The organism is Streptomyces thermoviolaceus (assembly GCF_045209695.1).
GTDB classification, from domain to species: domain Bacteria; phylum Actinomycetota; class Actinomycetes; order Streptomycetales; family Streptomycetaceae; genus Streptomyces; species Streptomyces thermoviolaceus.
Genome location: NZ_CP109280.1, coordinates 5,486,759 through 5,544,429 on the forward strand (window position 1 = coordinate 5,486,759; position 57,671 = coordinate 5,544,429).

47 protein-coding genes, 1 tRNA gene and 2 pseudogenes (1 of these 50 cut by a window edge) are annotated in these 57,671 nt (G+C 74.3%); 33 read left to right on the forward strand and 17 right to left on the reverse strand.

Annotated features, from left to right (window positions below):
- The first annotated feature begins 147 nt into the window (after positions 1 to 147).
- Both OG899_RS24000 and OG899_RS24005 read left to right on the forward strand, forming a co-directional pair.
- Entirely contained in the window at positions 148 to 837 is a 690-nt protein-coding gene (locus OG899_RS24000; RefSeq protein ID WP_125497375.1) for a TetR/AcrR family transcriptional regulator, read from the forward strand.
- A gap of 336 nt (positions 838 to 1,173) precedes the next feature.
- On the forward strand, positions 1,174 to 2,403 hold the full coding sequence (locus OG899_RS24005; RefSeq protein ID WP_125497376.1) for an MFS transporter: 1,230 nt from the start codon (positions 1,174 to 1,176) through the stop codon (positions 2,401 to 2,403).
- Between the two features lie 156 nt (positions 2,404 to 2,559).
- On the opposite strand, the gene OG899_RS24010 is transcribed toward OG899_RS24005, so the two are convergent.
- The 4 genes from OG899_RS24010 to OG899_RS24025 form a co-directional block, all read right to left on the reverse strand.
- Positions 2,560 to 3,339, reverse strand: coding sequence for a maleylpyruvate isomerase family mycothiol-dependent enzyme (locus OG899_RS24010; protein WP_406311135.1), 780 nt, complete (start codon positions 3,337 to 3,339; stop codon positions 2,560 to 2,562).
- Between the two features lie 60 nt (positions 3,340 to 3,399).
- Positions 3,400 to 4,584 (reverse strand): MFS transporter, encoded by a 1,185-nt coding sequence (locus OG899_RS24015; RefSeq protein WP_251503592.1) that lies wholly within the window; start codon positions 4,582 to 4,584, stop codon positions 3,400 to 3,402.
- A 112-nt stretch (positions 4,585 to 4,696) separates the two neighbouring features.
- On the reverse strand, positions 4,697 to 5,269 hold the full coding sequence (locus OG899_RS24020) for a hypothetical protein (protein ID WP_406311136.1): 573 nt from the start codon (positions 5,267 to 5,269) through the stop codon (positions 4,697 to 4,699).
- Positions 5,270 to 5,571: 302 nt separating this feature from the next.
- Positions 5,572 to 6,351 carry a DeoR/GlpR family DNA-binding transcription regulator gene (locus OG899_RS24025; RefSeq protein ID WP_125497378.1) on the reverse strand — a complete coding sequence of 260 codons (780 nt, stop codon included), beginning with the start codon at positions 6,349 to 6,351 and terminating at the stop codon, positions 5,572 to 5,574.
- Between the two features lie 120 nt (positions 6,352 to 6,471).
- Between OG899_RS24025 and OG899_RS24030 the strand changes: the two genes are divergently transcribed.
- Together OG899_RS24030 and OG899_RS24035 are read left to right on the forward strand one after the other, a co-directional pair.
- Entirely contained in the window at positions 6,472 to 7,353 is an 882-nt protein-coding gene (locus OG899_RS24030) for an SIS domain-containing protein (protein WP_406311137.1), read from the forward strand.
- 44 nt (positions 7,354 to 7,397) lie between these two features.
- On the forward strand, positions 7,398 to 8,273 hold the full coding sequence (locus tag OG899_RS24035) for a class II fructose-bisphosphate aldolase (protein ID WP_168131149.1): 876 nt from the start codon (positions 7,398 to 7,400) through the stop codon (positions 8,271 to 8,273).
- Between the two features lie 33 nt (positions 8,274 to 8,306).
- Here OG899_RS24035 and OG899_RS24040 read toward each other — a convergent pair whose 3' ends face one another.
- Positions 8,307 to 9,440, reverse strand: coding sequence for a methyltransferase (locus OG899_RS24040; RefSeq protein ID WP_125497420.1), 1,134 nt, complete (start codon positions 9,438 to 9,440; stop codon positions 8,307 to 8,309).
- Between the two features lie 88 nt (positions 9,441 to 9,528).
- Here OG899_RS24040 and OG899_RS24045 point away from each other — a divergent pair, with 88 nt between their 5' ends.
- On the forward strand, positions 9,529 to 10,176 hold the full coding sequence (locus tag OG899_RS24045) for an alpha-ketoglutarate-dependent dioxygenase AlkB (protein ID WP_189427610.1): 648 nt from the start codon (positions 9,529 to 9,531) through the stop codon (positions 10,174 to 10,176).
- Positions 10,177 to 10,260: 84 nt separating this feature from the next.
- On the forward strand, positions 10,261 to 11,517 hold the full coding sequence (locus OG899_RS24050) for an ROK family protein (RefSeq protein WP_125497381.1): 1,257 nt from the start codon (positions 10,261 to 10,263) through the stop codon (positions 11,515 to 11,517).
- 370 nt (positions 11,518 to 11,887) lie between these two features.
- Here OG899_RS24050 and OG899_RS24055 read toward each other — a convergent pair whose 3' ends face one another.
- Complete coding sequence (locus tag OG899_RS24055; protein ID WP_356846428.1) at positions 11,888 to 12,436, reverse strand: ATP-binding protein; 549 nt, start codon at positions 12,434 to 12,436, stop codon at positions 11,888 to 11,890.
- A 536-nt stretch (positions 12,437 to 12,972) separates the two neighbouring features.
- Here OG899_RS24055 and OG899_RS24060 point away from each other — a divergent pair.
- Positions 12,973 to 14,097: a PLP-dependent cysteine synthase family protein gene (locus OG899_RS24060; protein WP_125497383.1), complete on the forward strand. Its 1,125-nt coding sequence runs from the start codon at positions 12,973 to 12,975 to the stop codon at positions 14,095 to 14,097.
- 108 nt (positions 14,098 to 14,205) lie between these two features.
- Here OG899_RS24060 and OG899_RS24065 read toward each other — a convergent pair whose 3' ends face one another.
- Positions 14,206 to 15,033: a DeoR/GlpR family DNA-binding transcription regulator gene (locus OG899_RS24065; RefSeq protein ID WP_168131152.1), complete on the reverse strand. Its 828-nt coding sequence runs from the start codon at positions 15,031 to 15,033 to the stop codon at positions 14,206 to 14,208.
- Between the two features lie 380 nt (positions 15,034 to 15,413).
- Here OG899_RS24065 and OG899_RS24070 point away from each other — a divergent pair, with 380 nt between their 5' ends.
- Complete coding sequence (locus OG899_RS24070; protein WP_373296017.1) at positions 15,414 to 17,873, forward strand: hypothetical protein; 2,460 nt, start codon at positions 15,414 to 15,416, stop codon at positions 17,871 to 17,873.
- Here the strand turns inward: OG899_RS24070 and OG899_RS24075 are convergent.
- From OG899_RS24075 to OG899_RS24090, 4 genes are all read right to left on the reverse strand, one after another.
- Entirely contained in the window at positions 17,843 to 20,287 is a 2,445-nt protein-coding gene (locus tag OG899_RS24075; protein WP_168131153.1) for a right-handed parallel beta-helix repeat-containing protein, read from the reverse strand. The genes OG899_RS24070 and OG899_RS24075 overlap by 31 nt on opposite strands.
- 125 nt (positions 20,288 to 20,412) lie before the next feature.
- The gene (locus tag OG899_RS24080; RefSeq protein WP_125497422.1) at positions 20,413 to 21,018 is read right to left on the reverse strand and encodes a hypothetical protein; all 606 of its coding nucleotides are present in this window, start codon (positions 21,016 to 21,018) and stop codon (positions 20,413 to 20,415) included.
- 195 nt (positions 21,019 to 21,213) lie between these two features.
- A complete protein-coding gene (locus OG899_RS24085) occupies positions 21,214 to 22,038 on the reverse strand; it encodes an MOSC domain-containing protein (protein ID WP_125497386.1) in 825 nt (274 codons plus the stop codon).
- Positions 22,039 to 22,079: 41 nt separating this feature from the next.
- Positions 22,080 to 22,508 carry a DUF6643 family protein gene (locus tag OG899_RS24090; RefSeq protein WP_125497387.1) on the reverse strand — a complete coding sequence of 143 codons (429 nt, stop codon included), beginning with the start codon at positions 22,506 to 22,508 and terminating at the stop codon, positions 22,080 to 22,082.
- A 279-nt stretch (positions 22,509 to 22,787) separates the two neighbouring features.
- On the opposite strand from OG899_RS24090, the gene OG899_RS24095 reads away from it, so the two are divergent.
- Positions 22,788 to 24,089: a TerD family protein gene (locus OG899_RS24095; RefSeq protein WP_189427643.1), complete on the forward strand. Its 1,302-nt coding sequence runs from the start codon at positions 22,788 to 22,790 to the stop codon at positions 24,087 to 24,089.
- A 76-nt stretch (positions 24,090 to 24,165) separates the two neighbouring features.
- Here the strand turns inward: OG899_RS24095 and OG899_RS24100 are convergent, their stop codons facing one another.
- Entirely contained in the window at positions 24,166 to 25,347 is a 1,182-nt protein-coding gene (locus tag OG899_RS24100) for a glycosyltransferase (RefSeq protein ID WP_406311138.1), read from the reverse strand.
- Positions 25,348 to 25,416: 69 nt separating this feature from the next.
- Here OG899_RS24100 and OG899_RS24105 point away from each other — a divergent pair, with 69 nt between their 5' ends.
- Positions 25,417 to 26,202: a glutamate racemase gene (locus OG899_RS24105; protein ID WP_168131155.1), complete on the forward strand. Its 786-nt coding sequence runs from the start codon at positions 25,417 to 25,419 to the stop codon at positions 26,200 to 26,202.
- A gap of 148 nt (positions 26,203 to 26,350) precedes the next feature.
- Complete coding sequence (locus OG899_RS24110) at positions 26,351 to 26,893, forward strand: hypothetical protein (protein WP_125497389.1); 543 nt, start codon at positions 26,351 to 26,353, stop codon at positions 26,891 to 26,893.
- A gap of 26 nt (positions 26,894 to 26,919) precedes the next feature.
- On the opposite strand, the gene OG899_RS24115 is transcribed toward OG899_RS24110, so the two are convergent.
- Positions 26,920 to 27,906 carry an O-antigen ligase family protein gene (locus OG899_RS24115; RefSeq protein ID WP_406311139.1) on the reverse strand — a complete coding sequence of 329 codons (987 nt, stop codon included), beginning with the start codon at positions 27,904 to 27,906 and terminating at the stop codon, positions 26,920 to 26,922.
- Between the two features lie 430 nt (positions 27,907 to 28,336).
- Between OG899_RS24115 and lnt the strand changes: the two genes are divergently transcribed.
- The 7 genes and pseudogenes from lnt to OG899_RS24150 all read left to right on the forward strand — a co-directional run bounded on the left by lnt (position 28,337) and on the right by OG899_RS24150 (position 36,580).
- Positions 28,337 to 29,947, forward strand: coding sequence for an apolipoprotein N-acyltransferase (lnt, locus tag OG899_RS24120; RefSeq protein WP_406311140.1), 1,611 nt, complete (start codon positions 28,337 to 28,339; stop codon positions 29,945 to 29,947).
- Between the two features lie 66 nt (positions 29,948 to 30,013).
- Positions 30,014 to 30,493 carry an NUDIX domain-containing protein gene (locus OG899_RS24125; RefSeq protein WP_125497392.1) on the forward strand — a complete coding sequence of 160 codons (480 nt, stop codon included), beginning with the start codon at positions 30,014 to 30,016 and terminating at the stop codon, positions 30,491 to 30,493.
- Positions 30,494 to 30,547: 54 nt separating this feature from the next.
- Positions 30,548 to 31,357, forward strand: coding sequence for a 3-hydroxybutyrate dehydrogenase (locus tag OG899_RS24130; RefSeq protein ID WP_406311141.1), 810 nt, complete (start codon positions 30,548 to 30,550; stop codon positions 31,355 to 31,357).
- A gap of 89 nt (positions 31,358 to 31,446) precedes the next feature.
- Positions 31,447 to 32,559 (forward strand): annotated as a pseudogene (locus OG899_RS24135) (GAF domain-containing protein); the annotation flags it as partial.
- A 752-nt stretch (positions 32,560 to 33,311) separates the two neighbouring features.
- A complete protein-coding gene (locus OG899_RS24140) occupies positions 33,312 to 34,673 on the forward strand; it encodes a sugar transferase (protein ID WP_168131229.1) in 1,362 nt (453 codons plus the stop codon).
- Between the two features lie 117 nt (positions 34,674 to 34,790).
- The gene (locus OG899_RS24145) at positions 34,791 to 35,375 is read left to right on the forward strand and encodes a DapH/DapD/GlmU-related protein (RefSeq protein WP_125497394.1); all 585 of its coding nucleotides are present in this window, start codon (positions 34,791 to 34,793) and stop codon (positions 35,373 to 35,375) included.
- Positions 35,372 to 36,580 (forward strand): glycosyltransferase, encoded by a 1,209-nt coding sequence (locus tag OG899_RS24150; protein WP_125497395.1) that lies wholly within the window; start codon positions 35,372 to 35,374, stop codon positions 36,578 to 36,580. The genes OG899_RS24145 and OG899_RS24150 overlap by 4 nt, the downstream gene beginning before the upstream one ends.
- A 122-nt stretch (positions 36,581 to 36,702) precedes the next feature.
- On the opposite strand, the gene OG899_RS24155 is transcribed toward OG899_RS24150, so the two are convergent.
- Together OG899_RS24155 and OG899_RS24160 are read right to left on the reverse strand one after the other, a co-directional pair.
- A complete protein-coding gene (locus OG899_RS24155) occupies positions 36,703 to 37,914 on the reverse strand; it encodes a glycosyltransferase family 4 protein (protein WP_168131158.1) in 1,212 nt (403 codons plus the stop codon).
- A 32-nt stretch (positions 37,915 to 37,946) separates the two neighbouring features.
- Positions 37,947 to 38,927 carry an NAD-dependent epimerase/dehydratase family protein gene (locus OG899_RS24160; protein WP_125497397.1) on the reverse strand — a complete coding sequence of 327 codons (981 nt, stop codon included), beginning with the start codon at positions 38,925 to 38,927 and terminating at the stop codon, positions 37,947 to 37,949.
- Between the two features lie 196 nt (positions 38,928 to 39,123).
- Between OG899_RS24160 and OG899_RS24165 the strand changes: the two genes are divergently transcribed.
- The 4 genes and pseudogenes from OG899_RS24165 to OG899_RS24180 all read left to right on the forward strand — a co-directional run.
- A complete protein-coding gene (locus OG899_RS24165) occupies positions 39,124 to 42,231 on the forward strand; it encodes a hypothetical protein (protein WP_229814479.1) in 3,108 nt (1,035 codons plus the stop codon).
- On the forward strand, positions 42,228 to 43,769 hold the full coding sequence (locus OG899_RS24170) for a lipopolysaccharide biosynthesis protein (protein ID WP_125497398.1): 1,542 nt from the start codon (positions 42,228 to 42,230) through the stop codon (positions 43,767 to 43,769). The genes OG899_RS24165 and OG899_RS24170 overlap by 4 nt, the downstream gene beginning before the upstream one ends.
- Before the next feature lie 90 nt (positions 43,770 to 43,859).
- The gene (locus OG899_RS24175) at positions 43,860 to 45,398 is read left to right on the forward strand and encodes a fibronectin type III domain-containing protein (protein WP_125497399.1); all 1,539 of its coding nucleotides are present in this window, start codon (positions 43,860 to 43,862) and stop codon (positions 45,396 to 45,398) included.
- A 9-nt stretch (positions 45,399 to 45,407) separates the two neighbouring features.
- Positions 45,408 to 45,845 (forward strand): annotated as a pseudogene (locus OG899_RS24180) (adenylyltransferase/cytidyltransferase family protein); the annotation flags it as partial.
- On the opposite strand, the gene OG899_RS24185 reads toward OG899_RS24180, so the two are convergent.
- Positions 45,789 to 46,568, reverse strand: a complete 780-nt coding sequence (locus OG899_RS24185) for a CDP-alcohol phosphatidyltransferase family protein (RefSeq protein WP_229813704.1) — start codon at positions 46,566 to 46,568, stop codon at positions 45,789 to 45,791. The pseudogene OG899_RS24180 and the gene OG899_RS24185 overlap by 57 nt on opposite strands.
- 587 nt (positions 46,569 to 47,155) lie before the next feature.
- On the opposite strand from OG899_RS24185, the gene OG899_RS24190 reads away from it, so the two are divergent.
- The 10 genes from OG899_RS24190 (at position 47,156) to OG899_RS24235 (ending at position 53,812) form a co-directional block, all read left to right on the forward strand.
- Positions 47,156 to 48,277: a sorbosone dehydrogenase family protein gene (locus tag OG899_RS24190; protein ID WP_125497401.1), complete on the forward strand. Its 1,122-nt coding sequence runs from the start codon at positions 47,156 to 47,158 to the stop codon at positions 48,275 to 48,277.
- Positions 48,278 to 48,345: 68 nt separating this feature from the next.
- Positions 48,346 to 48,486, forward strand: a complete 141-nt coding sequence (pqqA, locus tag OG899_RS24195; RefSeq protein ID WP_125497402.1) for a pyrroloquinoline quinone precursor peptide PqqA — start codon at positions 48,346 to 48,348, stop codon at positions 48,484 to 48,486.
- Positions 48,487 to 48,493: 7 nt separating this feature from the next.
- Complete coding sequence (gene pqqB / locus OG899_RS24200) at positions 48,494 to 49,393, forward strand: pyrroloquinoline quinone biosynthesis protein PqqB (protein WP_168131159.1); 900 nt, start codon at positions 48,494 to 48,496, stop codon at positions 49,391 to 49,393.
- Positions 49,390 to 50,142 carry a pyrroloquinoline-quinone synthase PqqC gene (gene pqqC, locus OG899_RS24205; protein ID WP_125497404.1) on the forward strand — a complete coding sequence of 251 codons (753 nt, stop codon included), beginning with the start codon at positions 49,390 to 49,392 and terminating at the stop codon, positions 50,140 to 50,142. The genes pqqB and pqqC overlap by 4 nt, the downstream gene beginning before the upstream one ends.
- Positions 50,139 to 50,411, forward strand: coding sequence for a pyrroloquinoline quinone biosynthesis peptide chaperone PqqD (gene pqqD / locus OG899_RS24210; RefSeq protein WP_125497405.1), 273 nt, complete (start codon positions 50,139 to 50,141; stop codon positions 50,409 to 50,411). The genes pqqC and pqqD overlap by 4 nt, the downstream gene beginning before the upstream one ends.
- Positions 50,408 to 51,574: a pyrroloquinoline quinone biosynthesis protein PqqE gene (pqqE, locus tag OG899_RS24215; protein WP_406311142.1), complete on the forward strand. Its 1,167-nt coding sequence runs from the start codon at positions 50,408 to 50,410 to the stop codon at positions 51,572 to 51,574. The genes pqqD and pqqE overlap by 4 nt, the downstream gene beginning before the upstream one ends.
- A 7-nt stretch (positions 51,575 to 51,581) precedes the next feature.
- Positions 51,582 to 52,250: a beta-galactosidase domain 3-containing protein gene (locus OG899_RS24220; RefSeq protein WP_268245729.1), complete on the forward strand. Its 669-nt coding sequence runs from the start codon at positions 51,582 to 51,584 to the stop codon at positions 52,248 to 52,250.
- 3 nt (positions 52,251 to 52,253) lie between these two features.
- The gene (locus OG899_RS24225) at positions 52,254 to 53,204 is read left to right on the forward strand and encodes a beta galactosidase jelly roll domain-containing protein (protein WP_406311143.1); all 951 of its coding nucleotides are present in this window, start codon (positions 52,254 to 52,256) and stop codon (positions 53,202 to 53,204) included.
- On the forward strand, positions 53,138 to 53,671 hold the full coding sequence (locus OG899_RS24230) for a MarR family winged helix-turn-helix transcriptional regulator (protein WP_125497409.1): 534 nt from the start codon (positions 53,138 to 53,140) through the stop codon (positions 53,669 to 53,671). Before OG899_RS24225 ends, OG899_RS24230 begins: the two co-directional genes overlap by 67 nt.
- A gap of 67 nt (positions 53,672 to 53,738) precedes the next feature.
- Positions 53,739 to 53,812 (forward strand) — tRNA-Pro (locus OG899_RS24235).
- A 76-nt stretch (positions 53,813 to 53,888) separates the two neighbouring features.
- Here OG899_RS24235 and OG899_RS24240 read toward each other — a convergent pair.
- On the reverse strand, positions 53,889 to 56,360 hold the full coding sequence (locus OG899_RS24240; RefSeq protein WP_406311144.1) for a polysaccharide lyase 8 family protein: 2,472 nt from the start codon (positions 56,358 to 56,360) through the stop codon (positions 53,889 to 53,891).
- Between the two features lie 516 nt (positions 56,361 to 56,876).
- Between OG899_RS24240 and OG899_RS24245 the strand changes: the two genes are divergently transcribed.
- A protein-coding gene (locus OG899_RS24245) for a glutathione S-transferase C-terminal domain-containing protein (RefSeq protein WP_125497411.1) crosses the window boundary here: on the forward strand, positions 56,877 to 57,671 show its 5' portion. The gene runs 90 nt beyond the window's last position; the window shows 795 of its 885 coding nt (coding positions 1–795); the start codon lies at positions 56,877 to 56,879; its stop codon lies off the right edge, out of view.

Consider the following 57,671-nt stretch of genomic DNA (forward strand, 5'->3'; position numbering starts at 1 on the left):
TCCAGGGACGTGGCGATGCATCCGAGAGCAGTGCTCTCTGCATCTCAGTCTGCACCGAGCAGTGCTCCATGACAAGAGCAGTGCTCTCGTTCGTGTGCGGTGCTCTTGACTGTGTGCAGTGCTCCACGGATGTGCGAGACTGCCGTCATGAGCACCGCACAAGGCGCCCGGGCACGGGCCAGGACCGAGATCACCAGGGCGATCAAGGACGAGGCGCGCCGGCAGCTCGCCGCCGAGGGAGCCGCGAAACTCTCCCTGCGCGCCGTGGCCCGCGCGCTCGGCATGGTCTCCTCCGCGATCTACCGGTACTTCCCCAGCCGCGACGAGCTGCTGACCGCGCTCATCATCGACGCCTACGACTCCCTGGGCGCGGCGGCGGAAAAGGCCGAGCAGCAGGTCCGCGACGCGGGACCCCTGCGCCGCTGGACGACCGTGTGCGAGGCGGTCCGCGCCTGGGCCCTGGCTCACCCGCACGAGTACGCGCTGCTGTACGGCACACCCGTCCCCGGCTACACCGCACCGCAGGCCACCGTCCCGGCGGCCTCCCGGGTCGGGCTGCTCCTCGTCGCCATCGCCCGCGACGCCCACCGGGACGGCACCCTGTCCGCCCCCGCGCTCCCCGCCGACCTGCACTCCGAGGCCACGCGGATGGCCGCCGACCTCGCCCCCGACCTCCCGCCCGAGGCGGTCGCCGCGCTCGTCGCCGCCTGGGCGCAGTTGTTCGGACTGATCGGCTTCGAGGTGTTCGGCCAGTTCCACCGCGTGGTGGAGGACCGGGAGCCGTTCTTCCGGCAGGCGGCGGTCCGGCTGGCACAGGGGGTGGGGCTGACCTCCTGACGCCACCCGCGACGACGTTCCGGGCGACGACCGCTCAGGGTGCACACCGCCTGGTGCGTGCTCGGCGCATGCCGACCGGGACAGCTGCGCCGTTCGGCTGCGGTGGCCGACCGGCGCGGCACACATCGGCACATCGGCAACGCGCACCCGCGCGGCTCGCAGTTCGGTGGCGCAGCCGTCAACGGTGCGATCGACACAGGCGTGTTGTGATCGCGGGGGCTGGAGATCGTGCCGAGGGGGACGACGAACCCGTCCGTCCCGCGCCCGCCGGCACAGCTGCTATGCTCACCCCGTCGGCCTTCGGCACCCCAAAGGGAGCGTACGAAGGCTTTTTTCATGCCTTCTGACACGTCTTCGTCCGCCTCCGGCGCACCTCCCACCACCAGCTACCGTGCCCTGCTCCGCAACAGCGAGTTCACCGGGCTGTACGTCGGCTTCACGCTGTCGGTCGCCGCGAGCACCTTGTCGGGTTTCGCGCTCGGCACACTGGTCGACCAGCAGACCAAGTCCCCGTTCCTGACCGCCGTGAGCATGTACGGCGCCACCTTCGCGACGGTGCTCGGCGCGCTGACCCTGATGTCCGTCGCGGACGGGAACCGTCCTCGCCGCACTCTGGTCTCACTCCAGTGCGTGGCACTCGCGGGTGTGGCCGCGCAGGCGATCCCGGGACTGCCGCTCGTGGCGCGGTTCGGTCTCCTCCTGGTGCTGGGGTTCTTCCAGTCCCTGCAGAACGGGACACGGATGGGGCTCCTCGCCGAGGTGGTGCCGGCCTCCGCGTATGCCCTGGCACGGTCGCTGATGAACATCACCTCCGGCGGCATGGCGGTCGTCGGCTACGCCGTCGGCGCCGTGCTGCTGCACCACCTGACCCCGCAGGGAGTCTTCGTCACGGCGACGGCCTTGACCGCGGCCGGACTGCTCGTGGTGGCGGCGACCGTGCGGAACCACTCGATCCGTCCGGTCCGTCGTCCCGGACTGCGTCAGACCTGGACCACGAACGTCGCACTGTTCTCCCGCCCCGGCCCACGTGCGCTGCTGCTGAACCTGTGGGTCCCCAACGGCCTGATCGTCGGCTGCGAGGCGCTGTTCCTCTCCTACGCCCCTGGACACGCGGGCGCGCTGCTGGCCGCCGGAGCGGCGGGCATGCTGCTCGGCGATCTGACGGTCGGGCGGCTGCTCAGCGCCGGGCAGCGGCGCCGTTGGGCGTTCGCGCTGCGTCTGCTGCTCGCCGTGCCGTACCTGCTGTTCGCCGTCCACCCGCCGGTGCCGGTGGCGACCGTCGCGGTGTTCGTCGCCAGTGCCGGGTTCGCCGCCACCCTGCCGCTGCAGGAGCAGCTTCTCGCACTGACCCCGACACCGGTCCAGGGGCAGGTGCAAGGAGTCGAATCCGCCGGCCGGATGGCGTGGCAGGGCATCGGGGCCGCGATCGCCGGCGGCCTCGCCCAGTACACCGGTCCTGCCACGGCCATCACGGCCGCGGCCGTGTGCTCGGTCGCCGTCACCGTGGTGTCCCGGCCCTTCGTGATCCGGGCCCGGGCTGCTTCTGCCGGGACGGCCGGGGTGTGAGCCGGTCGCGCTCGTCCGGGCGGGGGAGCGAGTCCCGCGCCCCGGCGCACACCTGGGCGGGCGGCAGGGCTGCGAGCTGCGGCACCGGGCGCCGGGCACAGGGCGGCAGGCTGTGCACCGGGCGCCGGGCCGTCACCTGTGCCCTTCGCCGGGCGGTCACACGATCGCCGAGGTGTTCCGCCACAGCGCGGCGAGCGAGGCGTCGCCCGTCACCGCCGGCACCGGCACACGGTTCCACAGCGCCAGATACAACCGGCCCGCAGCACCGGCGAGTTCGGCGTCCGCGTCCTCGGACGCGTCCAGCACGGTCACCGGCGGATCCTGCGACAGCCGGATCGTCCACACCGCGAGCGTGGCACCGCCGGTGTCGCCACCCGGGCCGTCCTCGGCGGTGGCACGCACCCGCAGCACACGTGGCTCGGGGGTGCGCACCTTGCTGCGCGACCGCGCGTGGAATCCGCGCAGCAGCTCGTCGATGCCGTCGACGGCGAAACCGGCGTCCACGGCCGTGGCCTCGCCACCGCGTGCCGCCTCCGCGTCGAAGCGGTGGACGGCCGTCTCGTGAGCCTGCCGCCGGACCCAGAAGGCCAGCGGTGACGCGACCGGCGCCCGGTGGAACGTCCAGCACCGCACGTCGTCCGGCGCCGCGGTCAGGGTGTCGACCAGGCGGCGGTGGCCGGCCCGGTACCAGGCGAGCAGGTCGGTGCCGTCGAGGTCCGGCGGATCGCCCATCGGGCGGGGCGAGACGTGGGCGTCGGCGACGAACGCGGTGGCCCACCGGTGCACCACACCGGTGTGGCGCAGCAGGTCCCGCACGCGCCAGCCGGGGCAGGGCGGCACTCGCGCATCGGTGCCGGCCGCCTCGGCCGCCTCGGCCAGCAGTCGTCCCTCCCGGTCGAGCGCGCCGAGCAGCTCGGCAGTGCCCAAGGTCTTCATGACGGGGAGTGTGCCGGACACCGCACGGGACACGGCAGGGCATCGCCGGCTTCCCGGCCGTCACCGGCCGACGACCCGCCGGGTGGTGAACCCGATCGCGGCGGCGACGGCGGCCAGGACGGCGACGCTGGTGAGCGCGGCCGGCAGCGACAGCCAGTCGGCCATGAAGCCGATCGCCGGGGGACCGAGGAGCATGCCGCCGTAGCCGAAGGTGGAAGCGACCGCGACGCCGCTCGGGCCCGCCAGGGCACCGGCGCGTTCGACGGCGAGCGGGAAGAGGTTGGCCAGCCCCAGCCCGGTCACGGCGAACCCGAGCAACGCCGCCCCGGCGGACGGAGTGAGCGAGGCGACAACCATGCCGGCCGCGGCGGTGCAGCCGCCCGCGACGATCGTCCGGGTGCGGCCCAGCCGCTCCAGCAGAGCGGTCCCCGACAGGCGGCCGATCGTCATCGCCAGCGCGAAACAGGCGTACCCGGCCGCCGCCACGCCCGGCGAGGCGCCCAGGTCCTGCTGGAAATGCAGCGCACCCCAGTCGGCCATGGCACCCTCGCCGTACGCCGTGCAGAGGGCGACCAGCCCGAGGACGACCACCACACCACGGCCGCCCGCAGGGCGTGCATCGGCGTCCCCGGCGGGCCGGGGTCCATCCCGGTGGGCCGCCGTGTCGTCGTGTGCCGGTGCCGGGGACTGCTGCCGCAGCAGGGCGCGCCCCGCCACGCCGGTGACGAGCAGGCCGGTCACGGTCAGGGCCAGCAGATGGCGGGCGGGAGACAGGTGCGCGGCCACCAGCCCGCCCAGCCCGGACCCCACCATGCCGCCGAGGCTGAAGGCCGCGTGGAAACTGGGCATGACCGGCCGGCGCAGCGCGGCCACCAGATCCACGGCCGCGCTGTTGAAGGCGACGTTGATGCCGCCGTACGCGGCGCCGAAGACCAGCAGGACGGCGGCCAGGGCCGGAGCCGAGCGGGTCAGCGGAGGCAGGGCCACGCTGAGCGAGAGCAGCACGGCGCACACCACGGTGACCGGGTGGCTGCCCCAGCGGCGGCACAGACGGCCGGTGAAGGCCATCGTGACGACGGCCCCCGCGGACACACCCAGCAGTGCCAGGCCGAGCGAGCCGGCGGAGGCGTGGACCTGCTGTTTGATGTCCGGGATGCGGACGACCCAGCCGGCGAAGACGAACCCGTCGAGGGCGAAGAACGTGGTGAGCACGGCCCGCAGTCGGCTCAGGTCACGGCCCGGCACGGCACTGTGCGAACGGACTTTGTTCAGTGGCGGCACAAAAGGAGGCTACGGGCGCACGGAGGCGGCGGCAAGAGTGCCGGGGCACACAGCCGCCGGCGGAGGAGCGCGGGCGTCAGCCGGTCTTCCGCCGCCACTGCGCGTCCACGCGGGCCCATTCCTCCTCCCACCGGTCGAAGCGGCGCCGGTCGAGACGGGCCTGGACCAGTTTGGCGCCGCCGATCACCAGCCCCGCGCCGGCGGCCGACGCCCACAGGCCGCCCAGGCAAGCCTGGAACGCGGTGTCGGCGGCGGAGGCGGGCGGGTGGGTCAATGTGCCCCGTCCATCGGTCCACACCGTCAGCTGGGTGCCGGGGTTGGCGGAGGCCGGGATGCGGGTCCGTCCGGTGTGGGTCGAGCCGTCCGGGGCGGTCCACCGGACCGTGCCCCACACCAGCGCGCTGCTCGACGGCCGGGCGGAGTCCTCGGGCGGTTCCTGGACGACCACGGCCTGCACGGGCCGGCTCTGCGCGCGGGCCTGCTCCGCGTTGTGCTGGATCGCTCCTGCGGTCAGCAGACCCGCCACCAGACCGCCGGCCACGGCGAGGACCCAGGCCATGAGCAGGATCCATCCCTCGACGACGTCGCACGTCCGCCGCAGCGGATTGCGCCGCCATCGCCACAGCCACACTCCCGCGCGACGTGTCACCGTCGACACCCCCTCGTGAGCACGGACGGCCTACTGCCAGTGTGCCCCCAGGGGCGCGCCCGGGCCTCCGCGACGCCGGAGGCGCCCGTGGCCGCGGGGGTGCGCAGGTGCCGCGGCACACCCGGAGACGCCCGGACGTGCCCGGGGCGTGCCGGCCGTGTCCGCCGGCAGCTGCGGGACGAGGACCGCGCGAGGCCCGGCCGCGCCTCGGCACCCCGCGCGGACATGGCCCGCCGCGCTGCCGCACCCCGCGCGGACACGGCCCGGCCGCCGGCCGCAGCGACGGTGCCGGCAGCGGCCGTTCAGACGGTGACGACCCGGATCCCGGCGTCCTCGAAGCCGCGCACGGCATCCGGCGCCGCCGCCGTGTCCGTCACCAGCGTGTCCACCGACCGGGCCGCGCAGATGCGGGCGAAGGCGCGACGCCCGAGCTTGCCGGAGTCCGCGGCGACCACCACGCGGCCGGCGCGTTCGCACAGCAGCCGGTTGATCGCCGCCTCCGCCTCGTCGTCGGCCGCGGCACCATGAGTGACGTCGAAGGCCACCACGCCCAGCACCGCCACGTCCAGCGTGATCTGCCCCAGCACACCGTCCGCCAGCGGGCCGACCAGCTCGTACGACTGAGGGCGGGCCACGCCCCCGGTCACCACGATCTTGAACTGGGGCCGCACGGCCAGCTCGTTGGCGATGTTGAGCGCGTTGGTCACCACCGTCAGAGCCGGCGACCCCGAGGCGAGGTCCTTGCGCATCGCCAGGGCACGGGCCACCTCCGTGGTGGTCGTCCCGCCGGTCAGGCCCACCGCCTCGCCCGGAGCCACCAGAGAGGCGACCGCCTGGGCGATCCGCTGCTTCTCGGAGGCCCGGCGCGCCGTCTTGTAGCGCAGGGGCAGCTCGTAGGAGACACCGTGCACGACCGCGCCGCCCCGGGTGCGGATCAGCATCTGCTGCTCGGCGAGCCGGTCGAAGTCCCGCCGGATCGTCGCGGCCGACACACCCAGTTCCGCCGCCGCCTCCTCGACGTCCAGCCGGCCCCGCTCGACCAGGAGTTCCAGCAGCGCCTTCCAGCGGGCGTCGCGCGACATGGGTGGCCTCCGTTCTTGCTTCTTCGCGACCCTAACGCACCCGTGCGCCGTCCAGATGCTTGAACCTGCTCGAAAAGCGCGGCTATCGTGCACGAACAATCACCGGGCGAAGGGGCTGCCATGAGCCATGCCGAGGACGAACTGACCAGCCAGCCCGAGTGCTGGGCCCGCGTCGCGGCCGAGGCCGCCGGACACCGCACGGCACTGCCGGCCACGGGGGAGAGGGTGGCGATCGTCGGCTGCGGGACGTCGTACTACATGGCCCAGGCCGCCGCCGCGCTGCGCGAGAGCGCCGGGCAGGGCGAGACCGACGCCTTCGCCGCCTCGGAGTTCCCCCACCACCGCACCTACGACCGCGTCGTCGCCCTCACCCGCTCCGGCACCACCACGGAAGTCCTGGACCTGCTGGAGCGGACGAAGGGACGCGCGCGCACCACCGCCGTCACCGCGGACCCCGCCACACCGGTCGTGGCTGCCGCCGACGACGTGATCGTGCTGGACTGGGCCGACGAACGCTCCGTCGTGCAGACCCGGTTCGCCACCACCGCGCTGACCCTGCTGCGCGCCCACCTCGGCCTGCACACCGACGCCGTCGTCGCCGACGGCCGCACCGCCCTGGCCGATCCGCTGCCCGAGGGGCTGCCCGGCTGCACCCAGTTCACCTTCCTCGGTCGCGGCTGGACCGTCGGGCTCGCCCACGAGGCCGCCCTGAAGATGCGTGAGGCCTCCCTGTCCTGGACCGAGTCCTACCCGGCGATGGAGTACCGGCACGGCCCCATCAGCATCACCACCCGGTCCACCGCCACCTGGATGTTCGGCCCGGCCCCGGACGGCCTGGCGGACCAGGTGCGCGCCACCGGCGGCAGGTGGATCGACAGCCGTCTCGATCCGCTGGCCGAACTGGTCCGCGCCCAGCGCCTCGCCCTCGCCGTCGCCGCGGCACGCGGCCTCGACCCGGACCGGCCCCGCCACCTGACCCGCTCCGTCGTCCTCACCCCCTGACATCCGGCCCCGACCCCTGCCCCCACCCTGAGAAAGGACCGGTCGTGCCGCTCGCAGCCACCGGTGAGCTGGTCGGCGCCGCCGCCGCAGCCCGCTCCGCCGTCGCCGCCTTCAACGTCATCACCCTGGAACACATCGAGGCCGTCGTCGCCGGCGCGGAGCAGGCCGGCGCACCCGTGGTCGTCCAGGTCAGCGAGAACACGGTCGCCTTCCGCTGCGGGCGGCTGCTGCCGCTGGCCCGGGCCGCGGTCACCGCCGCCGAGCACGCCGCCGTCCCGGTCGCCCTGCACCTGGACCACGTCCAGCGCGACGACCTGCTGCGGCAGGCCGCCGACGCCGGTTTCAGCTCCGTCATGTACGACGCCTCCCGGCTGCCGTACGCGGAGAACCTTTCCCGCACCCGGGGTGCCGCCGACTGGGCGCACGCCCACGGGCTGTGGGTGGAGGCCGAGTTGGGCCAGATCGGCGGCAAGGACGGCCGGCCCCCGCTGGACGCCCACGCCCCCGGCGCCCGGACCGACCCCGGGGAGGCGCACGCCTTCGTCACCGCCTCCGGGGTGGACGCCCTCGCCGTGGCCGTGGGCACCACGCACGCCATGACCGAACGGACCGCCACGCTCGACCACGACCTCGTCAAACGGCTCGCCGACACCCTGGACGTCCCGCTCGTCCTGCACGGCTCCTCCGGCGTGCCCGACGGCGAACTCGCCCAGGCCGTCGCCGGCGGCATCGCCAAGGTGAACGTCGGCACCGCCCTCAACGCGGCCCTGACCCGCGCCGTCCGCTCCGCCCTCGCCGCCCGCCCCGAGGCGGTCGACTGCCGGAGCTACCTGAAACAGGGCCGGGAGGCGATGGCCGCCGAGGTGGCCCGTCTCATCGGCGTGATCGGCACCCCGCGCACCACGGCCGCACCTCGCTGACCGGCCGGGTGCGTGACGCGGGGACCGGCCCGGTCACCTCTTGACGGCGCGCAGCACCACGAACTTCGGATCGCTCGCCATCAGCCGGCAGTTGCCGAACACCCGGCGCAGCTTGACGTGATAGCCCAGATGACGGTTGCCCACCACCCACAGCTCGCCGCCGGGGCGCAGCGCCCGCCGCGCCCCGGTGAACATCCGCCAGGCCGTCGCGTCCGTCGTCGCCTGGTGCGAGTGGAACGGCGGGTTGTTCAGCACCAGGTCCACGCTGCCGGCCGCCACCTGCGACAGCCCGTCGCCCACCCGGAACTCGGCGTGCCCCACCACGTCGTTCGCCCGGTACGTCGCCTGCGCCGAGGCGAGGGCCTGGAACGACTCGTCCGTGAACAGCACCTCGGCCTCGGGCGCGGTCAGCGCCATCGCCAGACCGACCACGCCGTTGCCGCAGCCCAGGTCCACCACCCGCCCGGCGCGCGGCGCCTTCGGCAGCTGACGCAGGAAGAAACGTGTGCCGATGTCGAGCCGGTCCGCGCAGAACACCCCCGCGTGATTGACGACCGTCCGGCCCGAGACGGCACCGATGTCCTCGGGCAGCGTGTACGTGTACGGCCACGGATTGCCGGGCCGCCGCAGCGACGGATCCGGGGTGCAGAAGATCAGCCGGGCCTTGCGCCGGGCGAGCGAGGTGCGGGTCGGGCCCAGGATCCGCTCGAACAACGTCAGCGTGGAGGTGTGGATCTCCTTGACCATGCCGGTGCCCACGACGACCGTGCCGGCGTGCACCGCGGGCGCCAGCCGCAGCAGCTGGTCCTCCAGCAGCGCCAGGCTCTTGGGCACCCGCACCAGCAGCACGTCGATCCGCTCCGGCGGGGTGTCCTGGGTGGTGAGCAGACCCACCGTGCCGGGCTCGACGCCGTTGCGGGCCAGGTTGGCGCGGGTCGCCTCCTGCCCGAGCCAGGAGTCGGTGATCTGCACCGGCCGGTGCGCCGCCAGCGCGGTCACCAGGGCGCCCCAGCGGTCCCCGAGGACCACCACGGTCCCCGACAGATCGACCGGCTCCGCCGCCAGATGGTCCAGCAGGTACGCGTCGGAGGCGTCCCAGGCACGCAGCCGGTCGCGCGGGTCCTCGGGGAAACGGGACAGTCTCAGCTCGCCCCAGGGGGTGGTCATCGGGTCGTTCATCGTCCGTCCAGGCTAGCGGAGGCCCGGCTCGGGACCGCCGGGCGGCGGCCGGCCCGCCCGGGGCAGGATGGGAGACATGGACGCCGAGCTGTTCCCCCGCAGCCGCACCGAGCCCGCACCGGGGGCCGTGCACGTGCCGGACTGGCTGGCACCGGACCGGCAGCGGCAGCTGCTGGAGGCCTGTCGGCAGTGGGCGCGTCCGCCGGCCGGACTGCGCACCGTGCGCACCCCCGGCGGCACCATGACCGCCCGGCAGGTGTGCCTCGGGCTCCACTGGTACCCGTACGGCTACGCCCGCACCGTCGTCGACGGCGACGGCGCCCCGGTCAAACCCTTCCCGGCCTGGCTGGGCGAGCTGGGCCGGCAGGCGGTGCGCGAGACGCTCGGCCCCGACGCGGCCCGGGACGCGGCGTACGACATCGCGTTGATCAACTTCTACGGCGCCGACGCGCGCATGGGCATGCACCGCGACAGCGACGAGTGCTCCGACGCCCCCGTGGTGTCCCTCAGCCTCGGCGACACCTGCGTGTTCCGCTTCGGCAACACCCGTACGCGCACCCGGCCCTGGCAGGACATCGAGCTGCGCAGCGGCGACCTGTTCGTCTTCGGCGGACCCGCGCGGTTCGCGTACCACGGGGTGCCCCGGATCCACCCGGGCACCGGGCCACGGGAGTTGGGCCTGGCCGGACGGCTGAACATCACGCTGCGGGTGAGCGGCCTGTAGCGGGCGACTTCCGGGCGTGCCGTCACGTCCCACGGGCACGGGCCGCGGGCCGCCCCGCCCGCGGATCATGACAGACTCGCCCTCATGAGCGGCAAGGCGGACCCCCGGGCAGCGGGGGAAGGAACCACCTCCAGGACGCGGCTGGACCGAGGGCGCGGTGCGCTCGGCCCCGCGTTGCAGCTCGTGCACACCGGACGCGCCCCCACGCGGGCCGTGCTCACCGCCGAGCTGGGGGTGACCCGGGCGACGGCCGGCGCGGTGGCCGCCGAACTGGAGGCGCTGGGCCTGATCCGGGTGGACGCCCGGCCGGGCGCGGCCGCCGGCGCTCAGGGCCGCCCGTCGCACCGGCTGTCGATCGCCGAGGACGGGCCCGTCGCCCTCGCCGCGCAGGTGCACGCCGACGGATTCCGCGCGGCACTGGTCGGTCTCGGCGGCCGGATCGTGGCGACGGCGCCGGGACGCCTGTCCGTGGACGCCGATCCGGCCCAGGTGCTCGGTGCCGTCGTGGAGGCCGGAGCCGGACTGCTGCGCACCACCGGGCGGCGTTGTGTGGGGGCCGCGGTCGCCGTGCCGTCCGCCGTGGCCGAGCCGGAGGGCCTGGCCCTCAATCCGCTGCACGTGGCCTGGCCGGCGGGCGCGCCGGTCCGGCGGATCTTCGAGGAGTGCGTGCGGGCCGCCGGGATCACCGGCCCGGCGTTCGCGGCGAACGACGTCAACCTGGCCGCGCTCGCCGAGCACCGGCACGGCGCCGGGCGGGGCGCCCGCGATCTGCTGTGCGTGGCCACCGGCCATCGCGGCGTGGGCGGTGCGCTGGTCCTGGACGGTCGGCTGCACACCGGAAGCTCCGGGCTCGCCCTGGAGGTCGGCCACCTCACCGTCAACCCCGAGGGCCGTCCCTGCCATTGCGGCAGCCGCGGCTGCCTGGACGTGGAGGCCGACCCGCTGGCCTTCCTGACCGCCGCCGGCCGCGAACCGGGCCCTGAGGTGTCGCTGCTGCGACAGGCCGAGGACCTCGTCCGCAACCACCGCGACGACCCGGCCGTCCGCGAGGCCGTGGCCGCCCTGATCGACCGTCTGGGCCTGGGCCTGGCCGGGCTGGTCAACATCCTCAACCCGGACCGCATCATCCTCGGCGGCCTGCACCGCACCCTGCTGGAGGCCGACCCGGACCGCCTGCGCGCGGTCGTCGCCGGCCGCAGCCTGTGGGGCCGCAGCGGCGCGGTCCCCGTCCTGCCCTGCACACTGAGCCACAACAGCCTGGTCGGCGCCGCCGAACTGGCCTGGCAGCCCGTCCTCGACGACCCCCTGGCGGCGCTCGCCCGAGAAGCCGGACACGGGTGACCGGGAACGTCCGCCCGCAGGCCGCACGGGGACCGTGCTGTGGTGCCGGTCCGCTGCGGCCGGCCTGCACCGGGCACCCCTTGCCCGCGTCACCCTGCGGACACACGTCACCCCACGGCTCTCGGCCGGACGTGGGCGCTCTCCGTGCCGGCATGCACGCAGTGGCCGACGCGGGACCGGTTCGCGCACTTGCCGCCCGTGAACGCGATCTCGCGGATGCTGCGTGACAGGTGTTCAGGAACGGATCTCATGGAGCCTGGGCCGACGGGGTGAGCTGACCGGCGTCGCCGCCGGTGGGACGCGCGTGCAGCATGCCACCGCCCTGCGGCCCGCCGGGCCGTGAGACCCGGCGGACCCGGTCACCGCCCGGTCAGCCGGGAACGGCGGACCGGGCGGGAGCACGGGTGGGACGGGAGCCGTCGAGCGCGGTGTCCGCCCCCACGCCGGCCAAGCCGGGCACCGGCTGCCCCCCGGCCGCCGGCCGGCGCACCCGGCCCGGCACCGTGACCGGACCGCCCGAGGCCGGCAGCGTGAACCACACGACCTTGCCGCGGTCCCCCTCCGGGCGGGCGCCCCAGCTCTCGCTCATCGCGGCCACCATCGCCAGCCCCCGGCCCTCGGTGGCCAGCGGAGCGACGTGCCCCAGGTCCTCCAGCACCGGCAGCCGCGGATCGTGGTCGTGCACGGAGACGGTGAGCCGGTCCATGGAGTGCTCGAGCTGGACGGTGCAGAGCTTGTCCGGCTGGGCGTGCAGGTGGACGTTGGTGAGCAACTCCGTCACACCGAGCGCGGCCCGGTCGATCAGAGTGTCCAGATTCCAGTAGCGCAAGTGCGCCGATACGATTCTGCGGACCTGGCCGATCCGCGACGGCAGGGCTTGGAGCTCCACCGTGCAGTGCCTGCTTGGGTGACTGGTCACGGCTGCGACTCCCCGACTTGAGGTCCGGAAGAACACGACGTTTCGGATGCAGCAGGACGCCTGCGTGACACTGCCGCCTGCTGTCGTGGCCGGCGGGCTGGTTCGCAGCGTTATCGCCGGTAAACCCAGAGTGACGTGAGACCAGAGTGACGCAAGGGGTTCGGCACCGCAACTCCTCGGCGTCTTGCGTCGTGCGGTCGTTCGTGATCCCGCACGGTCTGCTGCCCGGCCCGTCCGGCGTGCCCGTCGTGCGGTCGTGTGCGGAGTCGTTCCGCGCGGTGCGGTCTGCCGCCCCCGGCCACCCGGACACCGCCGCGTGCCGACGCGCCCGGAGCGGCGTCCGGGCGCACGCGCACCAATGCGCTCCCGTCCGTGCACGCCGTGCGCCGCCCGCGCGCCCGGCAGGCGCCCCCAGGGTCGCCTTTGACCTGCCCAAAGAGCTGTTTATGCAGGTGAGAAGCGTGTTTCCGGTGTCTATCATCGGGGGCGCCCGGCCGCGGACACGCCGTCGGCGCCCACCCTTGAGGAGTCCTGCCGTGAGCACCACCGACCAGCGCCGGACCGGCGACACCCTCGACGTCGACCGCACGGACCTCGCCTACCGGACCTGGTTGAAGGAGGCGGTCCGCAAGGTCCAGGCCGACGCCAACCGCTCGGCCGACACCCACTTGCTGCGTTTCCCGCTGCCCGAGGACTGGGGCATCGACCTGTACCTCAAGGACGAGTCGACCCATCCCACCGGAAGTCTCAAGCACCGCCTGGCCCGTTCGCTGTTCCTGTACGGCCTGTGCAACGGCTGGATCCGGCCCGGCCGCCCCGTGATCGAGGCCTCCAGCGGCTCGACCGCCGTCTCCGAGGCGTACTTCGCCCAACTGATCGGGGTGCCGTTCATCGCGGTGATGCCCCGCACGACGAGCGCCGAGAAGTGCCGCCTGATCGAGTTCCACGGCGGCCGCTGCCACTTCGTGGACGACCCGCGGACGATGTACGAGGAGTCCGCCCGGCTCGCGGCGGAGACCGGTGGCCACTACATGGACCAGTTCACCTACGCCGAGCGCGCCACCGACTGGCGCGGCAACAACAACATCGCCGAGTCGATCTTCCGCCAGCTGCGGCTGGAGCGCTTCCCCGAACCGGCGTGGATCGTCGCCACCGCCGGCACCGGCGGCACCTCCGCGACGCTCGCGCGCTACGTCCACTACATGCAGTACGACACCCGCATCTGCGTCGCCGACCCGGACAACTCCTGCTTCTTCGAGGGCTGGGTCACCGGTGACCCGGACGTCTCCTGCGACCGCGGCTCCCGCATCGAGGGCATCGGCCGGCCGCGCATGGAACCCAGCTTCCTGCCCGGCGCCATCGACCGGATGATGAAGGTGCCGGACGCCGCCGCCGTCGCCGCCGTGCGCGCCCTGGAACACGTCATCGGCCGCAAGGCGGGCGGCTCCACGGGCACCGGCCTGTGGAGCGCCCTGCGGATCGTCGCCGAGATGCGCGCCCAGGGCCGCCAGGGCAGTGTGGTGACCCTGCTGTGCGACCCGGGGGACCGCTACCTCGACAAGTACTACTCGGACGCCTGGCTCGCCGGGCAGGGCCTGGACATCACCCCGTACGCCGCGGCGATCGAGACCTTCCTGGCCGGCGGCAGCTGGCCCGACTGAGCCCGGCCCCCGCGCAGCGGGGCACGGCCGGATCAGCGCGGCGCCGTGCCGCCCCCGCCGCGACGGACCGCACACGGCTCCCGGAACGGCGCCGGGGCTGACGGCGCCTCAGTCCGGCGCGTCCTGCTCGGACTCGCCGGCCACCACCAGCCGCAGGTACTCGGAGACCTCCGCACGCGCCTCGGGCGGCAGCCCCGCGTCCGTCACCAGCGTGTCGACCCGGTCCAGAGAAGCGAAGGAACTCAGCCCGATCACACCCCACTTGGTGTGGTCGGCGACCACGACCACCCGGCGCGCGGACTGCACCAGCCGCCGGTTGGTCTCGGCCTCGGCGAGGTTCGGTGTCGACAGGCCGGCCTCCACCGATATCCCGTGCACCCCGAGGAACAGCATGTCGAAGTGGAGCGTGGCGATGGCCTGGTCCGCCACCGGCCCCACCAGCGAGTCGGACGGGGTGCGCACCCCGCCGGTCAGCACCACCGTGGCCGCACCCTGCCGCGGCCCGGAGGTGCGCTGGGCGGCGTGGAAGACGTCGGCGACCCGCACCGAGTTGGTGACCACGGTCAGCTCCGGCACGTCCACCAGACGATGGGCCAGCGCATACGTCGTCGTGCCGCCGGACAGGGCGATCGCCGACCCCGGCGCCACCAACTGCGCGGCCGCCCGGGCGATGTCCTCCTTGGCGGTCGGTTCCAGGCCCGACTTCGCCTCGAAGCCCGGCTCGTGCGTGCTGGCCTCCACCACCGGCACCGCACCGCCGTGCACCTTCTCCAGCACGCCCTGCCGGGCCAGCGCGTCCAGGTCGCGGCGGACGGTCATGTCCGACACACCCAGCTTCCGGGTCAGCTCGTTGACCCGGACCCCGCCGCGGCGCCGGACCTCGTCCAGGATCAGGGCGCGCCGCTGCTCCGCGAGCAGGTTCTGATTCTCGCTCACGTGGCTCAGGTTCCTTTCGCCTCCGCCGGTGTCCGACACGCCCGGGACCGATCCGCGGGTGGTGAGCGGAATCACCAGGGCACCGGTGCGCGGACACCCAATCCTTTCATGGCGCGCCGCCCGTCACGCCATCGCCCGCCCGCGGCACGCGGCTTCCGGGGACCGGCCGCCGTCCGCGCGGCAGCCCTCGAGACGCCGCCACTGCGTGGTCGCGGCGCCACACCGGACGTCCGCCGCCGTCGGTGCACGGGGTGCTCGTCACACGGATCGGGGAGATTCCGTGAGAACAGGTGTGTCCTTCCCCCGCGGCGGAGATCCTGACCCCACACGATCACACGCACACGGAGACGAGGCGGCGCATCACGGGGGAGGCGCAGACGGTGGAATCTCCGCAGCGGCGACCGGACGCACAGCCGGTGCCGGACACGGCCGACACGCCGGCCGGGCCCGCGGGGCCCGCCGTGGAACTGCTCGTCCACGGCGTCGGCGGCACCACACCCCAGGAGATGCTCGACGACCCCTGCCCGGTGCGGATCACCGGCGACGGCACCGCCGCCGTCTACCGGCGATCCGACGACGTCGACGCCGAGACACGCCCGGGCGGCCACCGCGACGCCCCGGTGCCCGAGGCCTACGTCTGGTCCAACCTCACCTCCGGCAACAGCAGCCGCGCCCTGTGGCTGCTGCTGCTGCCGTTCATGGTGGTCAACCTCGCCCACTGGATGCGGCCCTCGGCCCGCGGACACCGCCGCACCGTCCGCCTGTACGGCCTGCTGGTCCGCCTGTGCGGCCTGACCCTGACCGTGCTGTTCGTCGCCGCCGCCTGCGAGGTCGCCCTCGACCTGGTCGCCTGGCAGTGCGCGGGCACCCGCGCGTGCACCGCCCGCCACTCCTGGCTGGGTTTCCTCTCGCCCGCCGAGGGCGGCTGGTGGAGCACCCCCGGCCGCAGACTCGTCCTCGCTGCCCTGGTGCCCTCCGCCCTGACCGCCCTGCTGTGGTACCTGTCCCACCGCACCTGGAACGCCTACGAGTCCCAGCAGCCCCCGTCCGCGGACGCCGGCCGCCACGAGGACACCGGCGGCGGGGCGCTCGCCCGGCCCGGCTTCTGGTACGGCCGCCGCCTCGTGGCCCGGCTGCGCGCCGCCCACACCGCCGCCGGACTGCTGACCGTGGCCGCCGCCCTCGTCGTGCCGGCCGCGCACGCCGACCGCCGGCCCGGCGGCCCGGTCGTGCTGGACGTCCTGGGCTGGCTGCTGCAGGCGGCCCTGGCGGTGGCCGCGGGCGTCGTGGTGGGCGCGGTGTGCCGGCGCGGCCGCAGCGAGAAGCGCCTGGACCGGCGGATCGACCGGCACCTCGTGCGGCAGCTGCCGCTCGCCGCCGTGGTGCTGCTGGTGCTCGCCGCGGTGTACGCCGGCTGGTCCCGCCCCGGCTGGCGGTCGGCCGGCCGGCTCCAGGCGGACGTCGTCTTCGCCGCCCTGACGCTGCTGCAGGGCCTGCTGGTGGTCGTCCTCGCCGTGGTGGCCCACCTGCTGTACCGCACCCACCGGCCGGCGTCCCGCACCGCGGGGGACGCGACGACGGCCGCCCCGGCCCCCGCGGTCGCGCTGCGCGGTCTGGGCGGGCCGGTGGTCGCGATGCTGGCCTGCGCCCTCGGTGGCGTCATGACCGGCGGTGTCGCCCAGCGGGTGTCCGACTGGCTGGACGGCACCGGACACTTCCTGCCCGGCCCGCCGGTGCTGCTCACCTGGCAGGCCTCGGTCATCCCGCCGCTGCTGCTGGTGCTGCTGGTGCTGGGCGGCCGGCTGGCCGGGCGCACCCTGCGGCGGGCCCGCGCCGAACGCGCCGCCGTCGCCCGCGAGCACCCGGGCGAGGCGCCCGACGCCCAGCGCACCCGCCAGATCGCCCGCGTCCGCGCGCTGGCGACGCTCACCGACGACGCGCCCCTCGTGGCAGGTGCCGTCGCCGCCGTCACCCTGCTGCTGGGCGTCGCGGCCGTGGTCGGCGCCCTGCTCACGGACCGCACCCCGGCCCGGGCCGCCGCGGACGCACCGGCCCTCGTCGCGGGCGCGGCCGAGACCGTGCAGGCGCTGGGATCCTGGCTGACCGGGCTGGGTTTCCTCGCGTTCGTCACCTCGGGCCGCCGCGCCTACAAGCACGCCTCCGCGCGCCGCACCATCGGCATCCTCTGGGACGTCGGCACCTTCTGGCCGCGCGCCGCCCACCCCTTCGCCCCGCCGTGCTACGCCGAGCGCGTGGTGCCCGACCTGACCTGGCGGGTGACGACCTGGACCCGGGCCACGGGCGGCCGGCTGGTGCTGTCCGGGCACTCCCAGGGCAGTGTGCTGGTCGCCGCCGCGGCCTGGCAGCTGCCGCCGTCCGTGCGACGGCGGGTCGCGCTGCTGACCTACGGCTCTCCGCTGACCCGGCTCTACGGGCGCTGGTTCCCGGCCCACTTCGGGCAGGAGGCCCTCGCGAGCCTGCATCGCGACATCGTCTGCTGGCGCAACCTGTACCGGCCCACCGATCCCATCGGCGGCCCCGTCCGTCTGCCCGAGGAGGGCGGCCCGGCCGTGGACCGGGCCCCGCTGAAGGACCCCCTGGTCTACGACCGCACCGCCCGGCACCCGCTGCCCGAGCCGATCCTGGGCCACGGCGACTACCAGGCCGACCCGGCCTTCGCCGAGGAGCGCCGGCAGCTGCTGGACCGCCTGGCGGCCGAGGTGCCCGCGCCGCGTCACGGCACCGGGCAGCCCGCCGAACCGGACGGTTCCCGGCCGCCCGGCACCGTGCAGCGGCTGGACGCCGGACCTCAGGGCAGTGCCGGCAGATCCTCGGGGTAGAGCAGCGTCAGATCGTCGGTGTCCGGGTCGTCGAGCTGCGCCACCCGGCCCGCATGCCGCTCCACCATCGCCTCGAAGGTCTGCCGCGCGGTACGGCCGTTGCCGAACGTGTCGCCCTTCGGCAGCTCGGTGAAGTACTTCAGCAGCGCCTCGCCCGTGCCCGGCGCCAGCCGGTACTCCTGCTCCTCCGCCTGCTGCTCCACGATGCGCAGCAGCTCCTCGGGGCTGTAGTCGCCGAAGGTGATGGTGCGCGAGAAACGGGACGCCACACCGGGGTTGACGGACAGGAAGCGCTGCATCTCCGCCGTGTACCCGGCGACGATCACCACGACCTCGTCCCGGTGATCCTCCATCAGCTTCACCAGGGTGTCGATGGCTTCCTTGCCGAAGTCGCGTCCGGCGTCCTCCGGGGAGAGCGTGTACGCCTCGTCGATGAACAGCACCCCGCCGCGCGCCCTCTCGAACGCCTCCTGGGTGCGGATCGCGGTCGAGCCGATGTGCTCGCCGACCAGGTCCACCCGGGAGACCTCGACGAGATGCCCCTTGTCGAGCACGCCCAGGGAGGCCAGGATCTCGCCGTACAGCCGGGCCACCGTGGTCTTGCCGGTGCCCGGCGAACCGGTGAAGACCAGATGCCGCTTGACCGAGGCGGCCTTCAGACCGGCCCGCTGCCGGCGCCGGCCCACCTCGATCATGTCCGTCAGGGCGCGGACCTCGCGTTTGACGTCCTCCAGGCCCACCAGCGCGTCGAGTTCACCGAGCACGTCCCGCGCCGTGCGCGCGGGCCGCTCCGGCTCGGGTGCGGGGGCGGACAGCAGCGGTTCCTGCTCGGTGGTGCGCTGCCCGGGGATGGCGCCCAGCAGACCCGGGGACGGGGTGACCGTCTGCACCGCGGTCTCGGCCGCCGCCGGAGGGCGCACGCCGCCGCTCTCGTCGCTGCTGCAGTCCTCCACCACGGGGCCCGAGCCCGCCGCGTCCGGCCCTCCGTCCGCGAACTCGTAGCCGCCACGGGCACATCGCTCCGTGCGGCACTTGCGCAGCGTCGCACGGCAGCCGTCGATCACATGGAAGCCGTAGCCGCCGCTGCCCGTCACCCGGCAGCCCAGGAAGCTGCCGCGACCTCCTGCGGAGACGTAGAAACCGGCCTCGGAGGGGGAGTCGACCGTGCACCGCTCGATGGTGGGGTCGGCGCCCTTGGTGACGATCACACCGGTCTGGGTGTCGTCCACGGTGCAGTTGCTGAGGGTGCCGCCGCTGCCGTGGTCACGGAACCAGGCACCCGTGGCCGCCTCCTTGATCCGGCAGTCGTCGAGCTGAGCGACGGCACCGTCGCTCACCGACACCGCCGTGTTGCGCACCTGCGACAGGTCGCTGTCGACGACGTCCACACGGGAACCCCGGTCCAGGACGAACAGCGCGTCCGGCACGTCGTGCACCCGGCAGGCCTCCAGGACCGCCGTGGCGCCGTCGCTGACCCACACGGCCGGGTAGTCCCCGGTGCTGTCGAAGATCTCGCACTGGTTGGCGTCCACCCGTGTGCCCGGGTCCCACACCGACAGGCCGTTGCGCCCGAACCGGCGCACGGTGGTGCGCGTCAGCGTCAGCACCGAACGCGAGCGCAGATCCACCGCGTTCTCCGGGATGTCGGTGATCCGGCAGTCGGCGAGGGTGAGCACCGCGTCGGTGTCGAGGGTGACGCCGTCGGCGGTGGTGCGGTGCACCTCGCAGTCGGTCAGGTGCGCGGAGGCCCGGGCGGTGATCTGCACCCCGGTGCCCCGGACCTCGTAGATCTCGCAACCGACCGCCTCCAGAACGGAGTTGTCACCGGTCACGGTCAGGCCCGCGCCCGAGGCGTGGTGCACGCGGCAGCGCTCCAGCCGCGGATGCGCACCACCGCGCACGGTGACCCCCGCCTGACCGGCGGCCATGACCTCGCACTCCTCGAACACCCCGCCGCCGCCGTCCAGGACGGCGATGCCGATGCCGGCCGGGTTGTCCACGGTGCACTGCCGCACCGTCGGGCGGGCACCTGCGCGCACCTCCACGCCGGTCGCGGACCGGGTCACGATCCGCACGTTCCGCAGCTCGGCCGCGCCCTCCTCCACCAGCAGCGCGGGGGAGGTGGCGTCCTGCCCCTCCACGTGCAGGTCCTGCAGGACCGCCGAGGCGCGCACGGTCAGCGGCACCCCGTCCGCGGGGGCGATGCGCACCGAGCCGGGGGAGGAGCCCTCCGGGCCGCGCAGGGTCACCGCGCGCTCGACCACCAGATTCTCGCGGTAGGTCCCCGGGGAGACGGTGAGGACGTCGCCGTCCGCCGCCGCCTCCAGGGCCGCAGCGAGAGATGCGTACTCACCCGTGCGGCGCCGCCACCGCGACGTGCCGGTGTGCGTCACCTGGACCGTGCCCTGTGCCATGGCGTTGCTGTGTCCCCACCTCGTCGTCCTGACGAACTCGCTCGTCCGCGGGTCGTTGCCGATCGGCTCGGCCGGTCCACCGTAGCGCGCGTTCCGAAGGCAGGTTGACGGGAGTCCGGTCGAGGTCAACTGCCCGTTCCGGTACGGCCCCAGTCCCCGCCGGTGCGTTCCCACGCCTGGTCCCAGCGTGCGTAGCGCCGGCGGGTCAGACGCCAGACGATCAGCCGGCGCAGACCCTCCACCGCCGCCGCGGTCAGCATGGCCGTGCCGAGTCCGGCGAGGACGGCGTGGGAGGTGGCCGCGGCCGAGTCCAGGGGCGCCGTCACCAGGTGTCCCCTCCGGTCGGTCCACACCCGGAAACGGTCTCCCGGACGGGGGGACTTCAGGGTGGTGCTCACCGGACCGCGGTGCCGTGTGCCGTCCGGGGCGGTCCAGTCGGCGAGCACGCGGTGGCGCAGTTCCCGCCCGGTGGAGATCTCCGGGTCCGGGTCGGGGGAGAGCCGGGTCAACTCCTCGACCACGGTGGCCGTGACGGCGTACCGGGACAGGCGTTGCTGGCGCACCGACCGCTGCAACGCGTCCTCGGTGGCGGCGCCGGTGAACGCGCCGATCACGGGAGCGGCGACCAGACACAGCAGCAGGGCCGTCAAGGCCACCCAGGACTCGACCAGATCCGTCGTGCGCCGCAGCGGATTGCCTCGCCAGCGCCACAGACCGCTGACCGCCTGCACGGCCCGCACCCCCCTCCTCGCCCGGCGGCGAAACCCTGGTGGAGCCCTTCGCCCGCGGACCCGGCCGGGCGGAGAGACCGTCCGCCGACCGGAGATTCTCAGGGAACTCTCAGCCGTCTCAACGACTCCGCCGGACCGCGGGTTCCCGCCGCCGGAAACGGACCTTCCGCTTCCCGCGGTCGTGTCTCGGGGAATTCACTCCAGGACCGTCACCGGGTCGCCGACCCTGAGGGTGCCGGTCGACTCGGGCACCAGGTTCTGGCCGAAGACCAGCGAGCTGCCGAAGCGACGGTGCCGACCGAGCGTGCGCAGCGGCTCCGTGCCGCGTTCGGCGGTGGTCTGGTCGGTGGTGGTCACCGCGCAGCGTCCGCACGGCTTGGCCACCCGGAAGACGACCTCGCCGATCGCGATGCGCCGCCAGTCGTCCTCGGCCCACGCAGGTGCCCCGGCCACGACCACACTGGGCCGGAACCGGTCCATCGGCAGCGGGCCCTCCTCGGGTCGGTCGCCCTCCGCGATCAGCGCGTTGAGGGAGTCCAGCGACGACTGCGAGGTGAGCAGCAGCGGGTAGCCGTCGGCGAAGGCCACCGTCTCGCCCGGCCGCCCGCACGCGGGGTCGACGGGCCGGCGGGTGGCGGGATCGTCCAGATGCACCAGCCGGGTGTCCTCGCCGACATAGGCACTGCACCAGGCGTGGGCGGCGGAGCCGGCCGGAACGGACTCCACCTTGTCGCCGAACACGTCCACCGTCACGGTCGTCCCCGGCGGCGGCACGGGCACCGTGAGCGGCTCCTGCCCGGGTGCGGACAGACGCAGACCGCCGCCGGGCAGAAGCTCGGCGGCGGCGAGTGCGAGATGCGGATGCCGGCGTTGCGTGACGACCTTTCCCCCGTCGTCGATCAGCGCCCAGCGCCGGTCCCCGGCCAGCCCCCAGGGCTCCACGACGGCCTCCTCGAGCCCGATGGCCCGGAACGCCTTGACCGGGTGTATGTGCAGCGACCGCAGTTCGACATGCCCCATGGCCCCATCCTGCCAGGCGGCAGACAGGGCCGGGGCGCGTTTCAGTAACCGCGGTACTGCTGGTTCTGGTACGGGTCCTGGTAGGGCGCCGGAGCGGGCCGGGGTGCGGCCGGCCGCATCGCCTCGTACCCGGCGCCGCCCGGCACCGGACGCGGGGGCACGTGCTGCTGCGGGCCCGGGTAGCCGCGCGGCACGGAGGGCTGCTGCGGGATGTGCGGGGCGGGCGCCTGCTGCAGCGGTGCGGGGTGCGATGCCTGCGGGTAGCCGGCAGCGGGCTGGGCCGCCGGTGCCGGCAGGGCGGGCGCAGCCGAGGGCAGCGCGGGCAGATGGCTGCCGGTGTCGTAGGGCGCGGGCACCCGGATCGGGGCGATCTGCGGGGTGCCGCGCTCGGCGACGAGCGAGTCGTAGATCGGGGTCTCCGGAAAAGAGGCGGAGTAATAGCCGCCATAGGTGGAGCGGGGGGAGGTCATGCCACATAAGTTAAGCCCACGATGTGCTGGTTGGGGAGACCGATAAGAGGGTTGTTTCCCGTGTCGGCGGTGGCGTGGGATCCCCAATGCGAGCGAAGTCGGCAAAAAGGGGCGGCGCTTGGCGTTCGGATCGTGTAAAAGGCTGGTTTTCATCTGGTTAACGGCGTCCGGAGAGCGGGGCCGACACCTTTTCGCGGGCACCGGAACCGGGCGGGCCTAGGCTGGTCACAGGCGTTCCGGCGGGCCACCGGGCCCGGACGCGAAGGGGGAAGCATGTCCATGCTCAAAGGCGCGAACACACCGGTGCCCACGACGGCCCTGCGCGTCGACGTGGGCCGGCGCTCCGGCCCCGAAGTCCCCGACGTCGACGCCTCGGCACTGCTGTTGACGGGCGGACGGGTACGCGGCGACGAGGACTTCGTCTTCTACAACCAGCCGCTGCACCCCTCCGGCGCCGTCCGCCACGAGGGCAGGCGCGAGGCGGACGGCCGGGTCACCGACACGCTGCTGGTGGACCTCGCGCGCCTGGAGGCCGGCATCGAGCGGGTCGTGCTCGCCGCCTCGGCGGACGGCGGTGCCTTCGGCCGGGTACCGGATCTGTACATCGAGCTGCGGGACACCGCCACGGGCGGCGTCGTCGCACGGTTCGACGGCATCGGTGCCGACGTGGAGACCGCCCTGGTCCTGGGCGAGCTGTACCGGCGTCAGGGGATCTGGAAGTTCCGGGCCGTGGGCCAGGGGTACAGCAGCGGTCTGGAAGGACTGGCGACGGACTTCGGCATCACCGTGGACGAGCCGCAGCACCCGGCGCCGCCGCCCGCTCCCGCCCCGCAGGCGTCCCCCGCCCCCCTCCCGCCGCCCTCCGGCGCCCCCGTACCGCTGCCGCCTCCCACGGGACGGCCGGCACCTCCGCCCACCGCACGGCCGCACGCCCCCGCCGTCCGTCTCACCAAGGTCACGCTCACCAAGGCGGCACCCTCGGTGTCGCTGGCCAAGCAGGGTGCGAGCTCCGGACACCTCCGGGTGAACCTCGACTGGCAGATGCGCCGACCGTCCGTCCACCGCAGCGGCGGCCGGCGCGGCCGTGCCGCCGCCCGGCACACGGACCTCGATCTCGACCTGTGCGCCCTGTACGAGCTGTCCGACGGCAGCAAGGGAGTCGTGCAGGCCCTCGGCAACGCCTACGGAGCGCTCGACCGGCCGCCGTACATCCACCTCGACGGCGACGACCGCACCGGCGCCGTGGCCACCGGCGAGAACCTCACCGTCAACCTGGACCACGTGGACGCCTTCCGGCGCATCCTCGTCTTCGTGACCATCTACGAGGGCGCCGATTCCTTCGCCGGCCTGCACGCCACCGTCACCCTCCGGCCCCGGCACGGCGCCCCGGTGGACTTCTCGCTCGACGAGTGCACCGTGCCCTCCACCGTGTGCGCACTGGCCCTGCTCACCAACACCGGTGGGGATCTGCTCGTCCAGCGGGAGGCCCGCTATCTGGTGCCCCGGCGAGGGGTCAGCCCGCAGCGCACGGTCGACCAGGCGTACGGCTGGGGCCTGAACTGGACACCGGGCCGCAAGTGACGTCGGCCCGCTCCCGTCCGCGCCGGCCGCGACCGTGCCCGCCGCACCGCACCGCCCGGTCCGGTGCGGCGCGGGCTCAGCCCTCCTCCGGCACGGTGTCCGGACGCGCGTAGGTGCGGCCCTTCCAGGCCGCGCCCCGGCCGCGGTAGTGCTGCACCGCCGAGTCCACCGTCATCAGCAGGTACAGCAGCGCCGTGAACGGCAGCAGCGGCGCGAGCCACAGCGGCTGCCGGTAGTAGCGCAGCATCGGCACATACGTGGCGATCATCACCAGCCAGGCCGCGCCGCCGGCGGCGGCCGTCGCCGGGCTGCCCGCCGCCGCGCCCGCCACGAGGGCCACCGGCGGCATCAGATACACCAGCGCCAGCCCGGCTACCGTGCCGAGCAGCAGCAGCGGATTGTGGCGCAGCTGCGCGTAGGCGCTGCGCGACACCATCCGCCACAGATCGTGCAGCCGCGGGTACGGGCGCACGCTGTCCACCCGGTCGGCCAGTCCCAGCCAGATGTGCCCGCCGCCGCGTTTGACCGTCCGGGCCAGGGCCACGTCGTCGATCACCGCGTGCCGGATCGCCTCCGGGATCCGGGCCCGTTCGGCGGTCTCGGCGCGCAGCAGCACGCAGCCGCCCGCGGCCGCCGCGGTCCGTCCGCCCCGGCGGCCGATCCACCGGAACGGGTACAGCTGGGCGAAGAAGTACACGAACGCCGGCACGACCAGCCGCTCCCACAGGCTCTCCACCCGCAGCCGCGCCATCTGCGACACCATGTCGTAGCCGCCCGCCCGGGCCGCCGCCACCAGTCGGCGCAGGCTGTCCGGGGCGTGCGCGATGTCCGCGTCCGTCAGCAGCAGATACTCCGGCCGCCGCGTGCGGGCCAGCTCGACGCCGTGCCGTACGGCCCACAGCTTGCCGGTCCACCCGGCGGGCGGCTCGCCGGGGGTGTCCACGGTCAGCGGCAGTCCGCCGTGGCGCCGGGCCAGGTCGCGGGCCAGCTCCCCGGTGCCGTCCGAGCTGTTGTCGTCGATCAGGACGATCTCCGCCCGCCCCGGATAGTCCTGCGCGAGCAGCGACGGCAGGCTCCCGCCCAGCACGGCCGCCTCGTCCCGCGCGGGCACCACGACGCACACGGCCGGCCAGTCGCCCGGGTCCGGGTCCCGGCCCGGCGGGAGCCTGACGTCGGTGCGCCAGAAGAAGCCCTGGCCGAGCAGCAGCCACAGCCAGGCGAGAAGCGATGCCACGGCAATCCACACGATCACGCTCACCCCGGCAGTCTGCCCCACGGCCGCGGAGCACACCGAAGTGATCGTCCGGTGATCGTCTATCGTGGGCCCGTGAAGATCGCGCTCATGGACTCCGGAATCGGCCTGCTGGCGGCCACCGCCGCGGTACGGCGCCTGCGCCCCGACGCGGATCTCGTGCTCTCCCTGGACCCGGCGGGCATGCCGTGGGGTCCGCGCACCCCGCAGGACCTCACCCGGCGTGCCGTGGCCGTCGCCGAGGCCGCCGCCGCGTACGAGCCCGACGCGCTGATCGTGGGCTGCAACACCGCGACCGTGCACGCGCTGAGCACCCTGCGCGATCTTCTGGAGCCGGGGATCCCGGTGATCGGCACCGTGCCCGCGATCAAGCCGGCCGCGGCCGGCGGGGGACCGGTCGCCATCTGGGCGACCCCGGCCACCACCGGCAGCGCGTACCAGAAGAACCTCATCCGTGAGTTCGCCTCCGGGGTGCAGGTCGCCGAGGTGCCCTGCTGGGGGCTGGCGGAGGCCGTCGAGCGCGCCGACCAGTCGGCGATCGACGAGGCGATCCGGGCCGCCGCCGCACTGACCCCCGAGGAGGTGACCACCGTCGTGCTGGGCTGCACCCACTACGAGCTGGTCGCCGAGCGCATCGGTGCCGCCCTGCGGCGGCCGGGACGGCCGCAGCCCGTGCTGTGCGGCTCGGCCCGCGCCGTCGCCGCCCAGGCGCTGCGCCGCATCGGCGCCGCCCCCGACCCGGAGGCGGCCGACGAGGGCACGGTGACCGTGCTCCTCAACGGGCAGGAGGGCCCGCTGCCCGCCCCCGCCCTGTCCTACGCGGAGGGCCGCCTGCTCCGGACGGTCAGCCCCGCCGGCTGACCCGCCCGCCACCCGGCACGCGCTCCGGAGCACCAGTACCACGAGGCCCACGGGACACCCGCCCGGTCCGGCACCCCGCCCGCACTCCTGGTCACGGACCTGTGCGACAGGCCACCCCGAGCGGCGAAACCTGAGTAACCTCGTTCACATGAGGGACGACTCCCGCAGCGAGAAGCGCCCGCAGCCCGACGTGTGGACCGGACGGGCCACCAACCGCGTCCAGTGGCTGCTCGCCCTCGTCGGTGCCGCGTGCCTGGCCCTGGGCATCCAGCTCGCCGTGTCCTCCGCCTGGACCTCGGGCATCGCACCGCTGGTGATGTCCGTGGTGGGCTGCATCGCGGCCGGGCTGCTGGTCCTCTTCGGCACCCTCGCCTTCGTCCACGTGGCGGTGAAGGTCGACCAGAAGTGCCTGGAGATCCGCTGCGGCCACATCGGGGTGCCCCGCCGCCGCATCCCGCTGGACGAGGTGGCCGGTGCCGACTTCGCACCGCACGTCACCCCCTGCCAGTGGGGCGGCTGGGGCTACCGGTGGCGGCCCGAGAAGGGCACCGCCGTCGTCGTGCGGCGCGGCGAGGGCATCGTGCTGCGGCTGTGGGACGGTCGGACGTTCACGATCACCATCGACAACGCCGAGTCGGCCGTCCGCGTGATCAGGGACCGGCTGCGTCCCCCGGCCACCGGGCGGGCCTGAACCCCGCCGCGTCTCTTCGCAAACCCTCACGCACTCTCCGGCACGCCCGTCTCCTCCGCGCCCGTCTCCTCGGTGAGCGGGCGCGCCGTCGCCATGCCGGCCAGCAGACCGGCACCCACCGGCACCGCGGTGAAACTCAGCGCGTCGCCCAGCAGGGCGACCGACGCCACCACGGTCAGCGCGACCCCCGCGGCGAGCACGACAGGGGTCGGGCGCTCCGAACGCCACAGGGCGTGCATCACCCACACCCAGGCCGCGGCCGACAGCGCCACCCCGACCAGCCCCTGTTCGACCGCCTGCTGGAGGAGCGCCGAATGCGGTGTGCCGTCCGGCAGCGGGTGGGGTGCGGCCACCGTGCTGAAGTCCGCGAAACGGCCGGGGCCGATCCCCGCGACGGGGTGGCGGTGCGCCAGGCTCAGCGCCTCCTGCCACAGCCCGACCCGGTGCCCGGTCAGCAGATCCGCCAGCACCCCGGCGGCTTCGCCGGGCAGCGCTCGAGCGGCCAGTGCCCAGATCGTCCCGGCCACCACGACCGGCACCGCGGCGAGAACCGCCAGGACCGCGCCCCGGTGCCGGGTGCGGCCGACGGCCGGCGAGCCGAGCAGCACCCCGGCGCAGCAGATCACCGCGCCGGCCGAGGCCGCGACCGCCGTCGTCGCGACCGCGACGGCCATCAGATGCAGCCCGAGCCGCAGCGCCGGCGCCGACGCGGCCCGGGCGGCGCAGCAGGCGGCCCCGGTGGACAGGGCCAGCACGGCGGCGGTGGCACCCACCTGGCCCAGGGGAGCAGCCGGCCGCGGCCCCGCCGCCAGGCCGGGCCCGGTGACCGCGAGCGCGGCCCCCGCCAGTGCCCCGGCGCAGGGTGCCGCCACCGGCAGCAGCGCGCCCCCGATGCGCCCGCAGGCGTAGCCGGCGGCCACGGCGAGCACCGCGAGCAGCACCCCCTCGGGACGGCCCTGGTGCACCGCACCGGTGATCAGCGCCCAGGCCGCACAGGCGGCGAGCACCAGCACACCGGCCGCGTCCGAGCCGGGGCGCCGCTCACGGCCGGCGTCCCGTCCGGTGGTGTCCGGTCCGTCGTGGACCGGTCCTGTCGCATCACCGTGGGCCCGGCCCCGCGTCCGCCGCTTCCCCCGTCGTCCGGCGCGTCGGCGCCGGTCTGTCCGTCGTACGTCGTCCGTCCCGTTCGCGGACGGTCTCCCGGTGGACCGCACCCTCGCCCCCCGCTGCTGGTATCCGGTCGCCCCCCGACCCGTGCCCTCGGCCCCGAGCACGCCTCGACGGCGGCGATCAGGGCCTGGGATCACCGTAGCGGCTGCCGCCCGCATTGTGGACGTCCGGTGCGCGATATGTGAAGCCGCGTGCACCCCGTGCCGTGTGTGCCGTGCGGGTGTGCGGCGACCGCATCTGCCGGTGCCCAGGTCGCCGCCGTACACTCCCCGGGTGAGTGTCACCGCGCCAACTGTCGACGAGCCGGACCGGGTGACCGCGCGGCCGGCCCCCGCCTCCTGGGGCGCCCGGCTGACCCGGCTGACCCCGGCCGCCGCCGCGGTGCTGGCCGGGGTGCTGCTGTACGTCAGCTTCCCGCCCCGCACCCTGTGGTGGCTGGCCCTGCCGGCCTTCGCCGTCCTCGGCCGGGTGCTGCGGGGCCGCCGCTTGAGGGCCGCGTTCGGCCTCGGGTATCTCTTCGGCCTCGGGTTCCTGTTGCCGCTGCTGGTGTGGACCAGCGTGGAGGTCGGTCCGCTTCCGTGGCTGGCGCTCGTCGCGGCCGAGGCGGTGTTCGTCGCCCTCGCGGGCGTGGGCATCGCCGCCGTGTCACGGCTGCCCGCCTGGCCGGTGTGGGCGGCGGCGGTGTGGATCGCCGGGGAGGCGGCCCGCGCCCGGGTGCCCTTCCACGGCTTCCCCTGGGGCAAGATCGCCTTCGGCCAGGCGGACGGGGTGTTCCTGCCGCTGGCGGCGGTGGGCGGCACACCCGTGCTCGGCTTCGCGGTCGTCCTGTGCGGCTTCGGCCTGTACGAGGTGGTACGGCTCGCGGTGCACGCCCGGCGCACCCGCGCGATACACCGGACGGCGGCCGCCGCGGCCCTGCTGTGCGTGGCCGTGCCGGTGATCGGCGCCCTGGCCGCGCGCACCCTGGTCGGCGACACGGCCGAGGACGGCACCCTCACGGTCGCGGTGATCCAGGGCAATGTGCCGCGGGCCGGCCTGGAGTTCAACGCGCAGCGCCGGGCGGTGCTCGACTACCACGTGCGCGAGACCGAACGGCTCGCGGCGGACGTGAGGGCCGGCAAGGTGCCGAGGCCCGACGTCGTGCTCTGGCCGGAGAACTCCTCCGACATCGACCCCTTCGCCTACCCCGACGCACGCCTGGTCATCGATCAGGCGGCCAAGGCCGTCGGTGTGCCGATCTCCGTCGGCGGCGTGGTGACACGGGACGGCAGACTGCTGAACGAGCAGATCCTGTGGGACCCGGTGAAGGGCCCCGTGCAGACCTACGACAAGCGGCAGATCCAGCCGTTCGGCGAGTATCTGCCGCTGCGCTCGTTGGTCGGCGCGATCAACGAGAACTGGACGTCGATGGTCCGGCAGGACTTCAGCAGGGGCACCGAGCCCGGGGTGTTCAGCGTCGCGGGCACCAGGATCGGCCTGGCCACCTGCTACGAGGCCGCCTTCGACTGGGCGGTGCGCGACACCGTCACCCACGGCGCCCGGTTGATCTCCGTGCCGAGCAACAACGCGACCTTCGACCGCAGCGAGATGACCTACCAGCAGCTCGCCATGTCCCGCATCCGCGCGGTCGAGCACAGCCGGACCGTCACCGTCCCGGTGACCAGCGGGGTCAGTGCGATCATCACGCCGGACGGGCACATCGCCCAGCGGACCGGCATGTTCGTGCCCGCCTATCTGGTGCAGAAGGTGCCGCTGCGCTCCTCCACCACGCCCGCCACCGAACTGGGCGCGCTCCCGGAGGGCGTCCTCGTGCTCCTCGCCGCGGGCGGCCTGGGAGCCGCGATCGGGGCGGGTGTGCGCCGACGGCGCGCCACGGCCGTGTAACCGCACGCCGTGCGAACGTCTCCGTGCGCTCCCCGTGGCCGGGCGGCAGCCGGTTAGGGTCGGTCCATGGCCACTCCAGAGTTCATCCGCACCATCCGGGCGTCCGTCGGCAACCATCTGCTCTGGCTGCCCGGGGTCACCGCCGTCGTCTTCGACGACGAGGGACGGGTCCTGCTGGGCCGCCGCTCCGACACGGGCAAGTGGTCGGTGATCGGAGGCATCCCGGATCCGGGTGAACAGCCGGCCGCGTGCGCGGTGCGCGAGGTGTACGAGGAGACCGCCGTGCGCTGTGTGGCCGAGCGGGTGGTGCTCGTCCAGGCACTGGAGCCCATGACCTACCCCAACGGGGACGTCTGCCAGTACATGGACATCACCGTGCGCTGCCGTGCCGTGGGCGGCGAGGCCCGTGTGAACGACGACGAGTCGCTCGAGGTGGGCTGGTTCGCGGTGGACGCGCTGCCGGACCTGCACGAGTTCGGACTGTTCCGGATCAAGCAGGCCCTCTCCGACGCGCCCACATGGTTCGACACCACGCCGTGTGACTGAAGTATGGGTGGCGCCCATAGGGGGTGCGGTGGGGGCGCTGCCCGGGGTCGAGGCATGACCACGCTCAGCCCCCACTCCGCCCACCCGGCCCCGCTGAAGTCCTCGCTCGACCTCACCGGCCGCACCGCGCTCGTCACCGGCGCTGCCGGCGGCATCGGCCGCGCCCACGCGCTCCGGCCGGCCGCCGCGGGGGCCACGGTCAGGGCCGTCGACCGGGACGCGGAGGGCCTGACGGCGCTGGTGGAGCAGTCCGGGCCGCTCGCCGGATCCCCGGAACCGGTCGTCCTCGACCTGACCGACCTGGACGCCGCCGAGCGGACGGCCGCCGGCACCGATGTGCTCGTCAACAACGCGGGGATCCAGCTGGTCCGCCCCATCGAGGAGTTTCCGCCGGAGGTCTTCCACACGGTGCTGACCGTGATGCTGGAGGCGCCGTTCCGGCTCATCCGCGGGGCCCTGCCGCACATGTACGGGCAGAAGTGGGCCCGCATCGTCAACATCTCCTCGGTGCACGGCCTGCGCACCTCCGCCTACACGTCGGCCTATGTGGCGGCCAAGCACGGCCTGGAGGGGCTGTCCAAGACCACCGCCCTGGAGGGCGCCCCGCACGGCGTCACCTCCAACTGCGTCAACCCCGGCTATGTGCGTACCCCGCTGGTCGAGAAGCAGCTCGCCGACCAGGCCCGCACCCACGGCATCCCGCAGGACCGGGTGCTCGAAGAGGTCCTGCTGCAGGACAGCGCGGTCAAGCGGCTCATCGAACCGGACGAGGTCGCCGAGGCGGTGGCCTGTCTGTGCGGCCCGCAGGCCTCCTTCGTCACCGGCTCGTGCCTGGTGCTCGACGGCGGCTGGACCGCCCACTGACCCGCCCGGCGGACCGGCCTCCGGGCGTCCGTCGCAGGGTTGTCCACAGGCCTCGTCGGACACCGCACCCGTACGGAATCCTGTGGGCCATGTCCAGCGATCAGCCGAACTCCGCCGGGCGCCTCACGGCCGAGGCGCCACCGTCCGCCGAGGGCGTGCCGGGGCCGCCCGGCCCGGCGGTGCCGCCCGCGGGCGGCGTACCGCTCGCCGACGGCGCCGCACCGCCCTCCGGCCACGACGCCGCCGTGCCGGAGGGCCTCACCGGGGCGCCGTTCCTCGACCTGCTCGCCCGGGGGAGCACCCGCCGCCGCCTTCGAGCAGCCGGTGCTGCTCGCCCGCGCCGAGGGCCGGCCGGCCGTGTGGATCGCCGCGCTCGAGAACGCCAAACGGCTCGCCCTGCGCGTACGCGCCGAGCTGGACGGCCTCAGGCGCCGCGAGGCCGAACTGTCCGCCCTGTTCGCCACCGCCCACGACCTGGCCGCCCGAGAGACCTGGACTCCGTGCTGACGGCCATCGTGCAGCGCGCCCGTTCCCTGCGCGGCACCGATGTCGCCTCCCTCACCCTCAACCACCCGGCGCGCGGCGGCACCTACATGCGGGTGACCGAGGGCTCCGTCTCCGCACGCTTCCAGCAGCTGCGCCTCGGCATGGGCGAAGGACTCGGCGGCCTCGTCGCCCAGACCGCCCGCCCCTACGTCACCGAGGACTGCTTCCGCGACGCCTGCTTCCAGCACACCGGCACCATCGACGCCGGCGTGCGGGACGAGGGACTCGTCGCCATCCTCGGCGTCCCGCTGATGCTCGGCCGGCACGTCATCGGTGTCCTGTTCGCCGCCGACCGCCGACCGCCGGCCGCCGACCGCCGACCGCCGACCGCCGACCGCCGGGCACGGGTCCTCGAACGGAAACAGATCGCCCTGCTGAGATCCTTCGCCGCTTGGGCCGCCGCGGCCATCGACAGCGCCAACCTGCTCACCGAGACCCGCGCGGCCCTCGCCGACCTGGAACGCGCCAACGAGATCATCCGCGACCGCAGCGCGGTCATCGAACGCGCCTCGGACGTCCACGACCGGCTCGCCGAACTCGTGCTGCGCGGCGGCGGCGTGCACGACGTGGCCGCCGCTGTCTTGCAGGTCCTCGACGGCACCGTCGAGTTCACCGAGACCACCGCCGCACCGGCCGCTCCCCTGGAGGCATCCCGGGGGTTGATCCAGACAGGCACAGGATCCACGGTTGCGTGGCACTTCGCATGCAGCGGGAACAGCTTCTGCGACTCCTTGTAGTGCACGCTGTTCCACCGGTCGTCGAAAGGGATGCCGTTCCTGTACTCCCACGACTCCCTCAGGTCCAGGCCCGCCGCGGAGAGACCGGGAAACGTCACCCACGAGCCGCGCACCGTCCCGCACGAAGGCGACGGTGCGGGGCATGCTACGCGTGCACAGCGGAACGGCCGGCCGGCCGCCTGCGGTGAGTCGGAAGAGCCGGGCAGGTGGGACGTGGGACGTCCGCGGCCTGCACCGTCACGACGATCCGGCCGGAGAAAGCCTCGTCAGGTACGAGCACGCTGTTGTGGCCGTCGCGGCGCTCGGTCCGCGGCTCGCCGGGCCGCCATGCGCGGAGGCATCGATGGGCGGGGAGGAGGCTGCCCCGGCGCGGCGGGCGTGCCACTCCGCTCCTCCGCCGCCGAATCACGGGCCGCTCAGGACACCAGCCGAGTATGAGTGAGTAAATCGTACATAACTGCACATCCCTTGATATAAACATCGCTTGACGGTGTGTTCGGCACGTGAACAGACGGAGCTGCCACGCCGGTTGACCGACTCACCGCTTCCTGAGGAGAAGCATGCGGCCCTTCAGAACCGCGGCATCCCGGCAGACGCCGGTGGCCGTGCCGCGTCGGCCGGCGCGCCCGGAAGGAACCCAGGCACGCTGGTACGGCCCGCTGTCCGTCGGCGTGGACCTGGCGGGCGCCGCCCTGCCGGTCGCGGCGGCCATCGCGGAGGTCCGCGAACCCCGCCCCGTGCACCTGGTCTCCGCCGCCGCCCTGGCGTGGCCGCTGATCCGGGCGGCCGCCAGGCGCTACACCTCGGCCGCCTGGGGCGACGGCGGCGGCCTGGGGGCCGTGCTGAAGGACTGGCTGCTGCTGGTCGGCGCGCTGGCGACGCTGCGCGTGCTGTGCGGACTGGACAACGTGCCCGCCGACACCTTCACCGTCCTGATCCCCGCACTGGTCCTCACCGCCGCCTGCCACACGGTGATCCACCGTCATCTCCTGGCCGCCCGCCGCGACGGCCGTGCCCTGCGCCACGTCGTGCTGGTCGGCGAGAGCCCGTCGATCGACGCCGTCGTCGAGCAGCTGGCCCAGCGCACCGACCACGAGTACGTGGTCGTGGCGTGCTGCCCGGTCGGCGAGGACGCGGTGCTCTCCGGTGTCCCCGTGTACGTGCGGCTGCCGCGCGCGGAGCCGGACGGCGCCGAGCCGGACGCCGCGCCGGTGCTTCGGGCGGTCGACGCCGTCGGCGCCGACCTGGTGTTCGTGGTGCCGGGCCCGCATCTGTCGGGCCGGCGGCTGCGCCGGCTGTCCTGGGCCGTGCACGACCGGGGATGCCCGATCGTCGTGCTCCCCGGCATCGTCGAGGTCGCACGCCGCCGGATGCGGCTCACCTCCGCCTCCGGGCTCACCCTGCTGCACATCGCGCCCCCGATCAGCCGCGGCGCGCCCGCGGTGCTCAAGGCGGCCGTGGACCGGGTGGGCGCCCTGGTGCTGATCGTGCTGCTCGCACCGCTGCTGCTGGCGCTGGCGCTCGCCGTGCGGCTCACCTCGCCCGGCCCGGCGTTCTACCGGCAGATCCGGGTCGGCCGGGACAACACCCCGTTCCCCATGTGGAAGTTCCGCACCATGGTGGTCGACGCGGACCGCATGAAGGAGCAGCTCGCGGCGGCGAACGAGCACGACGGCCACATGTTCAAGATGCGGCGCGACCCCCGCGTCACCCCCCTGGGCCGCTTCCTGCGCCGCTACTCGCTGGACGAGCTGCCCCAGCTGTTCAACGTCCTCCTCGGCCACATGTCGCTCGTCGGGCCGCGCCCCCCGGTGCCGGAGGAGGTCGTGCAGTACGACCCGGTGGAGATGCGACGGCTGCGCGTCAAGCCGGGCCTGACCGGGCTGTGGCAGGTCAGCGGACGGTCGGACCTGTCCTGGCACGAGACCGTCTCGCTCGACCTGCGCTATGTCGACAACTGGTCCCCGGCACTGGACGTCCACGTCATGGCCCGCACCGTCCGCGCGGTGCTCAGCGGCCAGGGCGCCTACTGACGCTCCGCCATCCGGGCAGCGCTGCCGCCGACACGTCCGCCGGACGGGCCGGTCGCGCCCCGGGGCGAGCAGGATCACGGATGCCCGACGCCCCGGCCCTCGGAAAGGGACACAGTCATGGCGCAGACCGCAGCCACCGCGCGGCCCGGTGACGATCCGCCGGTGACGGCCCCGGTCGTCGACCGCGACCTGCGCGGCTTCACCGGCGCCGGCTACGACAAGGGACGGCCGCTCCTTGTGCAGGCCGCCTGGTTCGCCGTCCTCCACCTCGTCTTCGTCAAATGGTGGTGCCCGGCCCGCTGGCGGCCGGCGCTGCTGCGTGCCTTCGGCGCCCGTGTCGGACGGCGCGTGCTGATCCGGCGCGGGGTGCGGGTGCACTGGCCGTGGAAGCTGACCGTCGGCGACGACGTGTGGATCGGCGAGGACGCCTGGATCCTCAACCTCGAACCCGTCACGATCGGCGACGACTGCTGCGTCTCCCAGGGCGCGCTGCTGTGCACCGGCAGCCATCGACGCCGCAGCCCCGCCTTCGAGTTCGACAACGGTCCCGTCCGCCTGGAGCCGGGCAGCTGGGTGGCGGCCCGCGCCGTCGTGCTGCGCGGCGTGACCGTCGGCCGGGGCGCCGTGGTGGGCGCCGGGGCCGTGGCCCACCGGGACCTGCCGCCCGGCACGGTCCTGACGACGAAGGGACGCACCGCATGAGACTGCTGCAGGTCGTCACCCTGATCAGCGACGACGGAATCTACGGCGGCCCGCCGAGCGTCGCCGTCGCCCAGGCGCAGGAGCTGGCCGCACGCGGACACGACGTCACGCTGCTGTCGCTGTGGCGGGGCAGCGGCCGGGCACCCGAGCGCATCGGGGACGTCCCGCTGCGCTCCCGTCCCGCCCGCGCACTGCTGCCGGCCCGGGGCTGCATCGGCCTGCTGCACCCCCGGCTCCTCGGCGACCTGTGGCGGGCGACGGAGGGCGTCGACGTCGTGCACGTCCACGCGGGGCGTGATCTGGTCTCCCTCGCCGCCCTCGCCGTCGCCGTGCTGCGCCGCGTGCCGTGCGTCGCCCAGACCCACGGCATGGTCGAACCGCGCACCGCCCTGCCCGTCCGGCTGTTCGACCTGCTGTATGTGCCGCTGCTGCGCCGGGTGCGCGCCTGCTGTGTGCTGACCGGGCAGGAACGCCGGCAGGTGGCGCGGGTGCTGGGCGGGGGCTCACCGCCGCTGCCCGTGCTGCCCAACGGCATCCGGCCGGACGCACCCGGACCGGAATCACTCGGGCCGCGCCCTCCGCATGTGCTCTTCCTGGCCCGGCTGCACCCGCGCAAACGTCCCGAGACCTTCGTGGAGATGGCCACCTACGTCCACCGGACGATGCCCGAGGCGCGCTTCACCCTGTACGGCCCGGACGACGGCTCGCTGCCCGCCGTGCGCCGGCTGATCGACCGGGCACCCGACGGCGTGATCCGCTACGGGGGTCCGCTGCACCCGGACGCGGCCCGGCGGGCCTACCGGGAGGCGGCGGTCCATGTGCTGACGAGCGTGAACGAGCCGTTCGGCATGACCCTGATCGAGGCGCTGGCCGCCGGCACACCCGTGGTCTGCACCGACACCTGCGGCATCGCCGAGGAGCTGGAACGCCGCGGCGCCGCCCTGGTCACCGACGGCAGTCCGGCGGCCCTGGCGGCGGCCGTGTGCCGGCTGCTCGGCGACGACGAGCTGTGGACCCGCACGGCACGGGCCGGGCGCCGCGTGGTCGAGGAGCTCTACTCCATCGGCGCCGTGGCGGACCGGCTGGAGGAGATCTACCGAGGGGCATGCGCGGGGGAGCCGGCCGGCACGGACGCTGTGCAGGACAGGGACCGTACGACGGCCGGCTCACGGCAGCAGATGGCCGCCCCCGGTCCTGCCGCCTGACCTTCCGGCGCCGCCGGCCCGATCGGACCCGACCGGGCCGACGGCGGGGGAGCGCGGTTCCGGCTGCCCGGTGCCGCCCGGCCGCACGGACGGGCCGCTGGTGCGGCCGAGCGGCCGCGCGCTCAGGTACCCGCTCGGCCCGTGCCCGCCCCGCACACCCCGCGGAGGATCTCCTCGAAGCGGGTGGCGCAGTCGTCCAGGGCGAACTCCCGCTCGGCCAGCGCGCGACTCTCCTTGCCCAGCCGCTCGGCCAGCGCCGGGTCGGACAGCACCGTGCGCACCCAGGCGGCGGCGTCCTCCAGGGCCCGCTCCTCGGGCGGGAAGACCGCCGACCCCGCCCGGCGGAGCAGCCCCGCGGCGAGGTTGTCCGCGGGCATCAGGCCGAGCACGGGCCGCCCGGCGCACAGATAGGACAGCGTCTTGGACGGCACCGAGAACCGCCCCGCGTCCGGGTCCAGCAGGACGACCAGGACGTCCCCGCTGCCGAGCACCTCGGGCAGTCGCGCGTAGGGCTGGAAGGGCAGCAGGGTCAGATCGACGCCCCGCTCGGCGGCGGCCGTGCGCAGCACGGGCACGGCGGGGCCGTCGTTGACGACGACCAGCCGCACCGGACTGCCCTGCTCGCGCAGGCGCTCGGCGAGCCGCACCAGCAGCACCGGGTTGTGCTTCAGCCCCAGCGTGCCCGAGTACAGCAGCGTCGGCACCCCGTCCAGGCCGTGCTGTTCCGACCAGGCGTTGGCCCGGGGTACCGGTGTGATCTCGTCCAGGGGCGCCCAGTTGGGCACCACGGTGACCTTGTGCGCGGTGCCCCACTGCGCGTGGACCGGCACGAACGAGTCGGCGATCACCACGACCGCAGCGGCGCGGCGTGCCGCCCACTTCTCGCCCGCGCCGAGAACCGTGGCCGCCACGCCCATCGCCCGGGCGACACCGGCCGCGGCGAAGCTCCGGAGCGCGACCGCGGTCACGTCCTGGTGCCACAGCACCCACGGGATGCGCAGCGCACGCAGCGCGGCCGCGGTGACCACCAGTGCCGGGACCGGCAGATTGGACAGCAGGGCCGCATCGGGCCGGACGCGGGCGACCTGCCGGGCCAGTTCGCAGCCCAGCCCTGTCTCCTGGCCGAGCCGGCGCGCATAGGCCTCCTTGCGCAGCCTGACCCCGTCGCCGATGGTGGCGAAGCGCAGACCGGGGGTGTCGGAGGCGAGGTCGCCCTTGCCGGAGACGTAGGCCGTGCACGTGGAGTGGACGACCCGATGGCCGCGGCGCGCCAGTTCCCGGCTCAGCTGGGCCTGGAACGGGTGGCCGCTGTAGTCGTGGACGAGGATCCTCATCGGCTCGTGTGTCCTGGCGTCGGTGGCCGGGGTCACTGGTGGGCCCGCTTGACCTGGTCGTACACCCAGGCGTAGGTGCGCTCCAGCCCGTCGATCAGCGGAATGGACGGCTCCCAGCCGTACAGCTCGCGGATCAGGGTGTTGTCCGAGTTGCGGCCGCGCACGCCCTGCGGGGCGTCCAGCCGGTAGCGGCGCTCGCAGCGGATGCCCGCGATCTGCTCCACGAGGTCGACGAGCTGGTTGATGCTCACCAGCTCCGAGGAGCCCAGGTTGACGGGCACACCGCTGTCCCCGTCCATGATCATGCGGGTGCCGTGCAGACAGTCGTCGATGTACATGAAGGAGCGGGTCTGCCGACCGTCGCCCCAGATCTCGATCCGGTGGTCACCGGACAGGGCCGCCTCGGCCACCTTCCGGCACACCGCGGCGGGCGCCTTCTCGCGGCCGCCGGTCCAGGTGCCGTGCGGGCCGTAGACGTTGTGGTAGCGGGCGACCCGGGTGACCAGCCCGTAGTCCTCCGTGAAGTGGCGGCACATGCGCTCGGAGAAGAGCTTCTCCCAGCCGTAGCCGTCCTCCGCCTGTGCCGGGTAGGCGTCCTCCTCGCGCAGCGCGGTGACGTCCGGGTCGGTCTGCTTGCCGGCCGCGTAGACGCAGGCGGAGGAGGAGTAGAAGTAGCGCTCCACGCCCTCCTCGTGCGCGGCCTTCAGCATGTGCGTGCTGATCAGCACCGAGAGCATGCAGGCGGCCTTGTTGTTCTCGATGAAGCCCATGCCGCCCATGTCGGCGGCCAGCATGTACACCTGCCGCGCGCCCCGGACGGCCGCCCGCGCGTGCTCCAGCAGCGACAGGTCGGCGGTGACGTTCTCGGCGGCCTCGTGCAGCTGGTGCCATGCGTGCCGGGGCTTGATGTCGACGGCACGGACGGTCAGTCCCTCCTCCAGCAGGGCGCCCACGAGATGACCGCCGATGAATCCCCCGCCACCGGCAACGACGACGTCCACCTGCTTGCCCATGGGGCACTCCTTCGTCCGGAGATCCTCTGATCTGGTGGGCATCATCAATGCATATATGTCATGAAATAAGGCGTAGGGCGCGCCGCTTGACTGCGGTGCGTCACCCGATGACGGTGCGGTGCGCGCGGTCGCCCCGGGGCCAGGCTCTGCGCGCGCCTGAGCGGTTCGCCGGTATGCAAGCGCTATAACCCTCCTGATGGCCTTTCAGGTGAAACGTCTTTTTCCGCAGTGTTCGCCGGGCGCCGGCACCGGCGGCATCACCGCGGTCTGCCTCTGGTCCGTGGCGCTGCTGGTGCTGCTGCCGGGCATCGTCCTGCTGCCGGACGGCACGCATCCGTCGCCGGCACTCGCCCTGCAGGCGGTGGTGGTCGCCCACAGCGGTGCGGCCCTCGTCCGCGTGCTCACCGCGCCGAAGGTCCGGCTGGTCGCCCTCGGGTTCTGGGTTTTCGCCTACGTCTGGCTCGGACTGGCGCCCCTGGCGCAGCTGGCCTGCGACACCTACCCGTGGAGCCACCGGACCGACCGGGCGACCACGCTCACGGCCGTGGCCGTGGTGGAACTCGGCCTGCTCGCCCACAGCGCCGGATCGGCCGTCGCCGCCCGCCGCGAGCGCCGCCGCACGGCCGGACCGCTCCCCTCCGCGCCGGGCGCGGTGGAACGCCTGCTCTCCCGCCGCCTGGCGCCCTGGCGCCTGCTGTCGTTGTGCGGGCTCGCGCTCGTTCTGGCCGCCGTGCTGATCCCGCGTCAACCGGGGGGTCTCGCGGTCTGGTTCACCAGCCGCCAGGCCCTGCGCGAGTCGGGCCTGGCCGACGGCTCCGACGGCGCCTTCCTGTCCGCCCTGCGCCACTGGTCGCTGTCGGTGCCCGCGTTCTGGGCACTGCTGGGCCTGCTGCTGGTGCCGCGCGCCCCCGGCGGCGACCGGCTGCTGCGCGCCCTGCGCCGACTGCTGCTGCCGCTGTTGCTCGCCCTGAACGCCGTCGTCAACAACCCGGTCAGCACCCCGCGGTTCTGGATCGGCACGGTCCTTGCGACCCTGCTGTTCGCGGTGGACCGGATGAACCGGCCGCGCGCCTTCCGCGCGGTGGCGGCCGGCCTCCTGGCGACCGTGCTGCTGGCCTTCCCGTACAGCGACTACTTCCGCTACAGCGACCGGGAGCAGCTGTCCGTCGTCTCGCTCACCGAACAGTTCACCACCAACGGCGACTATGACGCCTTCCAGCAGGTGCAGACCGGCATCGACTACGCCCACGACAGAGGTCTCGCCCCACTGGACGTGCTGGGCCCGGCACTGTTCTGGGTGCCGCGCACGGTGTGGCCGGACAAACCGGAGGACACCGGCATCGCGCTGGCCCGGTTCGCCGGCTACGACTTCCAGAACCTCTCCGCGCCGCTGTGGATCGAGAGCTACCTGTGGGCCGGTCCGCCGGCGGTGGCCGCCGTGTTCTTCCTCCTCGGCGCGGCGGGCCGCCGCATGGACGACGTGCGGCACCGGCTCCGCGGCCGGGCGGGCACCCTCGCGGTGTGCCTGGTCCCGGCGTTCGCCTTCTACCAGATGGTCTTCCTGCGCGGCAGCCTGCTCGGCATCGTCGGCCCGCTGACGCTGCTGCTGGCCGTCCCGCTGCTCGTCAGTGCGCCCGCCGCCCGCGCGTCCCGGGCCGTGACACCGGCGCCTGCGGCCCCATCCGACCGCCTCGCACCGATCCCCCACAGGAGGGCACCCGTGACCGGCCCCAACCCCGTCCCCGACCGGTACGACGAGCCGGACCAGCTGCGCGACCAGCTGCGCCGGCTGCTGTGCCACCGCGCCGCCATCGCCCTGGGGGTCGCCCTGGGACTGCTGGGCGGCGCCGCCCTGGCGTTCGTCCGCACCCCCGTCTACACCTCCGCCAGTGAGGTCCTCGTCCGCTCCACCGCCGACCCGTACGGCACGGTCACCGTGGCCGCCGACAACCAGATCAGCATGGGCACCGAGCAGCAGATCGCCGCCGGTGCCGCGGTCGTCGCCCGCGCCGCCCGCACCCTGGGCCGGCCCGCCGGGGACGCGGCCGCGCTCGGCCGGCACCTGCGGGTCGGTCACCGGCCCAAGTCCCAGGTGCTGCGCTTCGAGTTCACCGATTCCTCCCCGCGCCGCGCGGCCCGCGCGGCCGACGCCTTCGCCGAGGCCTACCTGGCCGACCGCAAGGTCCGCAACGAGGCCGCCGCGCAGCGGGCCGCCCGCAGCGTGGAACAGCAGATCCAGGCGGTGCAGCAGGACAAGAAGCAGAAGAACGCAGGCGAGGCCGTCCAGCGGGCCCTGCAGACCGAACTGGACACCCTGCACCGGCGCATGGTGGAGATCAAGTCCCGTGACACCGACGGCGGCTACGTCGTCCGGCACGCCGCGGTGCCCACCCGGCCCGCGGGCCCCGGACGGCCCGCCCTGCTCGCCCTCGGCGGGGCGAGCGGCCTCGCCCTCGGCATCCTGCTGGCCTGGCTGTGCTCCGCCCTGGACACCCGCGTCAGGTCGGCCGGGGACGTCCGGGCCGCACTGCGCAGCCCCGTGCTGGGGCTGCTGCCCGCCGGACCCGGCGACGAACCCGACGGCGGAACGGGCCCGCTGAAGGTCGGCCACCGCGGCGGCGACCGCGCCGAGAGCCACCGCGCCCTGGCCTACCGGCTGCACCGGACCGGTCCCTCCGGCGGCCCCGGCGGCATCCTCGTCGTGGCCCCCCGGCGCGATGCGGCCACCGAGGAGATCGCCGTGAACCTGGCCGCGGCCCTCACCGAATGCGGCCGGCAGGTGCTGCTGGTGGACGCCGACTCCGACACGCCCCCGGTGACCGCCCGGCTGCCCCTGCTCCCCGACGACGCCCGCCCGTCCGGACAGCCGGCCCCGCCCGAAGGCAGCCGCCTCGTCGACGCCGGCACCGCCGGACACTTCGCCTGCCGCACCACCGGCGACGGCACCGTCCACCGGCTGCCGGCCGCAGCATCGCAGGAGCGCACCACGGTCGTCCTGGCCCGCCCGGTCCTGGAGCACGCCGACGCGCTCTCGGCCGCCCAGCGCGTCGACGGCGTCCTGCTGGTCGCCGGCCTCGGCACCACCCGGCGGGAGGACCTGCGGCGGGCCGCGGAGCTGATCGACTGCTCCGGCGGAACCCTTCTCGGCGCCGTGCTCGACACCGACCGCCGGCCGGACCGTCTCCGCTCCGCCCTGGCCGCCCTGCGCTCCCGCACCGTGCGCCGCCCGGCGACGACCCCGCCGGACACCCCGGTGGTGACGCTGCCCGCGCAGGACGAGACGCTCACGGCCGCCCGCAGGTGACCGCGGCACCCGTTGCCGCCGCCGCGCCCGCGGCGGCCACCGCCCCGAGCGGGGTCGCCGCCGCGGCACGGGGCGGCTGGTGGGGCGTGGCGGGCTCCGCGGCCAACGCCGTCTTCGCCTTCGTCCTCGTCGGCCTGATCACCCGCGCCCTGGGAGCCCAGGGGGCCGGAGCCGTGTTCACCGGCGTGGCCCTGTTCACCATCCTCAGCCACGCCTGCAAGCTCGGCGCCGACACCGGGCTGGTCCGCTTCGTCTCCCGGGACATCGCCGTCGGCGGCGGCCGCCAGGTGGGCGGTCTGCTGCGCGCGGCCCTCACGCCCGCCACCGTGGCGGCCACGGCGGCCGCCCTGCCGCTGCTGCTGTGTCCCGCGGTGGCCACCACGCTCCTGCCGCACCTGCCGGCGTCCGACGCGGTCACCCTGATGCGGCTCTTCGGTCTGTTCCTGCCCGTGGCCACGGTGGGCCTGGTCCTGCTCGGCGCCAACCAGGGCCACGGCACCGTGGTGCCGTTCGTCGCCGTGGAACAGATCGGCAAACCCGTGCTGCGCGTGCTCATCGCCGTACCGGTGATCTGGCTGGCGCCCGGCATGCTCTCCCTGGCCGCGGCCTGGCTGCTGCCCGCCCTGGCCGGCACCGTCGCCGCCTGGCTGGCCCTGCGCCGCAACCGCGCCGCCCGCGGCACCGACCGCCCGGCCGTGCGCGGCGCCGTCCCCTGGCGTGCCTTCTGGCGGTTCGCGGCACCCCGCGCCGTCTCGGCCGTCTTCGACTTCAGCGCGGTCTGGGTCGGTGTCGTCCTGCTGTCCGCCCTGGCCGGCAGCGCCGAGGCGGGCGTCTACACCGCCGTCGGACGGGTCGTCACGGCCGGCACGCTGGTGCAGCTCGCCGTGCGGATGGCGGTCGCACCGCAGCTCAGCCGGCTGATCGCGGTCGGCGACCTCGCCGCGGCGCGCCATCTGCACCGCGTCTCGACCTGCTGGGTGGTGCTCTTCTCCTGGCCGGTGTTCGTGTTCCTCGCCGGCTTCCCGCGCACCGTGCTGTCGGCCTTCGGCCCGGAATTCGGCGACGGCGCGGCCGCCCTGGTCGTGCTGTGCGCGGCCGGAGTGGTCAACGTCGCGGTCGGCAACGCCCAGACGGTGCTGCTGATGTCCGGCCGCAGCTCCTGGCATCTGGCCGTCACCGCGGCGGCGTTCACGGTGCAGCTGACGGCCGGGCTGCTCACGGTGCCCCGGTGGGGAGTCCTCGGTGCTGCCGTGTCCTGGGGTGCGGCCGTCGTCGTCGAGAACGTCTCGGCCGCCCTGCTCGTCCGGCTGCGCCTGGGCTTCACGACCGTGGACCGCGGCTATGCCGCCGCTCTCGGCGCCGCAGTGGCCGTCGCGACGGTGCCGGCGACCGTCCGGGCGCTGGAAGGTGACACCGCGTCAGGACTCGCCGTCGCACTGGCTTGGGGAATCTGTCTGTTCAGTACTATTTTGTGGCGGTATCGCAGGCTGCTGAGAGTGATCGAGCTGGCCGGAGTTCTGCGCCGCCGCGTCGCCTGAGGCCCGGCACGGGACAGAGCCGTCCCGACCCGGCGCATCCGTGGGCCACTCGCAGCGCCTCACCCGCACCACTGTCATCCGGGGTGTCCATTGCGCCTGAGAAGATCCCCGCGGAGGGCGGCCTGCTGGGCTGTCGCCGCTCCCGTTCTGTGCTCCGCCGCCCTGCTGGGCTCACCCGTCGCCGCGGCCGCCGCCGAGCCCTCCCCGGCGTTCACCGCCGATGCGCTGAGCACCTGGCAGACCGACGGCATCGTCTGGTCCCTGGCCTCCGCGAACGGTGTCGTCTACGTCGGAGGAACCTTCGACTCGGTCCGGCCGGCCGGTGCCGCACCGGGCGAGCAGCAGGTCCCGCGGCACAACTTCGCCGCGTTCGACGCCGTCACCGGTGCGCTGCTGCCGTGCGCCGTGCCGTTCACGGGCGGCGCCGGAACCGTCCGTGCCCTCAAGCCCTCGCCCGACGGCCGGGTGCTGTACGTGGGCGGCTCCTTCAGCCGGGCCGGCTCCACCGGCGTGGCCAACGCCGTCGCCCTCGACACGGCCGACTGCGCGCTGCGCAAGGACTTCCGGCCGGCGGTGTCCGCCACGGTCAGGGCCATCGAGGTCACGGACCGCACCGTCTACCTCGGCGGCGACTTCGGCCGGATCGACGGCCAGGTCAGACGGCACCTCGCCGCCCTCGCACCCGCCGGCTCCCTGCTGGCGTTCCGCGCCGACACCGACGCCCCGGTGCGCGCCCTGTCCGCGGTCCCCTCCCGCGGGAAGCTGTACGCCGGCGGTGACTTCGACACGGTCGGCGGCCGCCCCGCCCACGCCCTGGTCGCCCTCGACGCCACCAGCGGCGCGGCCGTCCGCACCTACCCCGGGTGGCTGCCGCCGCGGTCGGTGGTGAAGTCCCTCGCCCAGGACGGCACCCGCTTCTACGTGGCCGCCGAGGGCAGCGGCGACCGTGTCTTCGACGGCCGCATCGCGGGCACCGTCGCCGACGACCGCATGGTGTGGAAGGACACCTGCCTCGGCGCCACCCAGGCCGTCCTGCCCTACCGAGGCGTCCTGTACAGCGCCTCGCACGCCCACGACTGCTCCGCCACCCCCGGCGGGTTCCCCGAGCGGGGCGACCGGCAGCATCTGCTCGCCCAGTCGCCGCGGGACAGCAGGATCCTGCACTGGTTCCCCGACACCGACGAAGGGATCGGGGAGAAGGTGGGCCCCCGCGCCCTGGCCGTCGAGCGCGGTGTGCTGTGGGTGGGCGGCGAGTTCACCCGGGTCAACGGCGTCCCGCAGCAGGGGCTGACCCGGTTCGCCGCCGGCCCCGACACCGGGGCGCCCCAGACCCCCGTCCTGTCGGTGTCCTCGGCCAGGGCCGGACAGGTCACCCTGCGCTGGCGTGCCTCGTGGGACCGCGACGACGCCTCGCTCACCTACCTCCTCTACCGCGACGGCCGGCTCGTCTCCCGGCAGGTGCGCTCGTCCACCTTCTGGAACCGCCCGTGGATGAGCTGGACGGACACCGTGGCCGCCGGCACCCGCCACGAGTACCGGATCGAGGTGACCGACGGCACGAACACCTCACCGCGGTCCCCGGCCCTGCGCGTGGCCGTGCCGTCCGGACCGGCCCGCACGGCGGGGTGAGACGGCCGGATGACCCGTATCGGATACGCGCCCGGTGTCTTCGACCTGTTCCACATCGGGCACCTCACCCTCCTGCGCCGGGCGCGCCGCCACTGCGACCGGCTGATCGCCGGGGTCGTCTCCGACGAGCTGGTCGAACGCCTCAAAGGCCGGCCGCCGGTCGTCCCGCTCGCCGAACGGCTGGCCATCGTCGACAGCCTGCGCTGCGTCGACATGGCCGTCGTCGAGTCGGAGGAGGACAAGGTGGAGATGTGGAAGCGGATCGGCTTCCACGTCGTCTTCAAAGGGGACGACTGGCAGGGGACGCCCAAGTGGCAGACGCTGGAGCAGCGTTTCGCTCAGCTCGGCGTCGACGTCGTCTACTTCCCGTACACCGCGCACACCTCCAGCTCACTGCTGCGCAGCTCCCTGGAGCTGCTCTGCCGGACCGGGACGCCGCAGATCCCTGCGGCGCAGCTCCCGGAACCACTTGACCAGGAAGGCCGCGCACAGCAGAAGGTGAGCCGGCAGCAGGGCGCAGTAGACGGAGAGGAAGGCCTGCTGGCGGCACAGAGCTAGGAAGGCCAGGCACAGCACGCCGTGATCGGCCGGCAGGAGCAGCACGGACCGCAGCAGGGGCGCCGGCCGGTCCGCGAGCCGCGCCGCCCCTGCCGGCGCCGGGACGGCCCAACGCCGCTTGAGCTGCTCCGCCAGGATCCCGCCGAAGAAGAGCACCACGGCGGACAGCGCGAACAGCAGCGGTACGAGCAGCAGGACCGGGCTCGGCAACGAGAAGAACCGGTGGAACGCCACCGCCACCACCAGGTGGACGGTGACCGTCTTGGCGCAGTCCAGCACATGGTCCAGCCACTCGCCGGACGGGCCGGCCGAGCGCTGCGCGCGGGCCAGCTGGCCGTCCGCGGAGTCCAGCGCGAACCCCATGAGCAGGGCCGCGCAGACGCACACCGCGAGCACCGGCCCGGGGCGCACCAGCGCCACGGCGGCCAGCGCGGAGAAGGTGAACAGCGCGCCGACCAGCGTGACCTGATGGGGTGTAGCACCGGCCCGCAGCGCCAGTGCCGCGAGGACCCGGCCGGCCGGACGGTTGACGAACAGGGTGTAGGCCGGCACTCCCCGGGCGGGTTTCTGCGCCGCCGCCAGGCGCCGGAGCGTCTCGCTGAAACCGGTCACGGGTCCTCCTTCAACCGGACAACTTCCACCGGACAGCAAACTGTGAAGAAAAGTGATCAATCGGTGGAAAGGAAGGAGATTATGGCAGAGCGGGGCGGGTCGGGGTGTCCCGTCGGCTGCGGCGGGCTGCCGCGTGGCGGCACCTCGGCCGTGGCCGGCTCCGCCCCGACCGCCGCGCCGCACGCCGCACCCACGGCACGAGTCCGGCCCACGACGCACGGCGCGCCCGGCAGCACGCGGCACCGGCCGGCCGTGACCCGCACCCTTCCGCACCACCCCGGGTCACTCGTGGGAGGGACCTCTCGGCCCCGGTGGGCCGGTGGCGGACCCACCGGCCCGCAAGCTCGCTGCTGTCCGCAGTCCCGCCGGAGGGAAACGGCCCGCCGGCGGGGACGACCGCGGCGCGGTGGTCACCGCCCGGGGCACGGGACGTCACGGACACGGCCCGGGACCCACCCTCCGTCTTCCCGCGGGTCCGCCGCGTCGCCGCGCAGCACGCGTCCTTCGAGCAGCCCCGTACCGCAGCCGGCCGTGTCGGTTCCGTCGGGCAGCACACGGCCGCGGCACGACAGGAAAGGCAGAACAGGATGTCACGCTCGGCGCACTCGGCGGCGCATCGGATCCGTCCGTGCACGGCCGCGCTCACCGCGGCCGCCGCCCTCACGGCCGTCGGCACCGCAGGCCCGTCCGCGACGGCCGACGGCACCCCCGCCGATCCTCGCTCGGGCGGCGCACCGGCCGCGATCCGCACGCTCACGGACGGCCTGACCACGCCCTGGGGCATCGCGTTCCTGCCCGGCCGCACCACGGCCCTGGTCACCGAACGCAACACCGGCGTGGTCTGGAAGGTCGGTCCGGACGGCAGCAAGCAGAAGGCCGGCACCGTGCCGAACGCGGTGTGGGACCAGCAGACGGAGGACAAGGGCGGCCTGCTCGGTGTCGCCGTGTCACCGACCTGGAACGGCACCAGCGACCAGGACGTGTTCTTCATGGAGACCACCCGGCAGGACAACCGCGTGGTCAAGATGCGCTTCGACGGCACCCGGCTCAGCGGCTACACGCCCGTCTTGACCGGCATCGTCCGGGACACCCAGCTCAATGGCGGCACCATCGCCTTCGGCCCCGACCGGTACCTGTACGTCGCCACCGGCGACGCCCGCAAAGGCACCCTCGCCCAGGACAAGAAGTCGCTCAACGGCAAGATCCTGCGCATCACCAAGAGCGGAGCCGCGGCCCCCGGCAACCCGTTCGGCAACCGGGTCTACAGCTACGGCCACCGCAATGTGCAAGGACTCGCCTGGGACAAGGCCGGACGGCTGTGGTCCACCGAGATCGGCGAGAACCGCTGGGACGAGCTCAACCTGATCAAGCCGGGCAAGAACTACGGCTGGCCCACCTGCGAGGGATCCTGCTCGGTCGCCGGCATGACCAATCCGAAGATGGTCTGGAAACCCGACGAGGGCGGCGTGCCCGCGCAGATCGCGGTCGTCGACGACGTCCTGTACGTCTCCACGCTCAAGGGCCGCCGGCTGTGGCGGCTGCCCCTCGACTCCACCGGCCAGGACGTCGCCACGCCGACCGCCCACTACAACGGCACCTACGGCCGCCTGCGGGCGCTGGTCAAGGTTCCCGGGTCCCGCACGCTCTGGCTGGGCACCAGCGACCGCGGCAAAGGGAAGGACCTCCTGCTGCAGGTGACCCTCACGTGATCCCGTGACAGACCCCTCCCGCACCGGGAGGTGACCACCCACCGTCGTCAGAAAGGAAGGCACGCACCATGACCGACGTCGTCGAACAACCCGAGCAGCCCGCCGGCACCGCCGGCGAGGAGGCCGCCCCGAGCGCGTGGCGGACACCGGGATACACGGTCGTCGACACCGCGCTCGAGGTCACCGCCTACTCCCTCAGCGTCCGCTAGCCCCGGCATGCTGCTGCGGGTACTCGGTACCGCGGCCGGCGGCGGCATCCCCCAGTGGAACTGCGCGTGCCCCGGGTGCTCCGGGGCGCGCGCCCACCCGGGGCGCCGCCGCCGGCACGCCTCGCTGGCCGTCCGCGCCGGCGAGGGCCGCTGGTACCTCGTCAACGCCACCCCCGACATCGGCGACCAGATCGAGGCCCACCCGGACCTGCACCCGGGCCCCGGAGCCCGGCAGACACCGGTCGCCGGCGTGGTCCTCACCGACGCCGAACTCGACCACACCCTGGGGTTGTGGCGGCTGCGCGAGGCGGACCGCCTGGAGATCGTCGCCACCGCCCCGGTGCGCGAGGCCGTCGAGGACCGTCTGCGACTCGGCGAGGTCCTCACCCCCTACACCACCGTGACCTGGCGGGAGCTGGACACCCGAAGGACCGTGGCGCTCGACTCGTCCGGATCCGGCGTGCGCATCGACGCCGTCCCCGTCTCCGGCAAACGCCCGCGTTACGCCGCCGGCGCACCCGGCCACGACGCCTGGGTCGTCGCGCTGCGCCTGCACGACCCGGACACCGGCCGCACCGCCCTGTACGCCCCGGCCGTCGCCGCCTGGCCGGACGCCCTGCACCGGGCCGCCGCCGAGGCCGACTGCGTCATCGTCGACGGCACCTTCTGGGACGACGAGGAACCCCGCCGCACCGGCATCTCCTCCCGCACCGCCACCGCCATGGGCCACCTTCCCATCGACGGCCCCCAGGGCACCGCCCGCATCCTCGCCACGCTGCCCGGCCGCTGCCTGTACACCCACCTGAACAACACCAACCCCCTCCTCGACCCCGCCGCGCCGGAGCACAAGGAACTCGCCCGGCTGGGCCTCGAGGTGGCCGACGACACCCTGGTGATCGAGCTGTGACCACGACCCTCGCCCCGCCGGCACCCCCCTGGACCCGCACCGAGTTCGCAACCCGCCTGCGCGCGGTGGCCCAGGAGCGCTACCACGACCGGCATCCGTTCAACCTGCGCATGCACCGAGGCGAACTCGGCCGGGAGGAGGTGCGCTGCTGGATCGCCAACCGCTTCCACTACCAGCGCCACATCCCCGTCAAGGACGCGCTGATCGTCGCCAAGCTGGACACCCCGCAGCTGCGGCGCATGTGGCTGCGGCGCATCGAGGACCACGACGGACGCCGGGAGGGCGAGGGCGGCATCGAACGCTGGCTGCGGCTCGGCGAGGCGGCCGGCCTCGACCGCGCCACCCTGCTGTCGGGCGAGACCGTGCTGCCGGGCGTGCGGATGGCCGTCGAGGGCTACGTCACCTTCTGCCGGCTGCGTTCACCGCTGGAGGCCGTCGCCGCCTCGCTCACCGAACTGACCGCCCCCGACCTGATGCTCCGGCGCATCGAGGCGTTCGAACGCCACTACACCTGGATCGCGCCCGACGGGCTCGCCTACTTCCGCGCCCGCGTCGACCAGGGCCGGCGCGACAGCACCGAAGCGCTGGACCTGGTCCTGCAGTGGGCCCGCACCCGCGAACAGCAGGAACAGGCCCTGGCCGCCCTGACCTTCAAGTGCGACGTGCTCTGGGCACTGCTCGACGCCGTGGAGCACCGCACCCGGCAGGACACCCCCGGTCCGCAGGACGGCCCGCGGGAGCGGGTGTGACCCCGCAGGCCGTGACCGACTGGCGTCCGGCGCTCGCCCCCGGGCTGAGGCTCCGTCACGACCCGGTGCGCGGCGAGGATCTGCTGGTCCTGCCGGAACGCGTGGTCGTCCTCGAGGGCAGCGGCGGCACGGTCGTCGGCCTGTGCGACGGCACCCGCACCGTCGAGGGCATCGTCGACGAACTGGCCGAGCGGTTCCCCGGAGCGCCGGTCGCCGCGACCGTCCCCGCCTTCCTCGACAGCCTCCGGCGGGAGGGCTGGCTGACATGACCGCTCCCTCCGCCTCCGCATCCTCGTCCTCCGCCTCCCTTCCCCCGCCTCCGTGGGCGCTGCTCGCCGAACTCACCCACGCCTGCCCCCTGCACTGCCCCTACTGCTCCAACCCGCTCGACCTCGCCCGCCGCTGTGGTGAGCTGACCACCGAGGAGTGGGCGGACGTGCTGCGGCAGGCCGGTGAGCTGGGCGTGGTGCACACCCACCTGTCCGGCGGCGAGCCGCTGCTGCGCCCGGATCTGGAGCGGATCGTGGCCGCCGCCGAGGACGCCGGCATCTACACCCAGCTGGTCACCAGCGGTACCGGGCTGGACGAGGCCCGGCTGGCCGCGCTCACCGAGGCCGGACTGCGCAGCGTCCAGCTGTCCGTCCAGCACGCCGACCCCCGAGCCGGCGACCGCATCGCCGGACGCGACGGCTCCTTCGCCGCGAAGGAACACGCGGCGCGGCTGGTCCGCCTGGCCGGACTGCCGCTCGGCCTGAACGTCGTGCTGCACCGCGGCAACCTCGACGCCGTGGACGCCCTCGTCGACCTCGCCGTGGACTGGGGCGCGGACCGCGTCGAACTGGCCAACACCCAGTACCACGGCTGGGGTCTGCTCAACCGGGCCGCTCTGCTGCCCACCCGCGACCAGCTGGCCCGCGCCCGGGAGACCGTGGAACGCCGCCGGGAGCAGCTCGCCGGCCGGATGGACCTGGTGTGGGTGGTCCCCGACTACTTCGACGGCGTGGCCAAGCCCTGCATGGGCGGCTGGGGAGCGGTCTCGCTCACCGTCGCCCCGGACGGCACCGTCCTGCCGTGCCCGGCCGCCGCCTCGATCCCCGGCCTGGACCCGCCCTGCGTCCGCGACCGGTCGCTGGCCTGGATCTGGCGGCACTCCCCGGCCTTCAACCGTTTCCGCGGCACCGACTGGATGACCGGCCCGTGCCGCAGCTGTCCCCGCCGCGAGGAGGACTTCGGCGGCTGCCGCTGCCAGGCCTTCGCCCTCACCGGCGACGCCGCCCGCACCGACCCGGCGTGCGCGCTCTCCCCGGACCACCACCTGGTGCGCGAGCAGACCGAGGCGGACCGGCCCGCCCCGCCGCCGTACGTCCACCGCCGGCCCGGCGCGGCCCCGCTGCCCGCACCGGCCCGCCCCGCCGTCACGGAGGACGCCTGACCCTGCGGTGCCCCGTGACGTCCTGCCCGCCCGCAGGAACGGCCGTGGCCGTGGCCGGGCGGGTGCCCTCGTCGGTGAGGGCGACCGGCGGTCCGGTGCGCGCCGAGCGGTCGGCCGCGACGCCGGTCAGGACCGTAGAAGCGGCGGTCGGTCCGGGCGAAGAGCCGTACCGGGTGACCGGCCCCGCGGCACGGACGCCGGTGCCGTGCTCGTCAGCGGGCCCGCCCTGGTGCGCGACGCCCGGATCACCGGCACCACCGTCCATCTCACCGGCGACACCACCGCCGCGAGCGCGCTGACGGTGTGGTCGCCGTCCCGGATCCGCACGGTCCGGTGGAACGGACGGCGTGTCCCCGTCTCCGCCACCGCCCTCGGCGGCCTCACCGCCCGCAGCCGGTTGGCCGGCCCGCCCGCCGTGTCCCTGCCCGAGCCCACCGGCTGGCGTCACGCCCCCGAGAGCCCCGAGACCGACCCGGACTTCGACGACCGTGACTGGCGGGTCCGCGACCTGACCACCAGTCACAGCGCCATCGAGGTGCCCGCCGGCCAGCCCGCCGTGCTGTTCGCCGACGACTACGGCGTCCGCTACGGCGACGTCTGGTACCGGGCGACCGTCACCGACGCCGGTGACGCGGAGACACTTTCCCTGACCTACCAGGCCGACACGCTCGGTTAGCTGATGGCGTGGTGGGACGGCCGGCCGCTGGGCCCCCACCGGCTGCCCGTGCCCACCGCGGACCAGGCGGCCTGGAGCACCTGGTCGGACACGGCCATTTTCACCGTGCCCGCCGAGCTGCGCGGACCCGGCCCGCACACGGTCGCCGTGCTGGTGCGCCGCATGGCCCACGAGGAGGACGGCGGCGCGAGCGACGCTTTCAAGTCGGCGCGCGGCCCGACCGCCGTCACGCTCGACGGCACCCCGCCGACCTGGCGCATCCAGGGTGCGGCCGGCGCCGACCCGGTGCGCGGGCCGCTCGACACCGGCGGCCTGTACGGCGAACGCCACGGCTGGCGCCTGCCCGGCTACCCCGACCGGTCGTGGCAGCCGGTGACCCTGCCGCCCACCGACACCCGGCAGGGCGTGGCCCGCTACCGCACCGAGTTCCGGCTGTCCGTCGACCCCGGCACCGACGCCTCGCTCGACCTGACCTTCACCGACGATCCGTCCCGTCCCTACCGGGTGCAGATCTTCCTCAACGGCTGGAAACCCGGCCAGTACGTCGACGACGTCGGCCCCCAGCACACCTTCGTCCTGTTCGTCCTGCCCAACGGCAGTTCCGACCCCATGCGGCGGCAACACCCGGGCCCTCGCCGTCCTGTCCGACGGCACCGTGCCCGCGGGCCCGCCGCAGCCCACGCTCACCGTGCTGGGTCCCGCCTCCGGCGGCGTCCCGGTCGAAAAGGTTCCCTCACCGGCGTACCGCCGCCGAGCACGTCCCGCCGCCCGCCGGACACGGAGGGTCACGGTCCCGGCCGGGATCCCGGCCACCTCGGGGGCCGCGGCCGACTGCTCATGACAGTCGCAAATAGTTGCGCAACGCAAGGACATGGTAGCCTGGGTATATGCCCACTGCATCGTCGCCCCCCGGCCCCGTCTCCGCCGAAGTGGCCGAGATCGAGCGTGCCCTGACCCGCATCACCTACCTCAGCACGCGGGCCCGGCAGCACGACAGACTCATGGGCATCGCCGGGGTGCCGCTGGACCGTGCCGCGGTCGCACTGCTGCGCCAGATCGCCGACTGCACCCCGCAGCGGCCCAGCGAGCTGGCGCAGCGCCTGGGGGTGGAGGCCTCGCACGTGACCCGCACGGTGCAGCAGCTGGAGCGGTCCGGCTACGTCAGCCGTGTCCCCGACCCCGACGACCGCCGCGCCCAGCGGATCCGGCTCACCGGGCAGGGACGCGACGCCATCGCCCGCATCCGCGAGGCCGGAGCCCGCGGTATGGAGGCCGCCCTGTCCGGCTGGTCCGCGGAGGAACTGCGTCAGCTCGCCACCCTGTTCCACCGCATGGTCGACGACTTCCTGGCGTACGCGCAGGACGCGGACACCGAGCAGCGCACCGAGGGCACCGCGACCGCGACGTCCCGCACCGCGTGACCGGAGCACCCCCTCGGGTGCGGTAGTGTGGAGGCGCGCGATCACGCGGGCCACCGCGGGAGCGCATCGGGACGTGGCGCAGCTTGGTAGCGCACTTGACTGGGGGTCAAGGGGTCGCAGGTTCAAATCCTGTCGTCCCGACTCGTGAGAGTTCGTCAGCCCGAGGGGCCGTATCCGGAACCGTCCGGTACGGCCCCTCGGGCGTTTCCGCCTTCTGTCAGCCGAGCCGGACGGTGATCCGCTGGGTGACACCGGCCGCCCGGGACAGGCCGGCGAAGATCAGCCGCAGGGCCGCACCGGTGGACGCGGCGACCACCGTGCCGGGCCGGGAGACGATGCCGCGGACCGGGCGGTGCCAGGTCACGGTGAGATCCGTCCGGGTCCGCGTCGGGTCGCCGACACAGACGACGGCGGTGCCGTCCCGGCGCTCGCGGACCAGCACGCAGGCCGGCCCGTCGGCGGTCAGCCGGCCGCAACGCCCCGCGGCGAAGAAGACCGCGGCGGTCAGGCCGAGATGCGGCACCCGGATGCCGTGGACGTCCCGCGCGGCGACGTACCGCAGCCGGTGCCGCAGCGTCGCCGCCCACGCCGCGGTACGGCGGGCCGAGGCGCCGGGCAGCAGCACATAGGCGTAGCCCTCGTCCACCGGCGCGGTGCCGTGGTCGAACCACAGCGTGAGGAACCGGCTGGAGAAGCGGGTCGGGGACCCGGTCGCGGTGTTGATGTCGTGCCAGGCGCCGGTGCGCTCCTCGCGCCGTGCGCGCAGCGTGGCGCTGCCGGGGAAGGCGGGGAAGACGTAGCCGCCGTGACCGGCGAGGTGCGCCCACCGGGCACCGCTGAGCGTGGCGGACCAGGGCGGAGCGGACGGCTGGGCGCGGCCGTCCACGGTGAAGGTGTTCGTCCCCTCCGCGCCCAGGTGCCGGTTCTCCACGACGGTCTCGATCGCGGTGCCGTCGCGGGCGGTCACCGCCGAGCCCAGGCAGACGACCGCATCGTCCAGCAGGAACCAGGACTTGTGGGCCTCGAGGGTCGACGACAGACCCTTGAGGTGCTGGCCGAGCACCGTGAAGGTGCCGTCGCCCGTCCCGCCCGCGAAGTCGGTGTCCGGACGTGCCGCGCCCCAGGGGCCGCCCTCGCCGTCGGCCAGCCGCTTCGCCGACACGGTCGTGCCGGGCAGCCGATACGGGTCGACGGTGGGCCAGAACCGGTCCGAGTACTGCTCGTCGGCGAAGTCCCGGCCCCACCAGTAGAGCATGCCCGCACCGGTGTGCCAGCCGTGGAGGTTCTCGCCGTTGCCGTGCTCGTAGTACGCGATGCGCCGGGAGCACATCGACACCGACGCCACCCAGCCGGGGCGGCGGTGCACCGCACGGTCCATCGCGGGAAACACACGGCTGTCGCACGGCTGCTCGGCCGCGGTGACCCGGCCGTCGTCCAGCACCTCGTGCAGCAGCGCCAGGTGAGCCACCGACAACCGCTGGTCCGTGACCGGTGAGCGGGAGGGGGTGGCCCGGCGGATCCAGCCCTTCACCAGGGACCGCCAGCGGCGGTTCGCCTCCGCGTCGGCACTGCGCCCGAGTGCGACGATCGCGGCCATGAGCACATGCCCGCGGGTGTGGTCGTCCGTCTGCCCCAGTGGACTTCCGGGCACCTGGCCGCGCGCGACGGCGCGGCCCGACACCCCGTCCATGCACAGACCGTTGTGCAGAAAAGGCGCGAACGCCGCCTCGACCGCGTGGAAGACGTTCGCCCGGTTCGGGTCGGTGATCTGCCACGGGGAGTCGGCGAGCAGCGCGAACAGCTTGGCCAGACCGTCCAGCAGCACGGCGCCGTAGGTGCCGGTGTAGGGCACATACGTGTGCTGGACGATCGAGCCGTCGGCGTACAGGCCGTCGCCTTCGGTGACATACGGCAGGACGGGTGCGACGGCGCGCGCCGCCAGCGCGACCTTGTCGTCCCGCTTCTCGAGCACCCCGCGCACCGCCAGGACGCGGCACAGATCCACACGGTTGGCGCCGGTGGAGGTGCCGGTGTACCGCGCGACGGCCGTGTCCGGCACGAACGTGTCCACGGCCCGGCACCAGGCGGCGATCCGGTCCGCCGTGAGCCGGTCGTACAGCAGCACGGCCGTGTCCAGCAGCGCCTGCGGGCTGCCGATCTGCCAGTCGTACCAGTTGCCGAAGGGCGCCTGGTGCTCGTGGTAGACCCGGGCGTACAGATGGTCCAGGCCCGCGATCACCGCGTCCGCGAGAGCGTCGTCGCCGGTGACACCGGTGCCCGGCTGCGCGAACGCCTCGGCCATCGTGTACAGCCGACGGAAACTCGTCCGGATCGCGGCCGAGGCGGCGGAGGCGTCGCTCTCGGAACCGGGGACGGGGGCGGCCCAGACGGCGTCGGGCCACAACGAGGTGCCGGTGGGCGCCATCCGGGCGGCATGACGTGCGGCCGTGGCCCCCAGGCCGGCGAGCTTGGCCCGGAAGGGCTCGGCGGTGGGACGGAACCCCTCGCCGAGCAGCAGGGTGCGCCACCGGGCGCGCACGGTGGCGAACACGTCGTCGGCGCCACCGCCGGTCGCCTTGACACCCCGGCCCCCGGGGGCCGCGCCCGCCGGGGCGCCGATCGGTCCGAGCGACAGTGCGGCACCGCCGGACGCCAGCAGAAGTCCGCGGCGCGAACAGGACATCGGCATGGTCTCTCCGCCCCGGTGCGGGTGGACAGGCGGACGGCACCGGGTCGTGCCGAGTATCGGACACCGCGCCATGTGGGCGGGACGCGGCACGCGGGACGGCCGTCGGACCGTGCGGGGCACACCCGCCGGGACGCCGCCGTCCGCAGACCGAGACCTCCCCTTGACTGCGTCATCCGGCGGATCGACACTCCATGGAGGAATCCTAGTGAACGGGTAGGGAAACATGAGGAGTCGTGAGCAGAGGGCCGGCCGGGCCGGCCGTGCGCCGCGTTTCTCGCTCCTGCTGACCTGCCGTCGCCACATCGACCTGCTGCGTGTGTGCAGTGCGCTGAGCTGCGTCGCAGTGCGCTGAGCCCCGTCCTGCGGGCCCTGTCGTCCTCGCGCCCGCTCGCTGTCTGACAGGGCCTCGCCTCGGCCGAGCCGCGCCCCGGCAGCGTCGCCGGCCGCAGCGGCTGAGACACCCTCCACCGTCTGACCCGCACGCCTGTCCCGCGCGTGCCGTACCCGGGGAGACCCATGTCCGTCACACCGCCGGCCGTCCACCGCTTCACCGAGCCCACCCCGGTCTTCCGGGGCCGCATCAAAGACGATCCGCGCAGCGGCCACTGGGTCGTGCCGCGCCGCTACCGCCTGCACGTGTCCACCGCCTGTCCGCAGGGCCTGCGGGTCGCCGTCACGCACAGCCTGCTCGGCGTCGGCGACACCTGCCCGCTCATCAAGCTGCCCGCCGTGCCCGACTGTGCGGACGGCGGGCACGCCGCACTGCGGCCGCTGTACGAGGCCGGCGCCCACCACTACCCGGGACCGGCCCTCGCGCCGGTGCTCGCCGACGACTGGTCCGGCCGGATCGTCAGCAACCACGCCCCCGACATCCTGCGCGACCTCGACCGGTGTTTCGGCGACGGCCGGGCACCGCTGTACCCGTGCGGCGCCGAGGCGGACATCGAGGCCGTCGAGCGGCTGTGCACCCACGACATCGACGAGGCCGCCCAGCGTGCCGGACAGGCCGACAGCGGCCCCGCCGAGCGCGCCGCGGCCCTGCGACTGCTGCTGTGCGCGCTGGACGAACTGGAACGACGCCTGGACGGCCAGGACTTCCTGACCGGTGATCAGCTCACCGCCGCGGACGTCACCGCCTGGGCCACTCTGGTGCAGCTCGACACCGTGCACCGCCACCACCTCGACGCCGACGCCGTGCACCGCATCGCCGACCACCCCGCGCTGTGGGCGCACGCCCGCCGGCTGACCACCCTCCCGTCCTTCGGCACCCACCTCGACCTGGACGGCATCGCCCGCCGGCACCGCGCGGCC

Coding starts and splice junctions, on each gene's coding strand:
- OG899_RS24000 (WP_125497375.1), top strand. CDS start 148: ATGAGCACCGCACAAGGCGCCCGGGCACGGGCCAGGACCGAGATCACC.
- OG899_RS24005 (WP_125497376.1), top strand. CDS start 1,174: ATGCCTTCTGACACGTCTTCGTCCGCCTCCGGCGCACCTCCCACCACC.
- OG899_RS24010 (WP_406311135.1), bottom strand. CDS start 3,339: ATGAAGACCTTGGGCACTGCCGAGCTGCTCGGCGCGCTCGACCGGGAG.
- OG899_RS24025 (WP_125497378.1), bottom strand. CDS start 6,351: ATGTCGCGCGACGCCCGCTGGAAGGCGCTGCTGGAACTCCTGGTCGAG.
- OG899_RS24030 (WP_406311137.1), top strand. CDS start 6,472: ATGAGCCATGCCGAGGACGAACTGACCAGCCAGCCCGAGTGCTGGGCC.
- OG899_RS24040 (WP_125497420.1), bottom strand. CDS start 9,440: ATGACCACCCCCTGGGGCGAGCTGAGACTGTCCCGTTTCCCCGAGGAC.
- OG899_RS24045 (WP_189427610.1), top strand. CDS start 9,529: ATGGACGCCGAGCTGTTCCCCCGCAGCCGCACCGAGCCCGCACCGGGG.
- OG899_RS24050 (WP_125497381.1), top strand. CDS start 10,261: ATGAGCGGCAAGGCGGACCCCCGGGCAGCGGGGGAAGGAACCACCTCC.
- OG899_RS24075 (WP_168131153.1), bottom strand. CDS start 20,287: ATGGCACAGGGCACGGTCCAGGTGACGCACACCGGCACGTCGCGGTGG.
- OG899_RS24085 (WP_125497386.1), bottom strand. CDS start 22,038: ATGGGGCATGTCGAACTGCGGTCGCTGCACATACACCCGGTCAAGGCG.
- OG899_RS24090 (WP_125497387.1), bottom strand. CDS start 22,508: ATGACCTCCCCCCGCTCCACCTATGGCGGCTATTACTCCGCCTCTTTT.
- OG899_RS24095 (WP_189427643.1), top strand. CDS start 22,788: ATGCTCAAAGGCGCGAACACACCGGTGCCCACGACGGCCCTGCGCGTC.
- OG899_RS24110 (WP_125497389.1), top strand. CDS start 26,351: ATGAGGGACGACTCCCGCAGCGAGAAGCGCCCGCAGCCCGACGTGTGG.
- OG899_RS24125 (WP_125497392.1), top strand. CDS start 30,014: ATGGCCACTCCAGAGTTCATCCGCACCATCCGGGCGTCCGTCGGCAAC.
- OG899_RS24130 (WP_406311141.1), top strand. CDS start 30,548: ATGACCACGCTCAGCCCCCACTCCGCCCACCCGGCCCCGCTGAAGTCC.
- OG899_RS24145 (WP_125497394.1), top strand. CDS start 34,791: ATGGCGCAGACCGCAGCCACCGCGCGGCCCGGTGACGATCCGCCGGTG.
- OG899_RS24150 (WP_125497395.1), top strand. CDS start 35,372: ATGAGACTGCTGCAGGTCGTCACCCTGATCAGCGACGACGGAATCTAC.
- OG899_RS24155 (WP_168131158.1), bottom strand. CDS start 37,914: ATGAGGATCCTCGTCCACGACTACAGCGGCCACCCGTTCCAGGCCCAG.
- OG899_RS24160 (WP_125497397.1), bottom strand. CDS start 38,927: ATGGGCAAGCAGGTGGACGTCGTCGTTGCCGGTGGCGGGGGATTCATC.
- OG899_RS24165 (WP_229814479.1), top strand. CDS start 39,124: ATGGCCTTTCAGGTGAAACGTCTTTTTCCGCAGTGTTCGCCGGGCGCC.
- OG899_RS24190 (WP_125497401.1), top strand. CDS start 47,156: ATGTCACGCTCGGCGCACTCGGCGGCGCATCGGATCCGTCCGTGCACG.
- pqqA (WP_125497402.1), top strand. CDS start 48,346: ATGACCGACGTCGTCGAACAACCCGAGCAGCCCGCCGGCACCGCCGGC.
- pqqB (WP_168131159.1), top strand. CDS start 48,494: ATGCTGCTGCGGGTACTCGGTACCGCGGCCGGCGGCGGCATCCCCCAG.
- pqqE (WP_406311142.1), top strand. CDS start 50,408: ATGACCGCTCCCTCCGCCTCCGCATCCTCGTCCTCCGCCTCCCTTCCC.
- OG899_RS24225 (WP_406311143.1), top strand. CDS start 52,254: ATGGCGTGGTGGGACGGCCGGCCGCTGGGCCCCCACCGGCTGCCCGTG.
- OG899_RS24230 (WP_125497409.1), top strand. CDS start 53,138: ATGCCCACTGCATCGTCGCCCCCCGGCCCCGTCTCCGCCGAAGTGGCC.
- OG899_RS24240 (WP_406311144.1), bottom strand. CDS start 56,360: ATGCCGATGTCCTGTTCGCGCCGCGGACTTCTGCTGGCGTCCGGCGGT.